The organism is Streptomyces muensis, assembly GCF_021474425.1.
Classification (GTDB): domain Bacteria; phylum Actinomycetota; class Actinomycetes; order Streptomycetales; family Streptomycetaceae; genus Streptomyces; species Streptomyces muensis.
Map to the genome: position 1 here is coordinate 1 of NZ_JAKEIP010000027.1, position 57,315 is coordinate 57,315.

The window sequence follows — 57,315 nt, forward strand, 5'->3', positions numbered from 1 at the left end:
GGGTCTGGGTGATGTGGGGCGGGTCCATGGGCGATGCGTCCATGGATGGCCGGGAGTTCATGGAGGTCGCGTCTGTGTGGAGGGAATCCAGGGATGTCGGACGCAGACGTGCGGACGGTGTGGGCTGCACCCGCCCGGCGTCGAGGCTCGTCGACTCCAGATGGAACGACGCCGGGCGCATGAACTCCAGGCGTGTCGGGTCCTCCGGGTCGGTCGACGTCCGGTCGGCGGGCTGGTGCGGCGAGGGGGTGTAGGCGGACGTGGTGCCTTGGGTGCTGGTGGTGTGCGTCGAGTCCATGTGGGCCGCGTCCACGTGGGCTGCGTCCATGTGGCTCGCGCTCATGTGGTCGGGCCCTGTGTGGTCGAACGCTGTGTGTCCCGAGCCCATGTGGCCTGGCACTGTGTGCGAGGTGCCCATGTGGCTGACGCCCAGGTGCCCCGCATCCATGTGCCCGTCGCCCATGTGCCCGTCGCCCATGTGCTCGGCACCCGTATGTCCGGCGTCCATACGTCCGGTCTCGACATGCCCGACCTCCACATGCCCGGCATCCATATGTGCCGACCCCATGTGCGCCGACTCCATGTGCGTCGACTCCATGTGGGCGGCCTCCCCATGTGCCGACTCCATGTGCTGCTGCGTCTCGGCGAGCCCGATCCCCCGCTGGAAGGCGGCCATCAGCCCCGGGTCGTGCCCGGCCAACTCGTCGGTCTCCTGGCGGGGCACGGGCGCGCTCCGCAGCTGGGGCACGATGTGTTCCTGGGCCCGGCGTCGGGGCAGTTGGGGCTTGCCCATGGTGCCGCGGACGGTTCCGGTGCGCGGGGTCGGCGGCGTGGCGGTGTTCTCCGCGACGACCCGACGTTCGTCGGGCCTGATGCCGGGCACGGCCTCCGCCGGATTCGCCCGCTCCTCGCGAGCGCCGCGCACGGGCAACGGCGCCGGGCCGGTGCCACGCCCCCCGGAGGCCGCGCTCCAGCCACCGGACTGCGGCTGAGACTGAGGCTGGGCCTGCGGCTGCTGGCGACGCTGGACGCCCGCGGAGACCTCGGCCGCACCTCGCTGCCCGCCCTCCGACGCCGCCGACGCGGGCGATGCAGCCGATGCGGCCGACGTGGACTGCCGATGCTGCTGCGGCGGCACCGGCACCTGCTGTGCACGTGCCTGCGGCGTGGAGCGCGACGGCACGCCCGCGCCAGCACCTCCAGCTCCAGCTCCAGCTCCAGCAGCGGCGCTTGCCGCACCATGCGCATCCTGCACCCGCGGCGCTCCGCCACGGCGGCCCTCCGGTTCCGCCCCCAACAACCCCTGCGGCACGACGAGTACGGCTTGGACACCGCCGTAGATGTTGGTCTGGAGCCGTACATGGATGCCGTGCCGCTTGGCGAGCTGGGAGACGACGAACAGTCCGATCCGTCCGTCCGCCAGCAGGCTGGCCACGTTGACCTGGTCGGGGTCGGCGAGCAGGGCGTTCATGCGGCTCTGCTCGCCGACGGGCATGCCCAGCCCGCGGTCCTCGACCTCGACGGCGAGCCCCGAGGTCACCAGGTTGGCCCGGAGCAGGACTTGGGTGTGCGGGGCGGAGAACACCGTGGCGTTCTCGACCAGTTCGGCCAGCAGGTGGATGACGTCGGCGACGGCGTGTCCGCGCAGGGTGCCGTCGATCGGCGGCACCAGCTTGACCCGCGAGTACTGCTCGACCTCCGCGATGGCCGAGCGCAGCACCTCGGTCATGGAGACCGGGTTGCTCCACTGGCGGCGGGAGACGGCGCCGCCGAGCACGGCGAGGTTCTCGGCGTGGCGGCGGATGCGGGTGGCGAGGTGGTCGACGTGGAAGAGGCCCTTGAGCAGGTCGGGGTCCTCGATCTCGTTCTCCAGCTCGTCGAGGATGGAGATCTCCCGGTGCACGAGCGACTGAAGGCGCCGGGCGAGGTTGACGAAGACCTCGAGCTTCTGTTCGCTGCCGGCCTGGCTGGAGAGCTGGGATGCCTGGACGACGGCGGTGACGGCTCCGTCATGGGCACGGGCCAGATCGGAGGCGAGCAGTTCGAAGTCGTCGGCGCCCTCGGGCGGACCGCTGCGCGGCTTGCGCTTGGGCGGACCGTCACCGCGGCGCAGGGCCTCGACGAGCGTGCGCAGATCGGCTTCACCGCGCGCGCTGTTGCGGCGCAGTGCGCCGATGCGGTCGCTCACGGATCTGGCGGTGCGGTTGGCGGCCACCGCCGCGATCAGGATGCCCGCCACGGTCACCGAGACCGCGCCGGCCAGCACGCCCCACAGGGTGAGGCTCGGCCGTGCGCCGGTGGAGCGCATGACGAAGAGCACGGCCGCGCAGGCGCTGAGGGTCACCGCGACGGGTGGCAGCACTGCCAGGCGCAGCAACTGGGGCCGTATGTGGGTCTCGGGCAGCGCGGTTGCGGTGCGTGCGGCCGGGCGCCCGTGCCGCCCGCCCTCACGGCGGTCTGCGCGTGCGGCCGGGGCGCGGAGTTGAGACATCAGGGTCCTCGTACTGGTCCGTCGGTCGGGGCCTTGGGGTGCGCGCGGTCTGCGCGGCCCGGGGCATGCGCCATCGCGATGTCGGTCGACGGAGCCGACGAATTCGGCTCCGTGTCGCCCAACGGACACTGACAGTAGTCGCCTCCGCATCAAGTGCGGTGGGCAGTTGACAAAGTCCCGCAGGCAGCGTCCCGCTCTGGTATGAGGTCTCGTACGACAGACCGATAACCAGCTCCACCGTTCGCCCACAAGGAGCATTCGAACGATCGGACCTGGTCAGAAGTGGTCACGAAGAAAAGTCGAGCGGCGGGGGGCTTCAGCCGCCGCACGCCTCGCGGCCCCCACTACTCTCGCCCTCGGCCGCCGCAGCCGCCCCCGGCCGGGACGATTCAGCGCTGCAGGCGCCTTGATCACCGACCCCGGCCATGTCACGGGCCGTATCCGCGCGCGCTGCTCCGCGAGCGCCCAGCAGTGCCCCCACGCGCCCCGCGCGAACCGTTCCAAAAGGGCGCACGAACAACAGCGGGCGCCCGAATGGGCGCCCGGAAGACAGTGAGCCCCGTCCCACAACCGACGGGGCCCACCAAGGTCGCGGTCGCGCTAGCCGACCGCCACGCTGCCAGGCCTGTCCGGCCGGTCCTGCGTGTCCTGCGTGTCCAATGCGTCTGGTGCGGCCTGTGCGTCCTGTGCATCCGCTCCGTCCGGCCCCGCCACGACCGGCGGCCAGGTCGGCCACCCCTCGGCAGGCTCCTCGGCCGCCGCGCGCCACCACGGCGTCACGGGCGGCACCGAGGCCGGCTCGAAAGGCTCGCCGCAGACGGGCGCCGCCATGGTGACCCCGGCCTTGTGCGTGGCCCGCGTGGTCCGTTCCGCCGGCTCGGCCCACGGATGCGTCGCCAGGTTGAAGGTGCCCCAGTGGATGGGCAGCATGACGCCAGCGGCCGGGTCGCCGCCCTGAAGGTCGAGGTGGGCGCGGACGGCCTCGTCCGGCGTCATGTGGATGTCGGGCCAGAAGTCCGAGTAGGCGCCGAGCTGGATCATCGTGGCGTCGAACGGGCCGTGTTCGGCGCCGATGTCCTTGAAGCCCTCGAAGTAGCCGGTGTCGCCGCTGTGGTAGATCCGGTGCTCGTCCGAGGCGACCACCCAGGACGCCCAGAGGGTGTGCTGGGTGTTGCGCAGGCCGCGGCCGCAGAAGTGGCGGGCCGGGGTGGCCGTCAGGGTGAGGCCGCCGATCTTCGTCGTCTCGTGCCAGTCCAGCTCGCGCAGCCGGTCGGCGGGCACGCCCCAGTGTTCGAGGTGGGCGCCGACGCCGAGCGGTACGGCGAACAGGGTGTCCGTGCCGACCAGGGCCTTGATCGTGGGCAGGTCGAGATGGTCGTAGTGGTCGTGCGAGATGACGACGACGTCGACCGGCCCGAGCGCGGCGAGGGGCAGTGGCACGGGATGCAGCCGCTTCGGCCCCGCGAAGGGGAACGGCGAGCAGCGCTCGCCCCACACGGGGTCGAAGAGAACCCGGCGCCCGTCGATCTCGGCGAGGACGCTCGAATGTCCCATCCAGGTCAGGCGCAGTCCGTCGACGGGCGGTTTCGCCAGGTCGGCGTAGGTGGTGGGGTGGATCGGCACGGGAGACTTCGGAGCGCGGCGGGGCCGGGTGTCCCGGTCGAAGAAGACCTTGGCGAACTCCAGCATCGATCCGGACGGTCTGGTGCGGGCGGCGCCCCCGGGGTTCTGGAAGACCCCGTCCCGGAAGTGCGGCGATCTGCGGATGCGCGCCATGCGCTCACCGCTCGGGTCCACGCCGAAGGCCTCGGGCCGCAGGGCACGCAGCCCGGAGCTCGGGAAACGGAAACCGGCCACGGTACCTCCAGGTGGAGTCGGTGAGAAATCCATTATGGTCGGCCCCTCCGACAACCCCGTACCCCCCTGATCCATTCCGCTGTACTCCCTGATCCATTCCGCTGCGGTCGGCTCCACTTCGCACGTTGACATGTCCTCATCCGCCTCCGATACTGACCCATCGTTCAGTAAGAGCGCGGCCCACAGCCCTCGCCCCTCCCCGGAGACCCCATGACCACCCCCCTGCTGTCGCTCACCTGGACCGACGAGGTCACCGGCCGCCAGGGCTTCCTGGTCATCGACCGCCTGGTGCGCGGCGTGTCCAGCGGCGGGTTGCGCATGCGGCCGGGATGCACGTCGGAGGAGGTCGCCGGGCTCGCCCGCGGCATGAGCCTGAAGGAAGCCCTGCACTACGACCCCGAGGCCCGGTACGTCCCGCTGGGCGGCGCCAAGGGCGGCATCGACTGTGATCCCCGGGATCCGGAGGCGTACGGGCTCCTGGTGCGCTACCTGCGGACCATGCGGCCGTACATCGAGAGCTTCTGGACCACGGGCGAGGACCTCGGACTCACCCAGGAAGTGGTCGACCGGGCGGCCGCCGAGGCGGGGCTCGTCTCGTCCGTGCAGGCCGTGTATCCGCTGCTCGACGACGAGGCCGGCGCGCGTCGGCGGCTCGCGGACGCGTTCGCGGTCGAGGTGGACGGCATCGGGCTGGACGAGCTGGTCGGCGGCTGCGGGGTCGCCGAGTCGGTGCTCACGGCGCTGGACCGGGCCGGTGTGCCGCGCTGGCGTACGCGTGTCGCCGTACAGGGCCTCGGGACGATGGGCGGGGCCACGGCACGCTTCCTCACGCGCGCGGGGCTCACGGTCGTGGCCGTCGCCGACATCAAGGGCACGATCGCCAACCCGGCGGGCCTCGACGTCGAGAGCCTGCTGGCGGCGCGGGACGCGTACGGCACGATCGATCGCGCGGCGCTGCGCCGGGGCGACCGTGAACTGCCGGGCGAGGCCTGGCTGTCGGTCGAGGCCGAGGTGCTGGTGCCGGCGGCCGTCTCTTACGTGATCGACGCCTCGAACCAGGGGCGCGTCACCGCCCGCTGGATCGCCGAGGCGGCCAACATGCCCGTACGGCCGGACGCGGAGGAGGCGCTGGCCGCGCGGGGCGTGACCGTGCTGCCGGACGTCGTGGTCAACTCGGCCACGAACGCCTGGTGGTGGTGGACGCTGTTCGGCGACATCGGAGCGTCGGCGGACGAGGCGTTCGCCCACACGCGGCGCTCGATGCGCGCTTTGACCGACCTCACGCTGGCCCGGGCGGAGGCCGACGGGACGACGCCCCGGGCCGCCGCGCACGCCATCGCTGAGGACCGGCTGCCGGTGATCGCCGAACGGTTCGGCCGGCACCGGTAACGCCGGACGAGGGGCTCGTGACCTGGCCTCGGCCCGGGAACAGTCCATGACGAGGCTTTAGGGTGACCGGGTGGCAAGAGTGCGGTTGAGCGTGGCGGAGCGGCGCGAGGAGTTGCTGCGGGCCGCCGTCGAGCAGATAGAGGCGCGGGGCGTGGCGGCGGTCAGGATCGCCGACGTGGCCTCGGCGCTCGACGTGAGCAACGCGCTGGTGCTCTACCACTTCGCCACGAAGGAGAAGCTGGTCGCCGCCGCGTTCGCCCACGCGGCCGAGGGCGATCTGGCCCGTCTGCGCAGGATCCTCGGCCGCCGTACGACGGCGCTGCGCCGGCTGCGGACGGCCGTGCGCTGGTACGCGCCGACCGGTCAGGCCAAGGGCTGGCGGCTGTGGATCGAGGGCTGGGCGGGGGCGCTGCGCGAGCCCGCGCTGCAGGAGGTCACGCGGGACCTCGACCGGCAGTGGAAGGGCGCCATCGCCGAGGTCATCACCCAGGGCGTGGCCGCGGGCGAGTTCGTCTGCGCCGACCCCAGCGGCACGGCGCTGCGGCTCACGGCCCTCCTCGACGGGCTCGCCGTACAGCTGACGTCGTACCGCGGCGCGGTGTCACGCGCGCGTGCCCAGGAGTGGGTGGACGAGGCGCTGGCCCGGGAACTGGGCCTTGAGCGGGAGGCGTTGACGGCGTCGGCACGGTGAGGTCGTCGATCGCCGGGCGGTTCCGCCTCACAGCGTCCACGACAGCCGTGTGGGCCGCGCCCCGGCCAGGACGCGGCCCACATCGACACGAAGCGGCGCTTCAGGCCACCGATTCGATCCGCATCTTGATGTCGTCCGGGGACAGGGCACCCTTGGCCGTCACATGGTCCCCCGACGACTCGCCGCGCAGGCGGCGTCCGATCCACGGCACCAGGTACTCACGCGCCCAGTGGACGTCGTCCCGGCGGATCTCCAGGGTGCCGCGGGGCGGGAGCGCCGGCCAGGGCTGGTCGGGGTCGGCCGGGACCTCCAGGCCGAGGACCTGGCCCGCGCGGAGCGCCACGCGTGTGTGCCCCTCGGGAGACAGGTGGAGCCGGTCGTCGTCCCAGGCCCGGCGGTCCTGAACGGTCTTCAGGGACCACAGGTCGAGCACCGGGCAGCCGTACCGGTCGGCGACGGCCCGCACATGCCCGTTGTAGGTGGCGATCTTGCCGCGCAGATGCTTCAGCACGGGCACGCCACGGGTGTCGAAGCCGGTCGTCACCATGACGGTGCCGGCCACGGCGGTGAGCCGGGCGATGGCCCGCTCGAAGCGCTCGGCGACCTCGTCGGGGTCGGTTCCGGGTCGGATGATGTCGTTGCCGCCCGCACAGAACGAGACCAGGTCCGGGGCCAGTTCGACGGCCTTCGGGAGCTGGTCCTCGATGATCTGGTCGAGCAGTTTGCCGCGCACGGCGAGGTTCGTGTAGTTGAAGTCGCCCTCGGGGCGCCGGTCCGCGAGCAGAACCGCGAACCGGTCGGCCCAACCGACGAACGCCCCGTCGGGGCCGGGGTCGCCGACGCCCTCGGTGAAGCTGTCCCCCACCGCGACGTACGACCCGATCACTGATCTGCTGTCACTCTTCGAATCGTCTGCCACATCGGCACATGATTCACCTTCGAATGTGACCTACGCGACCGTAGGCAAGGGTTGACGAGCGGTGAGATAAGCCACTTCCAAAGGATTCGCCAAACCTGGAATATCCCTCTGATCAGGGGTGTTGTGGGCGCAGCCGCCATACGCGGAAGTCGCTGACCCGGAAGTGGCTCCATACGGTCCGGAAGGCGAAGTGCCCACCGGTGTACGGCTCCTGGTCGATGTGGTCGAAGACGAGCCGGCCGTTGTTCCACCACTGGACGGTCGAGCCGTCGGAGACGATACGGACCCGGTTCGGCTGATTGGCCACCAGCAGCGGCTCCGTGTAGTCGAAGACCAGCGGACGGACCCCGGCCTGGCCGACGTACCGGCGCAGTCGTGTCGTGGTGTTGTAGTTGGCGCCGTATCCGGCGTAGTACGTCTTGAGGTGGTCGTACTCCTCCAGCGCGCCGCCCCGCCGCGTGGCGAAGAGGTCGTCCGGGGAGCGGACGTCGAGGGCGTTCCAGAAGTTGTTGAGGTCGGAGACCCGGTCGTTGGGTCCGCCGGCCGAGACGGCGGTGGCCGTGTATTGGAGGACGTACGGTCCTTCGAGCCGCTTCTTGAACCAGACCGTCGCCCCGCCCGGTACGTCGATCTCCAGCACACCGTGGGCGGCGGTGACGGTGCCGCCGTCCTGCAACTCGGTGACCCATTGGTCCAGGCCGTGGCGGAAGTCGTCGCGGGCGATCAGCCGGCGGCCGGGAGAGGCACTCGCCGCGGCGGCGGGGGCCAGCGCTCCGAGGGCGGCACCTGCGGCCAGGACTCCGAATGCTCTGCGCGTGGTTGTCACGGAATGGGCTCCTTCGCTGGGGCGACGACACATGACACAGAAAGCGCTTGCTCCAACCGGTCGGAGATCACTCTCCCTCCATCACCCCCGCGCTGTCGACACCCCGAGCCACGCAGCCCCGCCCCGCGCACACCGAAGGCCGGACCCGGGGATCGAGGTCCGGCCTTCGGTTGCGTGTCAGGCAGGTGGTGTGTGCGCAGGGCCGCCGTCAGCCGATGGCCACGCCCTTGGAGCGGAGGTAGGCGACCGGGTCGAGGTCGGAGCCGTAGTCCGGCGTGGTGCGGATCTCGAAGTGGAGGTGCGGGCCGGTCACATTGCCGGTCGCGCCGGAGAGGCCTATCTGCTGGCCCGCGGTCACCGTCTGGCCGCTCGAGACGGACAGCGAGGACAGGTGGGCGTACTGGGCGTAGTAGCCGTCGGCGAGCCGGATGACGACCTGGTTGCCGTACGCGCCGCCCCAGCCGGCCGAGACGACGGTGCCCGCGCCGACCGCCTTCAGCGGGGTGCCGGTGGCGGCGGAGAAGTCGACACCGGTGTGGTAGCCGCTGGACCACATGCTGCCCGCCACCTTGTACGCGGTGCCGACGGCGGCGCCGTCGAGGGGGGCGGAGAAGCCGCTGGAGGTGCCCGCGTTCTCGGCGCTCTGGTCGGTCGTGGCCGCCTTCGCGGCGGAGGGCTTCGAGGCGGTCGAGCCGGAGGACGACTTGGAAGGCGCTGAGGAGGAAGACGAGGGAGCAGGCGACGACTTGGGGGCGCTCGTCGTCGCCTTCTTGCCGCCGAGGGAGAGCTTCAGGCCGGGGTGGATCAGCGACGGGTCGTCGCCGACGGCTTCGCGGTTGTCGGCGTAGAGCTTCTTCCAGCCACCGCTGACGTTCTGCTCGTCGGCGATCTTCGAGAGGTAGTCGCCGACCTTCACCGAATAGGTCCGCGGGCCCGCGTTCTTGTCGGAGGCCTTCTTCTCGACGGCCTTCTTCTCAGCGACCGGAAGGGACTGAACGGCCTTTTCCGAAACGGACTGCGAGGGTGCGGCGTGGGCACCGGTGGCACCGATGAGCGGGAGAGCGAGAGCGGCGCCACCGGTTCCGGCGACGGCGATGGAGCGGGTGAAGCGCAGGGACTTCGGACGGCGGTGCTTACCCTTCGCGGGCATGGCGAATTCCTCTCCGGCGCCTGCGAGGTGAGCTGTCGGGTGCGGGCTGGAGATGCCCGGTCGCGTGGGGACGCGACTTGACCCCAAGCCTGTTCCGGAGACCGGAACAGGCGGTTGTACCTGTGGGTCCCCCGCTCCTGCCGTTCACGGGTGAGTTTGCGCGGGATCCGGTCGGCGGCAGGATTCGGCGTCCGTCCGGATTGGTGGCGAACGTAAGCGAGGAAGACGCAAGGGAACAAGTGAGAGGTTCCGTCCGAATGCGTTCCTGTTGATCCCTTGTGGGAATTACCCGTCACCCTGCGTGAATTATCGAGGCACTGCCGGACTCAAAACCCCATGAAAAGCAGGTGAATTACATGAACATGACGGGCGACTCACGGTCACGAATATGACGCTCCTCACGTGACATTGCTCCACCTTCCTTTACTGCAGAGCGAGTTGGAATGAAGGCGCCAATTCGGACAGAAACCCTAGATGCGGCGCAGCCGGATAACCGTCGCATCAAGGTCGCCGCGGAGGCCGACGCGAAGTCCGTGATGTGCCAGTACGGCACCTCGGTGAACTTCGCCCGTTTCAAGGCATTCATACGACGCTGTCGGGTCGAGGGCGCGCAAGCGCAGCGCCGGGACGGGCTCGCCGAAGCTCTGCGCCTGGAGCCAGGCGAAAACGACCGTTTCGTCCCCGAGTGTGTACTGCACCGCGCTCAGCCCGCCCCGCGGAGCCCGCAGCCGGTACAGGTCGCCGCGCTGCACCACGGGCCGGATCTCCTTGTAGCGGGTCACCCATTCCCGGGCCTCGGCGAGCTCCTCCTCGGTCCACCGGGTGAGGTCGCCGCCGACGCCGAGCACCCCGGCCATGGCGCTCACGAACCGGAAGCGCAGGGAGCTGGCGCGATGGTTGAGCATGGCGTTCGGGCTGTCGGTGACCCAGGCGGCCATGGCCCGGGCGGGGTGGAGCTGACTGAAGCCGTGCTGGATGGCGAGCCGGTCGAGGGGGTCGGTGTTGTCCGAGGTCCACACCTGGTCCGTGCGGCCGAGCACGCCGAGGTCGATCCGTCCGCCGCCGCCCGAGCAGGACTCGAAGGCGACTCCCGGGTGGGCCGCGCGCAGCCGGTCCAGCAGGCCGTACAGAGCGTGCACGTGGTCGACCCACAGGCGCTGCGGGTAGGGCTCGCCGGGCCAGCCTGCGTCGGTGAAGCAGCGGTTGAAGTCCCACTTCACATAGTCGATCGGGGCGCTGGAGAGAAGCTCGTCGAGCTGCTTCCAGAGGTACTCCTGGACGTCGTCGCGCGCGAGGTTGAGTACGAGCTGATTGCGGAACTCCGTCCGCTTTCGTCCCGTTTGATGCTGGACCCAGTCCGGGTGCGCGCGGTACAGCTCGCTGTCCGGGTTGACCATTTCCGGTTCGACCCAGATGCCGAACTGCATGCCGAGCGCGTGCACGTACTCGGCGAGCGGCTTGAGACCGGACGGGAAGCGGTCGGGGTTGGGCGTCCAGTCGCCGAGGCCCGCGCGGTCGCTGGTGCGCGTCCCGAACCAGCCGTCGTCGACGACGAACAGCTCGACGCCGATGGCCGCGGCCCGCCGCGCGAGCAGACTCTGCTGCTCCTCGGAGATGTCGAACTCCGTCGCCTCCCAGGAGTTGAACAGCACCGGCCGGTCCTGGTCGGCGTTCGGGATCACATACGCGCGCTGGTACGCGTGCCAGGCGCGGCTCGCCCCGCCGAAGCCGCCGTCGCTCCACAGACCGGCGAAGACCGGCGTGGTGAAGGACTCCCCCGGCGCCAGCCGCAGCAGGCCCGAGTCGTCGTACCCGGCCCCGCCGGTGATCTGCACGCGCGCGTCGGGGAGTTGCGCGACGGCGATACGCCAGGACCCGGACCAGCCCAGCGCGCAGCCGTAGACCTCCCCGCGCTCCTCGGTGGCGTCCGTGTCGAGCGCGACCCACGGCAGGTGCTGGTGCCCGGTGTGGCCGCGGCGGCTGCCGATGACCTTCTCACCGTAGGTGAGGGGAGCCCGCGCCAGCCGGGACTCGGCGCCCCAGCGGCCGTGCAGCTGCGACAGCCGCCAGTCCTCGCGGTCGGGCAGCGTCCAGGTCGCCGAGTCGGCGCGCAGCAGCTCCAGGGCGGGCCCCTGGTTGTCCAGGGTCACCCAGCGCTCCACGACGTCCCCGCGCATCCGGTAGTGCAGGGTGACGGTCAGCCCGTCGTCGCGGAACCGCAACCGCAGCTCGTCCCCGTCGGACTCGTACCGCTCGAAGCCCCACTCGGTGCCGCGCCGCTCCTCGGTGCGCACGGACAGGGCGGGCCGTACGAAGCGGGGGCCGCCCTCGACCGGGTACTCCTCGCGCCCGTCGAGCGGGGACTCGAAGGGCCAGTACTCCGGCAGCGGGCGTACGGCGAGGGCCTCGGCGTCGGCGAGCGCGATCCGCGGCCCCCAGTGGAGGTGCAGAAGCTCGTCGGCGTCGGTCAGATGGACGGCGTAACTGCTGGTCGGCCCGGTCAGGAGCCACGTACGGCCGTTGTCGGAGATCTCCAGCATCAAGCCCTCACAGAGACGAACAGGTGCGATCAAGTACCAACATCATCAAGGTCCGCCTGCCCCTGAGGCAACGCCTGTGGACAACTCATTGCCCCAGGAAGCCATGTCGTATGGTCGAGAGCGCACCCCGTCGGCCGCATCGCCGAGCCGCGCCGCCGGGGCCGACTGGGAGGAGCCCCCGTGACGCAGCAGATCCCGTCGACCGAGCCCGAACTGGCCGGAGTTCGCAACTTCCGCGACGTGGGCGGACTGCCGACCGTGGACGGACGGCGGGTGCGGCACGGGGTCCTGTTCCGCAGCGGCCACCTCGCGCACGCGACCGACGACGACGCCACGTTCCTCGGCTCCCTCGGGCTGCACACGATCTTCGACTTCCGCAACGCGGCCGACCAGAAGCTCGAAGGGGCCGATGTGGAGCTGCCGGGGGTGCGCAATGTGAACCTGCCGCTGTCCGACCCCGCGGACGGCGCGGAGTTCTGGAAGATGGTCCGCGACGGCGACATCGACCAGCTGCGGGAGATACTGGCGGACGGCAAGGGCGCGGGCCGGATGATCGCCTCCTACCGGACGATCATCAAGGAGCGCACCGCCGAGCACTCCCAGGTGCTGCACTCCCTCGCGGAGGACAGCGTCCCCGCCCTGATGCACTGCGCGGCCGGCAAGGACCGCGCGGGCCTGTCGATCGCGGTGACGCTGCTGGCCCTCGGCGTCGAGCGCGAGGCGATCATCGCCGACTACCTGGAGTCCAACGCCAAGCACCGCCGCTACAAGGTGCGCCGCAGCGGCAGCGACGCCTCCGCCTACTCGCCCGAGATCATGGAGCTGCTCAGCCCGCTGTTCGACGCGCGGGCCGAGTATCTGGCGGCGGCCTTCGAGACGATCGACGAGACCTGGGGCGGCGTCGACGCCTACCTGGAGCAGGGCCTCGGGCTCACCCCTGAACTCCGGGAGCGGCTGCGGGAGCGCCTGCTCGACTGACCTCGGCCGCCGCCACGCACCCGTGCCCGGGCCACGCGCCCGTGCCTACTTCGCGCCCACCTCGAACAGCAGGTAGATGAAGGCCGCGAAGACGTGCCCCACCGCGATGTAGATGATGAGCCGCACCCACAGGGCGCGCGGGAACTTCTCCTCCAGGTTGCTCATGGCATCTCTCCAGGGGTGGGACCCAGGCACAGCGTGGCCGTGGGGCTCTGCAGCAGGGTGTGGACGAACAGGAGCTCGACCCCGCCCGGGTCCTGGGCGGCGATGCGGTGCGGGGTGAGCGAGTCGAAGTGCGCGCTGTCGCCGGGCGCGAGCCGGTGCGTGGTGTCCCCGAGACGCAGCCGCAGTCTGCCTTCGAGGACGTAGAGCCACTCCTCGCCGGGGTGCACGCGCACGATGTCGCCCTGCGAGCCGTACGGCACACGGACCCGCAGGGCCTGCATCCCGCGCCCGGAGGCGCCGGCCTGCCAGTACGTCCACCCGCCGGCCGCGGTCGGCTCCATGTCGGCCGAGCGCACCACGGCGTCCCGGTCGGCGACCGTCTCGCCGAGCAGCTCGGAGACAGTCGTACCGTAGATACGCGCGAGTGCGAGCAGCATGGGCAGCGAGGGCTGGCGCTGCCCGGTCTCCAGCCGGGACAGATGCGCGGGCGAGAGCCCGGCGGAACGGGCGGCGGCCTCCAGGGTGAGGGAGGCGCGCCGGCGCAGCGCGCGGAGCTGGGGCGCGACGACGGGCAGGGCATCGACCGGCCCCGTCGTATCGGCCTCCGACTCGCTCTTGGGAGGCCCGCTTTCGGGAGAGCTCATGCTCTCCATTCAGCCCGAGCTTTGCCTCTCCGGCAAATTTCTTGCCTTTGAGGCAAAAGCCCAGCCCCCGCCGACCTGGACCGCCCTCCCTGAACCGCATCTATCGGACCCGCATCTATCGGTTGGCGACCGCCTGCTTGATCAGCGTCTTGCCGAAGTCCCACACCAGTCCGCCGCCACTGTGCGCGTCGTCCATCACATCGGTGAAGGCGTCGACGAACCGGTCCACTTCCCGCTCGCCGATGATGAGCGGCGGGATCAGCTTGATCACCTCCAGGTGGTCGCCGGAGACCTGGGTGAGGATCCGGTGCCGCCGCAGCAGCGGGACCACGACCATCTGGGCGAACAGGCCCTTGCGTGCGGCCTGGAGCATGGTCCAGCGGCTGCGCAGCTTCAGCGAGTCGGGCCGGCCGAACTCGATGCCGACCATGAGGCCCCGCCCGCGCACGTCGGCGAGCAGCTCGTACTTGTCGGTCAGTGCCGCGAGCCGGGACTTCAGCAGTTCCCCCGTCGCCCGCGCGTTCGCGACGATCTGCTCGTTCTCCATGACGGACAGCACGGCGAGCCCGGCCGCCATGGCCTGCGCGTTGGACCCGAAGCTCGCCGAGTGGACCAGCACGCGGTCCATGGACGAGTAGACCTTCTTGAAGATCCAGTCCTTGCCGAGCGTGGCACCCACCGGGACATAGCCGCCGGAGAGCGCCTTGGCCACACACACGAGGTCCGGCTCGACACCGTCCTCGTGCTGATAGGCGTAGAAGTCGCCGGTACGGCCCAGTCCCGTCTGCACCTCGTCGGCGATCAGCAGCGCCTTGTGCCTGCGCAGCAGTTCCTGGGCGGCCCGCAGATGGCCGGGCGGGGGCTCGTGCACGCCCTTGCCCTGGATCGGCTCGACGATCAGGGCTGCCACGTCGCCCTTCTTCAACTCCCGTGCCAGGGCGTCGAGATCGCCGAGCGGTACGGCCGTGTCAGGCAGCAGCGGGGCGAAGCCGTCGCGGAAACCGGACTCGCCGTTGACGGACAGGGAACCGGTGGTCAGCCCGTGGAAGGCGTGGTCGCAGTACAGCACCCGCGGCTTGCCGGTGACGAACCGGGCGAACTTCAGCGCGGTCTCCACCGCCTCCGTGCCGCTGTTGCCGAAGAACACCCGGTCCAGGTGCGGGCTGTGCGCGAGGAGCTTCTCCGCCAGCAGCCCGGGCAGCGGCTGGCAGTCGAAGCGGGTGAGGTCGGCGAGCTCGGCGTCGAGGACGTCGTGCAGCGCCTTGCGGACCACGGGGTGGTGGCGCCCCAGGCCCATCACCCCGAACCCGGCGAGCATGTCCAGGTAGTCGTCGCCGTCCGCGTCCCAGAAATAGGCGCCCTCGGCACGCTCGTAGACCTTGTCGAAGCCGATGGTGTGCAGCATGCGCGGGAGCTGGTGGTTCAGATACCTGCCGTGCAGCTCGTAGCGCTCGGCCCCGCGCTCGGCAAGGAGGTGGCCGAGGTCGAACTCCGTGGTCATTCGGCTTTCTCCTTGACTGGCACGACGCTATGGCCGCCCCGGCCGGCGCCGGCCTGTTCGGTGCCGGGCGGGCTGTCCTCGGCGTCCTTGAGGGCGAGGCTCGCGCTGATCCGTCCGGCGACCTCGACGGGCGTGAGCCCGATGTCGGCGAGCACCTCGCCGCGCTTGGCGTGTGCGAGGAACTGCTCCGGGATGCCGAACCGCCGTACGGGCACGTCGACATCGGCGTCGCCCAGCGCCAGCGCCACGGCGGCGCCCACGCCCGACGAGCGGCTGTTGTCCTCGACGACGGCCACCAGCCGGTGCTGTGCGGCCAGCGGCGCGAGAGCGGGGTCGACGGGTTTCACCCAGCGCGGGTCGACGACGGTGCAGTTGATGCCGCGCGCCTGGAGCAGTTCAGCGGCCTGGAGGCACACCGGCGCCATCACGCCGACGGCGACCAGCAACACCTCCGGCTCGCCCGCGTCCCGGCGCAGCACGTCCACTCCGCCCACCCGGTCGACGGCCGGGACCGACGGGCCGACGGACTCCTTCGGGAACCGTACGAGTGTCGGCGCGTCGTCCACCGCCACGGCCTCCCGCAGCTGCGCCCGCAGCTGGTCGGCGTCGCGCGGCGCGGCGATCCTGAGGCCGGGCACGACCTGGAGGATCGACATGTCCCACATGCCGTTGTGGGAGGCTCCGTCGGCGCCCGTGACGCCGGCCCGGTCCAGCACGAACGTCACCCCGCACCGGTGCAGCGCGACGTCCATCAGCAGCTGGTCGAAGGCTCGGTTGAGGAAGGTGGCGTAGACGGCGACGACCGGGTGCAGTCCGCCCGTCGCGAGCCCGGCCGCCGACACCGCCGCGTGCTGCTCGGCGATCCCGACGTCCCACACCCGGTCCGGGAACCGCTCCGCGAACTTGCCGAGCCCGACCGGGTGCAGCATGGCCGCCGTGATCGCCACGACGTCCTCCCGCTCCTGACCGATCCGCACGATCTCCTCGCCGAACACCGAGGTCCAGGACGGCCCGCCCGACGGCGCGAGCGGCTCACAGGTCAGCGGGTCCATCACGCCGACGGTGTGGAAGTGGTCCTCCTCGTGGGCGAGGGCGGGTTCGTAGCCGCGCCCCTTCTCCGTGAGGCAGTGGATCAGCACGGGCCCGTGGAAGCGCTTGGCCCGCCTGAGCGCCGACTCGACGGCCCCGATGTCGTGCCCGTCGATGGGACCGACGTACTTCAGGCCCAGGTCCTCGAACATGCCCTGCGGCGCGAAGGCGTCCTTGAAGCCCTTCTTCGCGCCGTGCAGCGACTCGTAGATCGTGTTGCCGACCAGCGGGGTCCGCAGCAGTACGTCCTTGCCCCAGGCCAGGACCTTCTCGTAGCTGTCGGTCGTGCGCAGGGTCGCGAGGTGGTTGGCGAGCCCGCCGATGGTCGGGGCGTAGGAGCGTTCGTTGTCGTTGACGACGATGATCAGCGGCCGGTCCTTGGCGGCCGCGATGTTGTTCAGCGCCTCCCAGGCCATGCCGCCGGTCAGCGCCCCGTCGCCGATCACCGCGACGACGTGGCCCTTCTCCCCCTGCACCTCGCGGGCCTTGGCGAGTCCGTCGGCCCAGCCGAGCGCCGTGGAGGCGTGGCTGTTCTCGACGATGTCGTGCTCGGACTCCTCGCGCGAGGGGTAGCCGGACAGACCGCCCTTGCCGCGCAGCTTGGAGAAGTCCTGACGTCCCGTCAGCAGCTTGTGCACGTAGCTCTGGTGACCGGTGTCCCAGACGATGCGGTCGACCGGCGACTCGAAGACCCGGTGGAGCGCGATGGAGAGTTCCACCACCCCCAGATTGGGCCCGAGATGTCCGCCGGTCCTGGCGACCGCGTGCACCAGGAACTCCCTGATCTCATGGGACAGATCACCGAGTTCCGTCTCGGACAGCGCCTTCAGGTCACGTGGTCCCCGGATGCTCTCCAGAATCGTCACGCTCGGGCCCCCTCTCGGTCCGTACTTTGGTTCAACTCACCGTCACTGCCGGTTTCCCCGTGACGGCGGGGGCGCCCGATGCGGCCCCGTCCTGCTCCATCTGCTCGGCGATCTTCATCGCCTCCTCGATCAGGGTCTCGACGATCTTCGACTCGGGGACGGTCTTGATGACCTCGCCCTTGACGAAGATCTGACCCTTGCCGTTGCCGGAGGCCACCCCCAGGTCCGCTTCCCGCGCCTCGCCGGGGCCGTTGACCACACAGCCCATGACGGCTACCCGCAACGGCACTTCCATGCCTTCCAGGCCGGCCGTGACCTCGTCGGCCAGCTTGTACACGTCGACCTGTGCACGTCCGCACGACGGACAGGAGACGATCTCCAGCCGCCGCTGCCTCAGCCCCAGCGACTCCAGGATCTGGATGCCGACCTTGACCTCCTCGGCGGGCGGGGCGGACAGGGACACCCGGATGGTGTCGCCGATCCCCCGCGACAGCAGTGCGCCGAAGGCGACGGCCGACTTGATCGTGCCCTGGAAGGCAGGGCCGGCCTCGGTCACGCCGAGGTGGAGCGGGTAGTCACACTGGGCGGCCAGCTGCTTGTACGCCTCGATCATGATCACCGGGTCGTTGTGCTTCACCGAGATCTTGATGTCCCGGAAGTCGTGCTCCTCGAAGAGCGACGCCTCCCAGAGAGCCGACTCGACCAGGGCCTCGGGCGTCGCCTTGCCGTACTTCTGCAGCAGCCGCAGGTCGAGGGAGCCGGCGTTGACGCCGATGCGGATCGGGGTGCCGTGGTCCTTCGCGGCCCGCGCGATCTCCTTGACCTTGTCGTCGAACTGCTTGATGTTGCCGGGGTTCACACGGACCGCGGCGCAGCCGGCCTCGATGGCCGCGAAGACGTACTTGGGCTGGAAGTGGATGTCCGCGATCACCGGGATCTGCGACTTCCGGGCGATGGTCGCGAGCGCGTCCGCGTCGTCCTGCGTCGGACAGGCCACACGCACGATCTGGCAGCCGGACGCGGTGAGCTCGGCGATCTGCTGCAGGGTGGCGCCAATGTCGGACGTACGGGTCGTCGTCATGGACTGCACCGAGACAGGGGCGTCGCCGCCCACCGCCACCGGCCCGACCTGGATCTGCCGCGACACCCGCCGCTCGGCGATCGGACGGGCCGGCACCTCGGGGACGCCCAAGGAGATGGCGGTCATGGCGTCACTCCCGGTTTCCGGAGACCGTCTCGCGCATCGCGCGCAGGGACTCCTTCAGCGACCCCATGGTGGCGAGGACGGCGGTCGGCTCGTAGCCGCAGTGCGCCATGCAGTTGGCGCAGCGCGGGTCCTTGCCGCGGCCGTACTTGTCCCAGTCGGTCTCCTCGATGAGTTCGCGGTACGTCGGGACGTAGCCGTCGCTCATCAGGTAGCAGGGGCGCTGCCAGCCGAAGAGGGAGTAGTTGGGGATCGCCCAGGCGGTGCACGGGAAGTCGACCTTGCCCTCGAGGAAGTCGAGGAACAGCGGCGAGTGGTTGAGCCGCCACTTGCCGCGGTTGCCGCCCGCGAAGGCCTTCTTGAACAGCTCCCGAGTCTGCTCGACGCCGAGGAAGTGCTCCTGGTCGGGGGCCTTCTCGTAGGCGTAGGCGGGCGAGATCATCATCTCGTCGACCTTGAGGTCGTCGTTGAGGAAGTTGAGCACCTCGACGATGGTCTGCGGGGTGTCGGTGTTGAAGAAGGTCGAGTTGGTGGTGACCCGGAAGCCGCGCCGCTTGGCCTCCTTGATGGCCTCCACGGCCTCGTCGAACACGCCCTCCTTGGCCACGGACTCGTCGTGGCGTTCGCGCAGGCCGTCGATGTGCACGGCGAAGGCGAAGTACGGCGAGGGCTTGAACTTGTCGATCTTCTTGCGCAGCAGCATGGCGTTGGTGCAGAGGAAGACGTACTTCCGCTTGGCCACCAACTGTCGCACGATCTCATCGATCTGCGGGTGCATCAGGGGTTCGCCGCCGGCGATGGACACCATGGGCGCACCGGATTCGAGCACCGCCCCCACGGCCTGGGCCACCGGCATGCGCTGCTTCAGGACTCCGGCCGGGTGCTGGATCTTGCCGCAGCCCTCGCACTTGAGGTTGCAGGCGAAGAGCGGTTCCAGCTCGACGATCAGCGGGAACTTGTCACGCCTGCGAAGCTTCTGTTCGGCCAAGTAAGTAGCGACCTTGATGGACTGACGCAGCGGCATGGCCATCTGGCTCACCTCCTGGGGAGCAGCAAAGAACGGTGCCATTCGTAGAATGCGGGTAGAACGGCACGAAGGACGCGGAAAGCCGATATTCCACCGCGCAACGTGCCGATCCGTACGAGTTCATGTTCTGGAGCGTCCACGACCACCCGGACGGCCGCAACCGGGCGCTCGCCCGTGCGTACGGCGCTCAGGAGCGTGGCAGCCGACTCCATGTCGACCGCGATTGCGCCAGTCGTGAGCAGGTCGGACCGTTCCTGACCTCGGATGATGTGATCCGAGCCGGTGAGCGGTCCGGTGTGGACGGTGCGGCCGGGGACGGCGCGCATGAGTTCTTTGACGAGTAGGTCGGTTCCCACGCACGGAACGGTTCCCGCCGGATCCCGGGCCTCCTCGGCGACCACCAGGTCACCGGGGTGCATCCCGGGGGCGAGCCCCGCGCAGAAGCCGGTGGCGAGCACGGCGGCCGCACTGAGGGCCGGGTCGGCCAGCATCCGGGTGACGGAGCGTTCCGCCGCCCGGGGTCCCATGCCGGTCCGCAGGACGGTGACCGGCCCGTCGGCTCCGCCGCGGTCCCCGGCGCGCAGGGCGAGCTGCTCGATGCCGAGCGCGCAGGCGATCAGCAGCGGGGCCGGGGCGGGCTGTGGGCTCATCAGCTCCCCTTGGCCTCGGCGAGAGCCGCCCCGGCCTTGTCGGCGAAGGGCTCTCCGTGGACGTACCGGCCGAGTGCCGTGAGCGGGAAGACCTGACGGTAGAGGTGGTAGTTGATGGAGAAGTCCCAGGGGAACCCGGTGCCGGTGAAGTACGGCTCGTCCCAGGAGCCGTCCTCCCGCTGGGTGGCCGCCAGCCACTCGACGCCGCGCTCGACGGCCTTGGAGTCCTGCTCCCCCGCGGCCAGCAGCGCCATCAGCGCCCACGCGGTCTGCGAGGCGGTCGAGGCGCCCTTGCCGCTCCACTCCTTGACGTACTTGTAGGAGCGCAGGTCCTCGCCCCAGCCGCCGTCGTCGTTCTGGACGGACTCCAGCCAGGTGACGGCGCGGCGGATCGCCGGGTGCGAGCCCGGGATGCCGGCGGCCACCAGGGCGGGTACGACGGATCCGGTGCCGTAGACGTAGTTGACGCCCCAGCGCCCGAACCACGAGCCGTCCGGCTCCTGCTCGGCGAGCAGCCACTGGATGCCGCGCCGGGTGCGCGGGTCGTGGGCGAGGCCCTCGACCGCGAGCATCTCTACGACGTGTGCGGTGACGTCCGCCGACGGCGGGTCGATGACCTCGCCGAAGTCGCAGAACGGCAGCCGGTTGGGGAACGGGCTGGTGTTGTCGACGTCGAAGGCGCCCCAGGCTCCGTTCCTCGACTGCATCCCGAGGTTCCAGCGGACCCCCCGCCCGATGGCCTTCTCGACGCGCTCCGGGTCGTGGTGCTTGACGCGGCGCAGTGCCAGGACGACCTCGGCGGTGTCGTCGATGTCGGGGTAGTTGTCGTTGTGGAACTCGAACGCCCAGCCACCGGGCGGCAGTTGGGGCCGCTTGACCGCCCAGTCGCCGGGCCGGACGATCTCCTCGCCCAGCATCCAGTCGGCCGCCTTGACGAGCTGCGGATGGTCGGCCGGTACTCCGGCGTCCACGAGCGCGATGGTCGCGAGGCAGGTGTCCCAGACCGGCGACTGACAGGCCTCGATCATCCTGGCCCCGTCCTCCCGCCACACCGCGAAGCGGTCCAGGGATGCCAACCCCTCACGCATGACGGGGTGTTCGAGGTCGTAGCCCAGCAGATGCAGCGCGATGATCGAGTACACGGCCGGAGGCTGGATGCCGCCCCAGCAGCCGTCGTTCTCCTGCCGCTCGATGATCCAGCGGGCGGCGCTGTTCATGGCGGCTCTGCGCAGTCTGCGCGGAGCGACCTTGCGCAGCTGGTGGAGCGCCTTGTCGAGCCGCTGGAAGGCGCCGTCCCAAGTGGCCGCCGGGGCGAGGGGCCTCGGCGGGTTGGGGTCGGCCGGGTCGGTGTGCAGTTCGTCGAGCGGGAACGGCGCGGGCCGTACCGGGCGCTTCGCGGAGACGATCGTCAGCGGGACGATGGTCTGCCGGGCCCAGCAGCCGAAGTCGTAGATGTTGAGCGGCACCCACTTGGGGAAGTAGATGAGCTCCGGCGGGAGTTCGGGCAGGTCCTCCCACTTCCACCAGCCGAACAGGGCCAGCCAGATCCGGGTGAAGACCCGGGAGGCGGCGATGCCGCCGCGCTCACGGATCCAGGCCGACGCCCGCGCCATGTGCGGTGCGTCCGGCGCGTCGCCGGCCAGCCGGAGGGCGACGTACGCCTCGATGGTGGCGGAGAGCTCGCCCGGCCCGCCGTAGAAGGTGGCCCACGAGCCGTCCTGGCGCTGCTCGCCGCGGATGAAGAGCGCGGCGGCCCGGGTGGTCTTCTCGTCGCGGATGCCCAGGAACTGACGGAGCAGCAGGTCCTCGGCGTCCATGGTGACGTTGGTCTCGAGGTCGCCCTTCCACCAGCCCTGGGCGTCCTGCCTGCTCAGCAGGAAGTCGGTGGCGCGCCGGACCGCGCGCTGGGCGGCCTCGTGCACCCCGGCCGCCACGGGGGTCTCGCTGTCGGTGTCGCTGGCCGCGGCTGCCCGGGGCGGGAGAGCCCCGGTGCTTCCGTCGGTCGTCGCTGTCATGGCTTCCCCTTCGTGCAGTGCTACAGGTGTTGCGTCTGCTGTGGGTCCGCCGTCGGCCGGTGCGCTGGTGCTCGCCGCACCGGCCGGCGACTACGCGAGGGCTATTCGACCGATACTGATCATCTCTTTTCGCCCGTTGGTGCTCATCTCTTCCGTACGACGACGAAGTCGGCCAGCGCCGTGAACCGCGCCCGCACCCGGTCGGGCATATCTACGGCGTCCAGCGCCTCCACGGCGACGGCGTGCTGACGGCGTGCCTCGTCGGCGGTCCACTCACGGCCGCCCGCCTCCTCGATGAGGGCGGCGCGGGCCGCGAACTCCTCCTCGGAGAAGTTCTCGAAGTCGCTGCTCTTGGCGTCGGCGGCGAGCATCTCGCCGAGCCGCTCGGAGGCGGAGCCGCCCGCCGCGAGCGCGGCCACGACCGGCAGGGACTTCTTGCGCTGGCGCAGGTCGCTCCAGGTCTGCTTGCCGGTGGCGACCGGGTCGCCCCAGATGCCGAGCAGGTCGTCGACGGCCTGGAAGGCGAGGCCCAGGTGGTAGCCGTACTTCTCCAGGGTGTCGGCGGTGCGGTCGTCGGCGCCGCCGAGCACCGCACCGATGGAGGAGGCGCAGGCGAGCAGCGCGCCGGTCTTGTTGCCCTCCATCTCCAGGCACTCCTCGACGCTGACGCGGTCGCGGTGCTCGTAGGAGATGTCCTGCGCCTGACCGTCGATCAGGGCGCGGGTGGCGGTGGTCAGCCGGCGGGTGGCACGGCCGGCCTCGACGGTGCCGAGCTCCAGCAGCACCTCGTTGGCGAGGGCGAACAGGGCGTCGCCGACCAGGATGGCCTGGGCGGGGCCGTGCACCTTCCACACCGTGTCGCGGTGGCGGCGCTGTTCGTCGCCGTCCATCAGGTCGTCGTGCAGCAGGGAGAAGTTGTGGACCAGTTCGACGGCGACGGCGCCGGGGATGCCGACCTCGGGCGCGGCGCCGGTGACCTCGGCGGAGAGGATCGCGAGGGCGGGGCGGACGGCCTTGCCGCCGTCGCCGGCCGTGGGCTTGCCGTCGGCGTCGATCCAGCCGAAGTGGTAGGCGGAAACGGTGTCCATGGGAGGGGCCAGGCGATCGATCGCGGCCCGCAGTACCGGGGTGGCCAGGGTCCTACCGCGCTCCAGGAGCGCGGCCACGTCCACCGCGGTCTCTCGAGCGGCCTTCTCGGCCGGGGGCACAGTGGGCACAGTCTCTCCTCTTGTTGCGGTACCGGGGGTGCGGGGGCCTGCCGCCGGGCGCTGGTTCAGCATCACGCCGCCTCCTCGACATCGAAGAGGTGACGGGGGCGGGGCCGGCCCAGGGCGCTCAGCGCGGCTTCGGCCGCACTCACACCACTGCGGACCGCACTCTCCATGGTCGCGGGCCACCCAGTGGCGGTCCACGCTCCGGCCAGACAGAGGCCGGGTGCCTTGGTACGGGCGCCGGGCCGCAGCCGCCCGACGCCGGGGGTGGGAGCGAACGTCGCCGTGCGCTCCCGGGTCACGAAGAAGTCCTTCACCCGAGCACCGCGCGCCCCGGGCAACAGCCGCTCCAGCTCCGGCAGATACCGTTCGCGCAGTGCGGCGACCGGCTCGTCGATCTCGTCCTGCGCGGCCGACTGGGACAGCGCGAGGTACTGCCCTTCCCTGAGCCCGGAGGCGTCGGTCCGGTCGAACACCCACTGCACCGGAGTGCCGAGCGCCGCGAAGAACGGGCTGGCGAGCACCTTGCGGTCGTAGACGACATGGACGTTGAGGATCGGCGCGGTGCCGATCTCCAGCAGCCGTTCGGGGGCGTCGAGGGCGCCCTCGGGCAGCAGGTCGTGGGCCTCGCGCTGGGCGACGGCGAGCACGACCGCGTCCGCCCGCAGCGTCTCGCCGGGAACCTGGACGCTCCAACGTCCGTTCTCGTCAGGGGAGATGGAGGTGACGCGTGCACGGACCTCGGTACGCACGCCCGCGGAGTCGAGCGCCTTGCGGGCCAGCCGGTCGTGCAGTTCGCCCAGCGGGACATGCGCCCAGCCGATGTCGGCCGCGCCCGGGTCGGACAGCAGACCGGTCTTGAACACCATCGCGGCGAGCCCCAGCGAGGCGTCACCCGCGACCGCGTTGAGAGTGGCGACCCCGACCAGGTCCCACAGGGCCTCGACGGCACGCGCCGACTGACCGTGCGCGGCCAGCCAGCTGCCGAAGTCCTGGGTGTCCAGGGCCGGATCGGCGAGGTCGAGCCCCTTGAGCGCGAGCGCGGCACGCCCGACCTTGGCGCGATCGGCGAGCGACAGATGCGGATACGTCGCCAGGCTCCGGCCCAGGTGCAGGGGTACGGGCAGCGCGTCGCGCCGCAGCCTGCCGAGCCGACGGCCCTCGGGCCGCGCCAGGTCGACCACGGGTACGTCGAGGCGGTCCTGAAGCGGCGCCAGCGCCGTTCCGTCGATGCGGTCGAGGAACCAGCGGTAGGCGGTGCAGCAGCGCAGATAGACGTGCTGTCCGTTGTCGACGGTCAGGTCGCCGCGCTGGAAGGAGAAGGCCAGGCCGCCCAGTCTCGGCCGGCCCTCGACCAGGGTGACGCGCACTCCGGCGTCGGCGAGCGCGAGCGCGGCGGTGATGCCGGCGAGCCCGCCGCCGACCACGACGGCGTCCTTCCCGGATCCGTCTCCCGGGATGTCCGCGAGCGACCCTGCCGGCCGCGTGCCGTCGGTCATCGTGCACCCTCCCCTGCGCGACCGCCGTGCCGGTCGTTGAACGGTGCACGGCCGATCGTCTCAGTCAGGGACGCGACCCGGCGGCGGAGGGTTGCCCGCCGCTTTTCGCCGATGGCATCACCTTGGGCCGGAATGTCCATCAGGCGCGCCTCCTGACGGTACGACTGACGGTCCGCCGGGTCACATGGCGGGCGTCCAGACCGGACAGGCCGCGCACGGCGACGTACGCCTTCTCCCGCCCGGGCAGCGAGACCCGGCCGCGCAGCACGGCCTGAGGGTCGCGCTCGATACGGTCGAGGAGGCGGAGATAGATACCGGCCATGGCGGCGACACAGGCGCCGCTGCGCCGGTCCAGCATGGGGAGCAGCCGGTAGCCCTCGGCGAAAAGGGCGCGGGCCCGACGCACTTCGAAGTGCACGAGGCCCGCGAAGTCGGAGCCCTCCGGTGGGGTCGGCCCGCTGAAGCCGGTCGAGCAGCCGAACTTGGCGAGGTCGTCGGAGGGCAGATAGGTGCGCCCGCCCTCGGCGTCCTCACGGACGTCCCGCAGGATGTTGGTGAGCTGGAGGGCCAGCCCGAGCGTGTCGGCGTACTCGGATGCGCGCTCGGCCCCGCGCGCGCCGGGTTCGGTGCCGAACACGCCGAGCGAGAGCCGCCCGATGGCACCCGCCACACAGCGGCAGTAGACCTTCAGGTCGTCCCAGGTCTCGTAGGTCTCGCCGCGTACGTCCATCAGGACGCCGTCGATGAGCTCGTCGAGGCCGCCGAGCGGGATCGGGAAGGTGTCGGCGGCGTGGGTGAGGGCGACGGCCACGGGGTCGATGTCGTCCTCGTCGACCTTGCCGTCGCGGATCCGGGTCAGCAGCTCCCGGGTGTCCTCGAGTCTGGCGATCTTGACGTCGTCGGTCAGGGCGCCGTCGCCGATGTCGTCGACGCGGCGCGAGAACGCGTACAGCGCCGACATCGCGCGGCGCTTGGGCGTGGGCAGCAGCCTGATGCCGTAGGCGAAGTTACGGGCCTGCTGCCCTGTGACGGCCTCGCAGTAGCTGTAGGCGGCGAGTACCGGTGCGGACGCGTGTGGTGCAGACTCCACGGTCCGGATCACCCCTCTCCTCGCAGAGTCACGCCCACCTCGCGCAGCAGCTTCAGCCTGCTGGCCTTGGGCGGGCCGGGAAGTACGTCGTATTCGGCGGCGGAGATCGCACGGATCGCCGCCCTTCCCCCCGCCACGAATCCCGCGAGCAGCAGCTTCAGCCTGCCGTGGACGCTACCCACCAGGGGGGTGCCTTCATTCAGGAGGGTTTGAGCGCGTTCGGCTTCATATGCAACCAGTGCGCGCACCGATGCGCCTGCTGTTTTTACCGCGAGGTCGGTTTCCTGCACGTGGAAACGCTTCATGTCCGCCGCGGGCAGATAGATCCGGTCACGCCCGAGGTCCTCGGCGACGTCCTGGAGGTGCTCGACGATCTGGAGCGCCGTGCAGACCGCGTCGGAGCGACGGATCCGCTCGGGCGTCGCGGTGCCGGTGACGGCGAGGACGAGACGGCCGACGGGGTTGGCGGACAGTTCGCAGTAGGCAAGGAGATCGTCGTAGGTCTCGTAGCGTGCGACGAGCTGGTCCTGGCGGTTGGCGGCGATCAGGCCGAGGAAGGGCTCGGGGGTCAGCGAGCGGCGGCGCGCGGTCGGCTGGAGGCGGCGCAGCAGCGGGTGGCGCGGGGTGCCGTCGAAGACACGGCGCAGATCGGCCTCGAAGGCGTCGAGAAGGACGAGGCGGTCGTCGGCCTCCGCGGGCGACACGCCGAGCAGCCGGGCGTCGGCGCCGCCGGGGGCGAGATCGCCGTCACCGATGTCGTCGACGAGGCGGGCGAAGCCGTATACGGCCATGAGGTCGGCGCGCCAGGCCCTGGGCAGGAAGAAAGGCGCCACGGGGAAGTTCTCCGCGGCGGCCTTGTCGAGCGTGCCACGCTCCGGATCAGCTGTGCGCGCGCCGGTTCCCGTCACCGGGGACTGCCCGGCGCGGGGACGGCACATGCTGCGTGGAGCTGGGGAGTTTCCGTAGCCATTGCCGTCACATCTCCCGTTCTACACCGCAGACCCAATGCACACTATTTCGGACACGCCGCCCGGCCGTCCGCGCCGCGGCCCTGCGTGGGGGTGTCGTTCGTTATCGCCCCACTTGCCGCGTTTCGGTACCGGTACAGCTTACGTTGTACAACGGGGGCGGGCCCGTGGGGGTGTCCTGCACATCACAACAACACACCGATTGGCGTCAAGCTTCCCGAAGCCAGCCGGAGTTGACGTTTCCTTTGCAGACGCGGGGCCCCGCCGGAGCAGTTCCGGCAGGGCCCTGCGAAGCGTCCTGGGCCGCACGGCCCACAACCGGGTGGACTACTTGCCCGTGAACTTCTCGTACTCCTTGAGGACCTCGTCCGTCGGGCCGTCCATGCGCAGCTCGCCGCGTTCCAGCCACAGGACGCGGTTGCAGGTGTCGCGGATCGACTTGTTGTTGTGGCTGACGAGGAACACCGTGCCGGCTTCCTTGCGCAGCTCACGGATGCGGTCCTCGGAGCGCTTCTGGAACTTGCGGTCGCCGGTGGCCAGCGCCTCGTCGATCATGAGGACGTCGTGGTCCTTGGCCGCGGCGATGGAGAAGCGCAGCCGGGCCGCCATGCCGGACGAGTACGTACGCATGGGGAGCGTGATGAAGTCGCCCTTCTCGTTGATGCCGGAGAAGTCGACGATCTCCTGGTAGCGCTCCTTGATCTGCTCACGGGACATCCCCATGGCGAGGCCGCCCAATATGACGTTGCGCTCTCCCGTGAGGTCGTTCATCAGCGCCGCGTTCACACCGAGCAGGGAGGGCTGGCCGTCGGTGTAGACCTTGCCCTTCTCGGCCGGGAGCAGGCCGGCGATGGCGCGCAGCAGGGTGGACTTGCCGGAGCCGTTGGAGCCGATCAGGCCGATGGCCTCGCCCCGGTAGGCGACGAAGGAGACGCCCCGCACGGCGTGCACCTTGCGCACGCCCCGCTCCTCGCCGCGCTTGAGGATGCGGCTCAGGGCCGCGGTGGCGCTGCCCTTTCCGCTCTTGGCGCCGTTGACGCGGTAGACGATGTGCAGGTCGTCCGCGATGACGGTGGGGATGCGCTCCGCGTCCTTCCCGGGCTCAGCCACGGCCGTACCTCTCTTCCGCCTTCCAGAAGTAGACGAAGCCGACTCCGCCCGCCAGCACCGCCCAGCCCAGCGCGAAGGCCCACACATGCGCGGGCAGGAACGAGGAGTCGTACCCGTCGATCATCGCGAAACGGACCAGGTCCATGTAGATCGCGGCCGGGTTCCACTGCAGGACGTCGGTGATCCAGCCCGGCCAGTTCTTGTCCGCGAGCATCGCCGGGATGCTGAACATCACGCCGGAGGCGTACATCCAGGTACGCAGGAGGAACGGCATCAGCTGGGCCAGGTCGGGCGTCTTGCTGCCCATGCGGGCGAAGATCAGCGCGAGGCCCGAGTTGAAGACGAACTGCAGCGTCAGCGCGGGCAGGACCAGCAGCCAGGACAGGGCGGGGAAGCTGCCGAAGGCCATCATGATCACGACGAGCACGATCATGGAGTAGAGCAGCTGCTGGAGCTGCTGGAGCGCGAACGACAGCGGCAGCGAGGCCCGCGGGAAGTGCAGCGCGCGCACCAGACCGAGGTTGCCGGAGATGGCGCGCACGCCCGCGAGCACCGAGCTCTGGGTGAAGGTGAAGACGAACACGCCGGTCACCAGGAACGGCACGTAGATGTCGGTGGGGATGCCCTCCCGGGCGCCCAGCAGCATGCCGAAGATGAAGAAGTACACGGCCGCGTTCAGCAGCGGGGTGGCCACCTGCCAGAGCTGGCCGAGCTTCGCCTGGCTGTACTGGGCGGTCAGCTTCGCCCGCGAGAACGCGAGGATGAAGTGCCGCCGGTCCCAGAGCTGGCGGACGTACTCCGGCAGCGAGGGGCGGGCGCCGCTCACGGTCAGCCCGTGCTTGGCGGCCAGCTGGGCCGCCGTGAGTCCCTCGTCGGGCGACGGAGGCGCGCTCACCGCGACTCCGCCGTCGTGCGTTGTCTCACTCACCAGTGGAAACTTTCGTCTTCGAGATGCACAGCCTGTGCGGGCCTGGCATGAACCTGGGGCCGGGGTACGGCCCGGGGGCTCTCAGGGCCGAGCTTGTCAGATGACGGGAGGTCGGCCCAGTCGAGTCAGCCGCCACACCGTACGCCACTTCATGGGCCGGCGGGGACCGCACGAGGTGGTCCACCCTTCCCGGAATCCGCCGAACCATGCCTTGAGGGCGGGGCGGGACGGGCGGCGGACGAGGGTGAGCAGCATCCACACGCCCAGATAGACCGGGACGAGGAGGGCCGGAAGGTTTCGGCGGGCCAGCCAGACCCGGTTGCGGGCGACCATACGGTGGTAGACCGCGTGCCGTGAGGGCGCGGTCGTCGGGTGGTACAGCACCATGTCGGACCGGTAGTCGATCATCCAGCCCGCGTCGAGGGCCCGCCATGCCAGGTCGGTTTCCTCGTGGGCGTAGAAGAATTCGTCCGGGAGCCCGCCGACTTCGGCGAAGACCTGGGTACGGACGGCGTTGGCGCCGCCCAGGAACGTGGTGACCCGCGAGGAGCGCATCGGGTCGGAGGCGCGCAGCCGGGGGACGTGGCGCCTTTGGGTGACTCCGGTGTCCGGGTCGGCGATGCGGAAGCTGACGATGCCGAGCTTCGGGTCGGCCTCGAAGGCGGTGCGGCACAGCTCGGCGGTGTCGTGGTGGGCGAGGAGACCGTCGTCGTCGAGGAAGAGCAGGATGTCGACGTCGCGACCGCTGGGACCGAAGGCCTCGATGCCGACGTTGCGGCCGCCGGGGATGCCCAGGTTCTCGGGCAGCTCGATCGTGCGGACGCCTTCGGGGACGTCCGGGACGGGCGAGCCGTTGCCGACGACGACCACCTCGACCCTGTCGCCGTCCTGCTTGGCGACCGAGTCGAGCAGGGCGCGTAGCTCGTCGGGGCGGTTGCCCATGGTGATGATCACCGCGCCGACCTTCATGCCGTTCACTTCAGCCTGCTGGAGGCGAGGATGGACACGAGGTGCAGCAGGGTCTGGAGCAGCGCGATGCCGGCGAGCACGGCGACGCCGAGCCGGGTGAAGAACAGGTCGCCGCGGACCTGGTCGGCGATGGCCAGGACCAGGATCAGCAGGGACGCCTCGATGCCGAGGATGAGGCGGTGGAACTTGAGCAGGGCGGCGGCCCGGCGGGCCATGGCCATGCCGGAGGAGCGCATCTCGGACGCGGACTCCTGCACCGGCGGCTTGCCGGCCTGGTGGCGGGCGACGCCGACGAGGTCGGTCTCGGCCTTGATCAGGATGGCGCCGAGCGCGGCCAGCGTGCCGAGGAAGGCCCACAGCCAGTCGATACGGCCGCTGCCCCACAGGTCGGCGGCGCGCAGCCCGAAGCCGACGAGCACGGCGGCGTCGGTGAGGTAGGCGCCGACGCGGTCGAGGTAGACGCCGTTGAGGGAGTACTGCTTCTTCCAGCGCGCGATCTCGCCGTCGACGCAGTCGAGGAGCAGATACATCTGGACGCACACCACGCCCAGGACGGCGCCCGGGATCCCCGGCACCAGAAGTGCCGGGGCCGCGAGCACACCGAATACGGTCATCAGGTACGTGAGCTGGTTGGGCGTGACCCTGGTGTTCACCAGGTAGCGGTCGACCCGCAGGGACACCTCACGCATGTAGAGGCGTCCCATCCAGTGCTCACCGCTGCGCCGGTCCTTCACCCCCGCGGGGTGAACGACGGGGCGGAGTTCAGCTACCGATGGCCTTGACATAGTCGGCGTAGATGTCCTTGATCTGGTCGGTTGTCAGGTCGAGGTGTTCGAGGATCGTGTAGCGGCCGGGCCGGGTCTGCGGCGCGAACTCCACCGCGCGGACGAACTCGTCGTCCGTGAAGCCGATCTCCCGCGGCAGTACCGGCAGCCCGTGCCGACGCAGCACCTCGGCCATGTAGGCCGACTCCTCGTGGGCTCCGCGCAGGTACATCGCGAAGGCCGCGCCCAGTCCGCACTGCTCGCCGTGGGCGGCGGCGCGCTTGGGGAACAGCAGGTCGAAGGCGTGGTTGATCTCGTGGCACGCGCCGGAGGACGGGCGGGAGTCACCCGACACCGACATGGCGATACCGCTGAGCACCAGCGCCTCGGCGAGTACCTGGAGGAACTCGGTGTCCCCTATGCCGCCGGGGTGCCGCAGCACCGCCTCGCCGGCCTGGCGGGCGATGGCGGCGGCGAGGCCGTCGATCTTCTCGCCCTTGACGCGGTGGGCGAGCTCCCAGTCGGCGATGGCGGAGATGTTGGAGATCGCGTCGCCGATGCCGGCGCGTACGAAGCGGGCCGGGGCCTCGTGGATCACGTCGAGGTCGATGACGACGGCGATCGGGTTCGGCACACCGTAGGAGCCGCGGCCGGCGTCGTTGTCGAGGGTGGCGACCGGCGAGCACAGGCCGTCGTGCGCGAGGTTCGTCGGTACGGCGACCAGGGGCAGGCCGACGCGGGCCGCGGCGAACTTGGCGCAGTCGATGATCTTGCCGCCGCCGAGCCCGACGACCGCGTCGTAGTGGCCGGCCTTTATGTCACTGGCCAGCCGCACCGCGTCGTCGAGGGTGCCGCCGCCGACCTCGTACCAGCTGGCGCCGGGTAGCGCGGGAGCGAGCCGCTCCTTGAGCCGGGCACCGGATCCGTTGCTGACCGCGACGGCCAGCTTGCCGGAGTGCGAGATGCGCTCGTCGGCGAGCACACCGCCCAGGTCGTCGAGGGCACCCGGGCGGATGTCGACGACGACGGGCGAGGGGATCAGCCGGGTCAGTACTGGCACGCGATCTCCCGTCCGCGGGCGAGATCGTCGTGGTTGTCGATCTCCACCCACTTGACGTCGCCGATCGGCGCCACGTCGATGCGGAAGCCGCGGTTCACGAGCTCCTGGTAGCCGTGCTCGTAGAACTGCTGCGGGTCGGTCTCCCACACGGCCTTGAGGGCGTCGGCCAGCTCGGGGGCGGCGTCGCCCTCGATGAGGGTGACGCCGATGTACTCGCCGGTGGCCTCGGCGGGGTCCATCAGCTTGGTGATCTTCGTCATGCCCTTCTCGGCGTCGACGACGACCTTCATCTCCTCGTCGGCCAGGCTCTTGACCGTGTCCAGGGCGAGGATGATCTTCTTGCCGTCGCCGCGGGCGGCGAGCAGCGTCTTCTCGACGGAGACCGGGTGGACGGTATCGCCGTTGGCGAGGATCACGCCGTCCTTGAGGGCGTCACGGCCGCACCACAGGGAGTAGGCGTTGTTCCACTCCTCGGCCTTGTCGTTGTCGATGAGGGTGAGCTTGAGGCCGTACTTCGCCTCCAGCGCCTCCTTGCGCGCGTACACGGCCTCCTTGCGGTAGCCGACGATGATCGCGACCTCGGTCAGACCGATCTCGGCGAAGTTGCCGAGGGTCAGATCGAGAACCGTGGGTTCGCCCTCTATGCCCGCGGGCCCCACCGGCACCAGAGCCTTGGGAAGGCTGTCGGTGTAGGGGCGCAGACGCCGTCCGGCGCCGGCCGCCAGCACGAGGCCGATCATGCGGGTTCTCCTTCATCGTGTACGGCGGGCGCCCCGGAGGACACCCAGAAGCGGATGCTCTCGACGAGCACCACCAGGGCCACGGCCACGGCGATCACCGTGAGCGCGACCGTGAACTGCGAGGCGGAGAGCACCGCGGCGAGGACGGTGACGAGCAGCGTCCGTCCTTCGTGCCCCCCGATGGCGCGCACCAGCCAGGCCGGAGGCGCTCCGGCGTTGCCGCGGATGCGGTACACCGTGTCGTAGTGATGGTAGGCGACGGCCGCCACCAGCCCGAAAGCCGCAGGAAGGGCTCCGTTCACCTCGGATTTGGCGGCGAGGATCAGGACGGTGCCGTACTCGGCGGCGCGGAAGACCGGGGGGACCAGCCAGTCGAGGGCGCCCTTGAGGGGCAGGGCGACGGCGGCGGCCGAGGTGAGCGCGTACAGGACGGCTGCCGCGACCGGCAGCGCGCTGCCGTACGGCTCCAGCGCCGCCGCGAGGACCAGCAGGGCCGCGCCGGGCAGGGCGACGAGGACGCGGGCGCCGAACGGCAGCTTGGCGGGCAGCTTGCGCAGCGCTCGCGCCAGCGCCTCGGCGACCGGTCCGCTGTCGGCCAGGTCGGCCAGTGCCTTCGCCGCCCGGTCGGTCCGGCTGGCCTTGCGGGTCAGCGAGCGCAGTACGCGGCCCGCCGTGGTGTACGTGGCGGCGAAGGCGCAGCCGATGAGCAGCGCGTAGAAGGTGATCCGAGGAGTGGCGACCGCCGTGAGCACCGCGATCATCGCCCAGCGTTCGCCGATCGGCAGGACGATCATCCGGCGCACCCACACCGTCCAGCCGACGCTGTCGAGCTTGTCGGAGAGGGCGGCGGTGGGGCTGGTGTTGGCGGTGGCGTCGTGGTTGGCCTCGTTGAAGGAGAAGTCCACGACATGACGGCAGGTCTGCAGGACCATGGCGCCCAGGGCCAGCGCCCATACGTCGTCGCCGCCACGGGCCGCTCCCAGCGCGAGGCCGGCGTAGTAGGCGTACTCCTTGGCCCGGTCGAAGGTGGCGTCGAGCCAGGCGCCGAGCGTGGAGTACTGCAGCGAGTAGCGGGCGAGCTGGCCGTCGGTGCAGTCCAGGACGAACGAGAAGATCAGCAGCAGGCCGGCCGCGACGAAGCCGCCCCGGGTGCCGGTGGCCGCGCAGCCCGCCGCGATGAGCGCGGTGATCAGGGAGGCGGTGGTGACCTGGTTGGGGGTCAGGCCCCGGCGGGCGCACCAGCGGGCGATGTAGCGGGAGTACGGGCTGACGCAGTAGGTCGTGAAGAAGCCGTCGCGGGACTTCACGGCCGACTTCAGGCGTACGGCCTCGTCGTCGACGGCCGAGACGGCCTGCCGTGCCTCGTTGCGGGCCTGCGGGTCGGCCGGTACGGCGGCGACCAGGCTGCCGAGCTCGGGGCGGTGGACGTCGGTGCCCTCGTCGTCGAGGGCGGTGACGATGCGGTCGGCGAGGCTGTCGACGGCGACGGCCGTGCCGCCGCCCGCTGAGTTCTCGCGGGCCATCGCACGGGTCAGGGCCTGGCGTCCGGCCGGCTGGGCCGTCACGGCGCCGGGGATCGCGGCGAGCGGGAAGCGGGGATCGGTCAGGCCGAGGCGCAGCGCGTGGGTGTGGCCGACGAAGCGGGCGTCGACGACGGCGACCCGCTGGTCGCCGGGTACCTGGGCGAGGAGGGTCTCGGCGTCGGCGGCGTCGGAGGCGACCCGCACGTCGTAGCCGAGGGACCGCAGATCGCCCTCGATCCCCGATCCGGGGACCGGCTGACCGGTGAGGATGGCGGTCGACAACCGAACTCACTCCCTGGGTGCCGGCGTGTCCGCGCCGGTCATGTTCATGGTGGCGGCGCCCCTTGCCATGGCGTCCGGGCGGCGTGTCGGCAGAGGCTATCGGATGACGGGAAGCCGACGTTCACCGGCCGTTCGGCGGAACGATCAACGTGGTTTGCCCAGAGCTTTGCCGCGATCATCATCAGGGATCGCGGGGCCCGCCCACAAACTCGCGCTTCCAGACCGGGGCATCGAGGACATTGCGAGCCGCACCGCGGCCCCGGCATAGGGTGGGCGACCATGACATGGCTGATCACAGGCGGAGCCGGCTACATCGGAGCACATGTGGCGCGGGCCATGACCGACGCCGGGGAGCGGGTCCTCGTCCTGGACGACCTCTCGGCCGGGCGCCCCGCGCGGCTCCCGGCCCACGTCGCTCTCGTCGAGGGCTCGTCGCTCGACGGTGGGCTGCTGAAGCGGGTGTTCGCCGAGCACGCGGTGACGGGTGTGGTGCATCTCGCGGCGCGCAAGCAGGTCGGTGAGTCCGTGGCGGAGCCGACGCGCTACTACCGGGAGAACGTGGGCGGTCTGGCCACGCTCCTGGAGGCGGTCGCCGAGGCGGGGATCAGGCGGTTCCTATTCTCGTCGTCCGCCGCCGTCTACGGCAACCCGGATGTGGATCTCATCACGGAGGACACCGCGTGCGCGCCGGTGAACCCGTACGGCGAGACCAAGCTGACCGGTGAATGGCTGGTGCGGGCGGCGGGCCACGCGCACGGGATCTCCACCGTGTGTCTGCGCTACTTCAACGTCGCGGGCGCCGTCTCGCCCGAGCTGGCCGACACCGGTGTCTTCAACATCGTCCCCATGGTCTTCGACCGGCTCACCCGCGACGAGGCCCCGCGGATCTTCGGCGACGACTATCCGACGCCGGACGGCACCTGTATCCGTGACTACATCCATGTCGCCGACCTCGCGGAGGCGCACCTGGCGGCGGCCCGGCGGCTCGCCGAAGCGGACGCGGGCGGCGACCTGACCGTCAACATCGGCCGTGGCGAGGGCGTCTCCGTCCGCGAGCTGATCACGGTCATCGGCGAGGTCACCGGCGACGCGCGACCCGCCGTCGTCGAGGACCGGCGCCCCGGCGACGCGCCGCGCGCGGTCGCCTCGGCCGCGCTGGCCGCCGAGGAACTCGGCTGGACGGCCCGGCGCGGGGTACACGAGATGGTCGAGTCGGCATGGCAGGGGTGGCTGCTGCACCACGGCGGCCGGTCGGGCAACTGATCATGCGAGGCCCTGACCTGCGGATCGTTTCCGCAGGTCAGGGCACATGACAACGGTGTTCAGTGCCGCGTTGCCCGATACCCCCTACCCGTAGTTCACTGTGATCCCGGACGGACATTCCGATCGTCTTACGGACCGCGGAAGGGACGGCTTTCCCATGGGGGCTGGGCACGATCACGGGCACGGGCACTCGCATGTGCCGACCAGCGGTACGGCGGCTGCCGCGTACCGCGGGAGACTGCGGGTGGCGCTGGCGATCACGCTCGGCGTCATGGTGGTCCAGATCGTCGGCGGTATCGCCGCCGACTCGCTCGCCCTGGTCGCGGACGCGGCGCACATGGCGACGGACGCGGTCGGCCTGGGCATGGCCCTGCTCGCCATCCACTTCGCGAACCTCCCGCCGAGCACGACCCGCACCTTCGGCTACGCCCGCGCGGAGATCCTCGCCGCCCTGGCCAACTGCCTGCTGCTGCTCGGCGTCGGCGGCTACGTCCTGTACGAGGCGGTCCAGCGGTTCTTCACGCCTGCGGACACCGAGGGCGGCCTGATGATCGTGTTCGGTGCGATCGGCCTGGTCGCGAACATGATCTCGCTGACGCTGCTGATGCGCGGCCAGAAGGAGAGCCTGAACGTGCGCGGCGCCTTTCTGGAGGTGGCCGCGGACACGCTGGGCTCGCTCACGGTGCTGATCTCGGCGGCGGTGATCCTGGCCACCGGCTGGCAGGCCGCCGACCCGATCGCCTCGCTGGTGATCGGCGTGATGATCGTGCCGCGCACGCTGAAGCTGCTGCGCGAGACCCTCGACGTACTGCTGGAGTCGGCGCCCAAGGACGTCGACATGAACCAGGTGCGGGCCCACATACTCGCCCTGGACGGCGTCGAGGACGTCCACGACCTGCACGCCTGGACGATCACCTCCGGCATGCCGGTGCTGTCCGCCCATGTGGTGGTGCGCTCCGACGTCCTGAACGCGATCGGCCACGAGAAGATGCTGCACGAGCTCCAGGGCTGCCTCGGCGACCACTTCGACGTGGAGCACTGCACCTTCCAGCTGGAGCCGGTCGGACACGCGGAGCACGAGGCCCGGCTCTGTCACTGAAACAACCGTACGGTCCGACAAGACGTCAGTACGGACGGAATGCAGCGATCCGGTGGTCGGTCGCGTCCTCATGCCCACAGCGTCCCTTCGAGCGGTTCCGCACCCGCCGCGCCGGGCACGATCAACTGCCGGGAGTGTCGGATTCGTACGGCACACTTGGGGCGCAAGACCGAGGCGAAGGATGGGTATGCCGATCACACCTGCCACCGCGACGCACCGTGCGTCGAACGGCACCGCGGACGCGATTTTGCTGGAACTGGTCGACGAGAACGGTGTGACGATCGGCACCGCGGAGAAGCTCGCCGCCCATCAGCCTCCCGGTCAGCTGCACCGCGCCTTCTCCGTGTTCCTCTTCGACGAGCAGGGCCGGCTGCTGCTCCAGCAGCGCGCGCTCGGCAAGTACCACTCCCCCGGCGTCTGGTCCAACACCTGCTGCGGCCACCCCTACCCCGGCGAGGCGCCCTTCGCGGCCGCGGCCCGCCGGACGTACGAGGAGCTCGGCGTCTCCCCGTCCCTGCTCGCCGAGGCGGGCACGGTCCGCTACAACCACCCGGACCCGGACTCGGGCCTGGTGGAGCAGGAGTACAACCACCTCTTCGTCGGCCTGGTGCAGTCCGCGCTGCGGCCGGACCCGGAGGAGGTCGGCGACACGGCCTTCGTGACCCCCGCCGAGCTGGCGGAGCGCCACGCGAAGGACACCTTCTCGTCCTGGTTCATGACCGTCCTCGACGCGGCCCGCCCAGCGGTCAGGGAGCTGACGGGCCCGTCGGCCGGCTGGTGAGGACGTAGTCGGGGGTCAGGGCACGCGCACGGGTTTGAGCGGGACGGCTGCCCAGATCACCTTGCCGCCGCTCGCCGTGTGCTCGACGTCGCACACACCGCCCGCCTCCCGGGTCACCTCGCGGACCAGGAGCAGCCCGCGGCCGCCGGTCTGGCCGTGGTCGGCCTCCAGGGCGGTCGGGCGGTAGGGGTGGTTGTCCTCCACCGAGACCCGCAGCCACTCGGCGCCGACGGCGACCTCCACGGCGAGCGTCGGCGACAGCAGTGCCGCGTGCCGGACGGCGTTCGTGACCAGCTCCGACACGATCAGCAGCACTCCCTGCACCAGATCGTCCGCGGCCGGTACGCCCTGGCGGTGGAGCAGGTCCCGGACGGCGTGCCGGGCCTGCGGAACCGAGGCGTCGACGGCTGGGGCGGTGAACCGCCAGACGCCCTCGTACGGCAGTGGATGCGGTGGCCGCTGGACGAGCGACTCGTCCGCGCCACCTCCTGGGCGTGGGCCGGACCCGCGCCCGTGGTTCTCCATCGTCCGGTCGCCACCCTCGCGCTCGATTGTCACCACACGTCGAGTGTTGGTAACGCGCAGGTCCAGACCGTAGAACTGAACACAAGTCAGCGGGTATCGAGCGTTTCTGACCGTTGGCGTATGACACGGTCAGTTGTGGGACCGCTCCGACGCCGCTTGTGCCGACTTCACGAACTATTCGGGTTGTACGGGTTTGACGCCGCCGCCGTCCGGCCCGCCCCGGCCGTCACTGTCGGTGACCATCTGCTCGGAGACCATGCTGACGACCCGGCGGCCGCCGTAGCCGGTCGCGATCAGGCCGAGTCCGTCGAAGAGCAGGGCGAGGGAGAACAGCGTCCCGATGACGTACCTGCTGCTGGGCCAGGCACTCAGTACCAGGATGCCGAGGAACAGGTCGAAGGCGCCTTGCAGCAGGGTCCAGCCCATCTGCGGACCGCGCACCACCAGGCTGCCGACCAGCCGGAACAGCCCGCCGGTGAGGAACAGCAGGGCGGCGAACATGGCCAGCGCCTCGGCCGCCGCCTCCGGCCTGCGGATCACCACCACGCCGGCCGCGATGTTCAGCGCCGCGACGACCACGCCCAGCCAGAAGAAGTTGCTGCCGCGGGCCTGGACCGCGTGTCCCAGGCCGACGACGCCGCCGATCAGCAGCAGCCAGCCGAACAGCAGCATCGTGGTCAGCGTGGCGAACGCCGTGTAGAGCAGCCCGACCAGTCCGCCGACGACCAGCAGCACACCGAGGGCGCCGAGCCAGCCGAAGCCGCGCTTGAGTTTCGCCGCCTCGCCCGTGGGTCTGCTGGACCTCGTCATCGCACCTCCCGGTTCGGTCTGCTCCCGTGTACCCCGTTCGGAGCGAACGGATAGCATCCGCCGCATGGAGCCCCAGCTGTTGCACAGCGTCACCGACTCGGTCGCGACCGTCGTCATCCACCATCCGGCCAAGCGCAACGCGATGACGGCCGCGATGTGGCGGGCGCTGCCGCCGCTGCTCGAAGCGCTGGCCGCCGACAGGGCCGTACGGGCGCTGGTGCTGACCGGTGAGGGCGGGACGTTCTGCGCGGGCGCCGACATCTCCACGCTGCAGGGGTCGCCCCAAGAGGCGCAAGGGTTGGCCGTGGCCGCCGAGGAGGCGCTGGCCGCCTTCCCGAAGCCGACGCTGGCCGCGATCCGGGGGCACTGTGTGGGCGGCGGGTCCCAGCTGGCGGCGGCGTGCGATCTGCGGTTCACCGAGGAGGGGGCGCTGTTCGGGGTGACACCGGCCAAGCTCGGGATCGTCTATCCGGCTTCCTCCACGCGGCGGTTGGCGTTGCTGGTGGGGCCGTCCGCCACCAAGTACCTGCTGTTTTCCGGTGAGTTGATCGACGCGGAACGAGCGCTGCGCACGGGCCTGGTGGACGAGGTGCTGCCCGACGGTGAACTCGGCAAGCGCGTAACGGAGTTCACCCGGGTCCTGGTGTCGCGTTCCCAGCTGACGCAGGCCGCTGCGAAGGAGTTCGCGGACGGGCGTACCGACCGCGACGAGCACTGGGCGGAGCAGGCACGCGGAAGCGGCGACACCGCGGAGGGCGTCGCCGCGTTCCTGGAGCGCAGGCAGCCGCGCTTCACCTGGAACGTCCCTACGCCAGGCTGAAGCGGCTGTTGGTGCGGAACTCCTCGACGAGGTGCGCGGGCGCCTTCTGCGGGGAGCCGGCGTCGTAGGGCGGCCGCGGGTCGTACTCGGTCAACAGCTGGACGGCCTGGGCGTGTTCGTCACCGGCGATCTTCCCGACCAGGGTCAGTCCCATGTCGATGCCGGAGGAGACGCCGGCCGCGGTGATGTACTTGCCGTCCGGTACGACCCTGTCGCCCGTGGGCTCGGCGCCGTACTGCGGCAGGAAGTCGAGGGTGAGCCAGTGGGAGGTGACACGACGGCCCTCCAGGAGGCCCGCGGCGGCGAGCAGCAGGGAGCCGGTGCAGACGGAGGTGGTCCAGGTGCTGGTGGCGTCGGCGGTCCTGAGCCACTCCAGCAGGACCTCGTTCTCGATCTCGGCGAAGGTCCCGGGCCCGCCCGGCACCACCACCACATCGGGGTGCGGTACGTCCGTCAGCGCCTTGTCGGCGGTGAGGGCGAGGAACCCCGTGTCGGCCCGCACAGGGCCCGCGGTCTCGGCGACGAAGTCGACCCGCGCGTCCGGGATGCGGCTCAACGCCTCGTAGGGCCCCACGATGTCGAGGGCGGTGAAACGGTCGTAGAGGACCATGGCGATCTGCATGGTGCTTCCTTTCGGCAGGTTCTGGGTGGTCTCAGTGGGCCGGTACGGGGTGGAACCGGCGGCGGTACTCGGCCGGGGCCGCCCCGAGGGTCTTGACGAAGGCGCGCCGCATGGCCTCGGGGGTGCCGTAGCCGCTGGCCCGGGAGACCTCCTCGACACCGTCGGTGGTGTCCTCCAGCAGGCGGCGGGCATGTTCGAGGCGGACCCGGTCCACGTACCGGCCCGGGGTCATCCCGGTCTCGGCCTGGAAGGCGCGGGCGAAGTGGCGTGGGGAGAGGCTGGCGCGGGTCGCCAGGGTCTCGACGCTCAGATCGGCGTCGGGGTGCTCGGTGATCCAGCGCTGGACCTCCCTGAGCGGCTCCCGCCGGGCGGTCTGCGCGGCGAGCTGGGCGCTGAACTGGGCCTGGTTTCCGGGCCGGCGCAGGAAGACCACCAGGTGGCGGGCGATGCCGAGGGCCACGTCCCGGCCCAGGTCCTCCTCGACGAGGGCGAGCGCCAGGTCGATGCCGGAGGTGACGCCGGCGGAGGTGGCCACGTGCCCGTCACGCACGAAGATGGGGTCCGGGTCCACCTGCACCTCGGGGTGGTCACGGGCGAGTTTGTCGCAGTACGCCCAGTGGGTCGTGGCACGGCGACCGTCCAGCAGGCCCGCCGACGCGAGCAGGATGGCGCCGGTGCAGACGGAGACCAGCCGCTCGGCGCAGGTGCCGTGCGCACGCAGCCAGTCGACCAGCTCGGGCTGGGGCGTGCGGGTGCCTTCGCCGCCCGGGACGAGGAGGGTGTGCGGGTCGGACACCTCGGCGAGGGAGACGTCCGGTACGACGGTCAGGCCGCTGGAGGCGCGGACGGGGCCGCCGTCCGGGGAGGCCGTGCGGATGCGGTAGGTGCCCGGCCGGTGCTTCTCGGCGCCCGCGAAGACCTCCAGCGGGCCGGTGAGATCGAGGCTCTGTACACCGTCGAAGAGAACGAAGAGAACGGTTCGCTGCGCCATGCCTTCAATTGTTCGGAGCCGGCACCATGACCACAATGACGGGCTCCCCACCTTTCCTGCCATGAGCGCGCACGAGCCCTCGGGAACGTACCAAGCGGTTGGTAACCTTCGCCCATGACTACTGCCGCCCTGGAGCCGCGTGCCGGCCGCCGCTGCCACAACATGCTCAACTCCCTGCACTCGACGTCCTACTTCGCCCCCGAGCTGGGCCAGGAGCTGGGCGCCCTCGGGATCACGCACCCCAGGGCCGTCAACTTCGCGGTGCGGGCGGCCGCGCTGGGGCCGGTCGGGGCGGGGGCGGTGACGGCGACGTTCTACAACTACAAGCACGACCTGGTGGCCCGGCACCTGCCCGCGGTGTGGACGATCGCCTCGCCCGCGGACGTCCTCACGGCACGCGCGCGTGCGGTCGACGCGACGCTGCGGCGGCTGCTGGGCGAGGCCGCCCTGACGTCCCCGGAGATGACGGAGGCCGCCGGGCTCGCCCTGCGCGCGACCGAGGCGTGCTCGCGCAGCGCCCGGCCGCTGTACTCGGCCCACGCGGACCTGGCGGTGCCCGAGGAGCCGCACCTGGCGTACTTCCACGCCACGACGCTGCTGCGGGAGCACCGGGGTGACGGGCATCTCGCCGTGCTGATGTCGGCCGGGCTCGACGGGCTGGAGGCCGTCGTCACCCACACGGCGACCGGCAGGGGGATGACGCCGAAGTGGGTGTTCACTACGCGTGGCTGGAGCCAGGAGGACTGGGACGCGGCGTCGGGACGGCTGCGTGAGCGCGGTCTCCTGGACGACGCGGGCGAGCTGACTCCGGAGGGGGTCGCGCTGCGCGAGCGGATCGAATCCGAGACGGATCGGCTCGATCGGGCGCCGTATGAGCACCTGGGGGCGGAGGGGGTCGTGCGGCTGACGGAACTCGGTGCGGGGTTCGCACGGGCGGCGGTGGCAGCGGGGGCGTTCCCCCCGGACCTCCTCGGCAAGGCCTGAAGGGGCTCCGCCCCTTCAGGCCTTGCCAGGGGGCTGCGCCCCCTGGACCCCCATCGGCCTTCGGCCTCGTCCTCAAACGCCGGACGGGCTGAGAATCCCGGGCATCGCATAGCACGCCCGAGGCGCGGTACCCGGTGCTCAACCCGAGAAAGGAGTCATCACGTGTTCCGTGCAATCGCAGACGTGCTCCGGCAGACAGGCGGTGCCGTCGCCACGGTCGTGACGTTGCCGTTCCGGGCTCTCGCCCAGCTCTTCGGAGGTGCTTCGAGCAGTACACGCAGTCGTAGGGCTTGATTCCGACCCGCCGCGACGGGCCACGTCGCCGCCCTGATCCCCGGTTGTCGGTGCCACCTGCCACAATTGCCGCGCAACCTCAGTGAGAAGGCGGGACGGGATCGTGACGACACCCCTCGTAGGGTCCATCGAAGGCAGGATCGCCGCGGAGCTCGGCGTACGGGAGCGGCAGGTGAAGGCTGCCGTGGAGCTGCTCGACGGCGGTTCGACGGTGCCTTTCATCGCCCGCTACCGCAAGGAAGCGACCGAGATGCTCGACGACGCGCAGCTGCGCACGCTCGAGGAGCGGCTGCGCTATCTGCGGGAGCTGGAGGAGCGGCGGACGGCGATCCTCGACTCGGTGCGTGAGCAGGGCAAGCTGACCGAGGAGCTGGAGGCGCAGATCCGTGGCGCCGAGACCAAGGCTCGGCTCGAGGACATCTATCTGCCGTACAAGCCGAAGCGGCGGACCAAGGCGCAGATCGCCCGCGAGGCCGGGCTCGAGCCGCTCGCCGAGGGGCTGCTCGGTGACCCGACCGTCGAGCCGCTCGCCGCTGCCGCCGCGTTCGTCGACGCCGACAAGGGTGTGGCCGATCCGCAGGCGGCCCTCGACGGCGCCCGGGCGATCCTCACCGAGCGGTTCTCGGAGGACGCCGACCTGATCGGCGAGCTGCGCGAGCGCATGTGGGGGCGCGGCCGGCTGGCCGCGAAGGTGCGGGACGGCAAGGAGGAGGCCGGCGCGAAGTTCTCCGACTACTTCGACTTCGCCGAGCCGTTCACCGAGCTGCCCTCGCACCGCATCCTGGCGATGCTGCGCGGCGAGAAGGAGGAGGTCCTCGACCTCGTCCTGGAACCCGAGGAGCCGACCGACGGCCCTTCCTCCTACGAGGGGATCGTCGCCCACAAGTTCCAGATCGCCAACCGTGGGCGTCCCGCCGACAAGTGGCTCACCGACACGGTCCGCTGGGCCTGGCGGACCCGGATCCTCGTGCACCTCGGCATCGATCTGCGGCTGCGCCTGCGCACCGCCGCCGAGGACGAGGCCGTGGGGGTCTTCGCGGCCAACCTCCGTGACCTGTTGCTCGCCGCGCCGGCCGGTACACGGGCGACGCTGGGGCTGGACCCCGGCTTCCGTACGGGCGTCAAGGTCGCCGTCGTCGACGCCACCGGCAAGGTGGTCGCCACCGACGTCATCCACCCCCACGTCCCGGCGAACAGGTGGGACGAGGCCATCGCCAAGCTGGCGCGGCTCGCGAAGGAGCACGCGGTCGAGCTCGTGGCGATCGGCAACGGCACCGCGTCCCGCGAGACCGACAAGCTCGCCGGTGAACTGATCGGCAAGCACCCGGAGTTGAAGCTCACCAAGGTGATGGTGTCCGAGGCCGGCGCCTCCGTGTACTCGGCCTCCGCGTTCGCCTCGCAGGAGCTGCCCGACATGGACGTGTCGCTGCGCGGCGCCGTGTCCATCGCGCGCCGCCTCCAGGACCCGCTGGCCGAGCTGGTGAAGATCGACCCGAAGTCGATCGGCGTCGGCCAGTACCAGCACGACCTGTCCGAGGTGAAGCTGTCGCGCTCGCTGGACGCGGTGGTCGAGGACTGTGTGAACGGCGTCGGTGTGGACGTCAACACCGCCTCCGCGCCGCTGCTCGCGCGCGTCTCCGGCATCACCTCCGGCCTCGCCGAGAACATCGTGTCCCACCGGGACGCCAACGGACCGTTCACCTCCCGCTCGCAGCTGAAGAACGTGGCGCGGCTCGGCCCGAAGGCCTACGAGCAGTGCGCGGGCTTCCTGCGGATCCGCGGCGGTGACGACCCGCTGGACGCGTCCAGCGTGCACCCCGAGGCGTACCCGGTCGTCCGGCGCATGGTGAAGACGTCCGGTCAGGAGGTGGCCGCGCTCATCGGCAACACGGGCGTGCTGCGGTCGCTGAAGGCGAACGACTTCGTGGACGAGACGTTCGGTCTGCCGACCGTGACCGACATCCTGAAGGAACTGGAGAAGCCCGGGCGCGACCCGCGTCCCGCCTTCAAGACGGCCACCTTCAAGGAGGGCGTCGAGAAGATCTCCGACCTGTCGCCCGGCATGGTCCTGGAGGGGGTCGTGACCAACGTGGCCGCCTTCGGGGCGTTCATCGACGTCGGTGTCCACCAGGACGGTCTGGCCCATGTCTCCGCACTGTCGAAGACGTTCGTCAAGGACCCGCGGGACGTGGTCAAGCCCGGTGACATCGTCAAGGTGAAGGTCCTCGACGTGGACATTCCACGCAAGCGGATCTCGCTGACGCTGCGCCTCGACGACGAGGCGGCCGCGCAGGGCCAGCAAAGCGGAGGCGGCGGCGAGCGCCGACAGCGCGGTGGACGCCCGCCGCAGCAGCGTCAGGGCCGCGGCGGTGGCGCCGGTGGCGGCTCCCGTCAGGCGCCGCCCCCGGCGAACAGCGCCATGGCCGACGCACTGCGCCGCGCGGGTCTGGTCGACCCCAAGCGCGGCAAGCGCTGAGACGACACACCGGCCCGGACTCCCCAGTACGACACGGAGGGTCCGGGCCGGTTCGCCCGTAGGGTGATGGCATGCCGACGTCGCGCGTCATCACCTGGGAAGTGTCGGAGAGCGAGGGCATCGAGACCGCCTGGATCGAGTTCGCCGACGACGTCCTGCGCGGCCGTGGCCGAGCCGTCGGCAGGGTTCCGGAGCCGTACGGGATCTCGTACGAACTGGACACGAGCGAGGCGTTCGTGACGCGTCGGCTGAAGGTCACGGTCGAGTCGACGGGCGGCGTACGCGCGCTCGACCTGCGGCATGACGGAGCGGGCCGGTGGACGGCGGACGGTGAGCACCTGCCCGATGTCGAGGGCGCCGTCGACTGCGACCTGGGGCTGTGTCCGCTCACCAACACGATGCCGGTGCTGCGGCACGGTCTCCATCTGGCGCCCGGGGAGCGGGAGTTCCTGATGGCCTGGGTGTCGGTGCCCGATCTGGCCGTCCTCCCCTCCCGGCAGACGTACACCCATCTGGGAGATCACCGCGTCCGCTTCGTCTCCGACGACTTCCGCAGCGACATCAGGTTCGACGAGGACGGCTTCGTCGTCGACTACCCGGGGCTGGCGACCCGGCTCGGCTAGGGGGTGCTGTGCGGGACTTTCACAACACCCCCTAGTCCTGAGGGCGCGGCCCGTTGAGCCGAGTGCAGTAGCACGAGCGGCCGGCCGGATGCGGGCGGGCGAAGCTGGACGCCCAGTCCGCGAGCCCCGCCGCAGCCCAGGGTCCGCGAGCCCCGCCGCCGCTCAGGGAGAACCGATGCCGACCCCCGTCCCATCCCGCCGCCGCTCCCCGCTCGGGTCCCGTCTGGGCGCGGTCTCCCTCGTCACCGTCTGCCTGACCCTGCTGTCCCCGGCCGTCCCGGCCACCGCGGGCGCCGTCACTCCGCCCGGACCGCACACCGACGCCGCGCTCCAGCGGCAGCTGGCCGACCTGGTCCGCACGCCCGGCGGCCCGCCCGGCGTCATCGCGGTACTGCGGGACGGCACCCGTACGCGGGTGGTCCGGGCCGGTGTCGCGGACCTGGCGACGGGCCGCAGACCGGGCCCTGACGACCATATGCGCATCGCCAGTACGGCCAAGGCGTTCAGCGGCGCGGTGGCGCTGTCCCTCGTCCACCGCCACCACCTGAGTCTCGACGACACCCTGCGCAAGCGGCTGCCCCGCCTGCCCAGGGCCTGGGGCGCGGTGACGCTGCGCCAGCTGCTGAACCACACCAGCGGACTGCCCGACTACTCACGGGCCCCGGCGTTCGTGAACACCGTGATGGCGAACCCCCGGCACCGCTTCGACTCCCGTCGGCTGCTGGACTACGTCGCCGGCCAGCCGCTGCGGTTCCGGCCGGGCTCCCGGTACGAGTACTCCAACTCCGACAACATCGCCGTGGCGCTGATGGCCGAGGCGGTCACCCGCGTCCCGTACGAGCGTCTGCTTCAGGAGCTCGTGTACCGCCCGCTGGGCCTGTACCGGACGAGCCTGCCGCAGGGCTACCGGATGCCGAGGCCCTATCTGCACGGCTATGACGTGAGCCCGCCCGAGCCGCCCGAGGACGTCAGCGAGGTGCTCGGCATGTCCGGTGTGTGGGCCTCGGGCGGCATCGTGTCCACGCCGGCCGACATGACGCGCTTCATCCGCGGCTACGCCGGGGGACGGCTGTACGGACCCCGCGAGGTGCGCGAGCAGCGGCGCTGGATCCCCGGGGCGGCGTCCGAGCCGGCCGGGCCGGGACGCAACGCCGCCGGGCTCGCCCTCTTCCGGTACACCACCCGGTGCGGGGTGGTGCTGGGGCACACCGGCAACACGCTCGGCTACACGCAGCTGATCGCCGCGACGCCGGACGGACGCCGGTCGCTGACCTTCTCGGCCACCACGCAGATCAACGAGGCCACGAAGCCCGATCTACTGCGGAGACTTCGGGCCGTGCAGGAGAACTTCGTGTGCGCCCTGCTGAGCCCCGGCCGGCACTGACACACCCGCCCCGACGAACCCGCCTGCGACGGCCCTAGCGTTCGGTCACCTTGCCGTCGGCGACCTCCAGACGGCGAGTGACGTGGACCGCGTCGAGCATGCGGCGGTCGTGGGTGACCAGGAGCAGGGTGCCCTCGTAGGCGTCCAGGGCCGATTCCAGCTGCTCGATGGCCGGCAGGTCGAGGTGGTTGGTGGGTTCGTCCAGGACGAGGAGGTTGACGCCCCTGCCCTGGAGGAGGGCGAGGGCGGCGCGGGTCCGTTCGCCCGGGGAGAGGGTGGCGGCCGGGCGCAGGACGTGGTCCGCCTTGAGGCCGAACTTGGCCAGGAGGGTGCGGACGTCCGCCGGTTCGGTTTCCGGGACCGCGGCGCAGAAGGCGTCCAGCAGGGACTCCTCGCCGTGGAAGAGCTTGCGGGCCTGGTCGACCTCGCCGATGAGGACACCGGAGCCGACGTGCGCCTGCCCCGCGGTCAGCGGGACGCGGCCCAGCAGGGCGGCCAACAGCGTCGACTTGCCGGCGCCGTTGGCGCCGGTGACCGCCACCCGGTCCGCCCAGTCGATCTGGAGGGAGACCGGGCCCAGGGTGAAGTCGCCGCGCCGTACCTCGGCATCCCGCAGGGTCGCGACCACCGCGCCCGAGCGGGGTGCCGAGGCGATCTCCATGCGCAGTTCCCACTCCTTGCGCGGCTCCTCGACGACCTCCAGGCGTTCGATCATGCGCTGGGTCTGGCGGGCCTTGGCGGCCTGCTTCTCGCTGGCCTCGCTGCGGAACTTGCGGCCGATCTTGTCGTTGTCGTTGTTCGCCTTGCGGCGTGCGTTCTTGACGCCCTTGTCCATCCAGGCGCGCTGCGTCTGGGCCCGGTCCTGGAGGGCGGCCTTCTTGTCGGCGTACTCCTCGTAGTCGTCGCGGGCGTGCCGGCGGGCCACCTCGCGTTCCTCCAGGTAGGCCTCGTAGCCGCCGCCGTAGAGGTTGATCTGCCGCTGGGCGAGGTCGAGTTCGAGGACCTTGGTGACGGTGCGGGTGAGGAACTCGCGGTCGTGGCTGACCACGACCGTCCCGGCGCGCAGACCGGTGACGAAGCGTTCCAGGCGCTCCAGGCCGTCGAGGTCGAGGTCGTTCGTCGGCTCGTCGAGGAGGAAGACGTCGTAGCGCGACAGCAGCAGCGAGGCCAGCCCGGCGCGGGCCGCCTGGCCGCCCGACAGGGACGTCATCGGCTGGTCCAGGTCCACCGCGAGGCCCAGCGAGTCGGCGACCTCCTCGGCCCGCTCGTCGAGGTCGGCGCCGCCCAGGTCCAGCCAGCGCTCCAGGCTCGTCGCGTACGCGTCGTCCGCGCCGGGTGCCCCGTCGACGAGGGCCTGCGTCGCCTCGTCCATCACCCGCTGGGCCTCGGCCACACCGGTACGGCGGGCCAGGAACGCCCGCACGGTCTCGCCGGGACGCCGCTCGGGCTCCTGCGGGAGGTGACCGACGGTCGCGGTCGGCGGGGACAGCCGCAGCTCGCCCTCCTCCGGCACGAGCAGCCCGGCGAGCAGCCGCAGCAGCGTGGACTTGCCCGCCCCGTTGGCCCCGACCAGCCCGATCACGTCGCCGGGCGCCACGACGAGGTCGAGCCCGCTGAACAGGGAACGGTCACCGTGTCCGGCGGCGAGATTCTTGACGACGAGGGTTGCGGTCACAGGGAGCGATCCTAGTGGGCCGTGCGCCTGAGGAGTGGGTGGGCTGGTGTCGGACGGCGGGTGCGGGGAGTGTGTGGCTGGTCGCGCCCACGCGGCGGAGCCGCACATTGGATACAGCCCCGACAAGCCCGCAGACACCAGACGACACATCTCGGCACCCCCTTGGGCCGGCTACCGAGCCATCGACTCCACCAACACACTCCCCGAAGTCCGAGCCACGACGAACGACTCCCCCTTCACCGCCTTCGCGTCCAGCGCGATCCGATGTCGCCCCGCTTCCAGGATGCCGTCGAAGACCTCGTGGGTGTGGGTGCGGTAGAGGCGGTCCAGGCGGTACGCCGTCAGCCGTACCCGGCAGGGCGAGGTCACCTCCACCCCCGCCTCACCATCCGCGGCGACCAGCCGGGTCAGTCGGCGCTGTTCCTCCGGACTGCGGTCCAGGGCGTGTTCGATCTGCGCGACCAGCAGCGGCACGATCGGCGCGAGGCCGTCCACGTACGCCACCTCCACCCCGGCGTCCGTAAAGGCGCGGCGCACGCCGGCGCGCTGCTCCGCCCCGATCCCCCGGCCGAAGGCCACGGCGCCGTAGGTGCGCAGTTCGTCGACGGCGACACCGCTCACGTCGTGGGTGATCTCGGCGCCGATGCCGATGGTGCGCAGCGCGGCGGCGAGCTTGGCCAGGACGGCGACTCGGGCGCCGATGAGGAGCACCCGGCGGCGTGGTGCCTCGGCCGCCTGGTCGAGGAGGGCGCCGAGCGCCGCGCGGTACTCGGTGGCGCGGAAGCGGAAGGGGCCGATGCCGTGGTAGCCGTTGAGCTCCAGGTCGGCGTGTTCGTCGGTCTGCCAGGCGAAGTCCCGCCAGATGTAGTCCTCGCCGTCCTTGTCGATGAGCGCGGTGACGGCGCCGCAGGCGAGGTCCTCGCAGTCGGGGCAGCCGTAGATGACGTACCGGCCGCCCGGAAGCGGCGCTTCCGCCTCCAGCAGGAGGCTGCGGACCTGGGCGGTGAAGATGGCGGGCGGGACGTCGGAGGCGAGCGGGGAGACGGCGTCGAGGTCGGAGAGCTGGAACAGCAGCGGGCGCCCGTCGACGATGAAGTCCACGAAGTCCCGGTGCACCTGGTAGTCACCGTTGGCGAGGACGCCACCGGCACGCATCGCCGGTGCCAGGCCGAAGGTCGCGTACTCGGCAGACATGCTGTGAGTATCCCCAGGACGGGACCGATATGAGCGCGGCATGACATATTCCGCTAATCACCCCGGCGCCACCTCAGCGGTTGCCGGGGGCGCGTTGATGGACCCGGGGGCGCGGGAGGCCGTCCTGCTCGCCTCCCGCGCCCCCGGTGACCGGACCCGCTCAGTCGTGGTCGTGGCCCAGCGGGTCACCCTCCGTCTCGGTGCCGGGGCCCGGGCCGACCCTGATCTCGAAGTCGCCGTCGTACCTCTTGTGGCCCTCGATCACGGCGAGTTCCACGGCCTCCGAGCCCATCGCGTTGCGCACGATGACCGGGTCCCGGCGCAGGTCGCGCATGAGGGCGACGCACATGACGATCATCACGAGGACGAACGGCGCGGCGGCCAGGATCGTGAGGTTCTGCAGGCCGGTGAGCGCGTCGCCCTGGCCGCTGCCGACGAGCAGCATGATGGCGGCGACGGCTCCGGTCACCACACCCCAGAACACGACGACGAAGCGGCCGGGTTCCAGGGCTCCCTTCTGGGAGAGCGTGCCCATCACGATGGAGGCGGCGTCGGCTCCGGAGACGAAGAAGATGCCGACGAGGATCATCACGAGCAGGCTGGTGACGGTGGCGATGGGGAACTCCTGCAGAACGCCGAAGAGTTGCCCCTCGGGGGTGTCCTCGCCGCCGAGCGCGCCGCCTTCCTTCAGCTTCATCGCCGTACCGCCGAAGATCGCGAACCAGACAAGGCTGACGGTGCTGGGCACGAGGATGACGCCGCCGACGAACTGCCGGATGGTGCGGCCCCGGCTGATCCGGGCGATGAACATGCCGACGAACGGCGTCCAGGAGATCCACCAGGCCCAGTAGAAGACCGTCCAGCTGCCGAGCCAGTCCGCGACGCCCTCGCCGCCGCTCGCCTCGGTGCGGCCGGCGAGCTGGGGCAGGTCGCCGAGGTAGGCGAAGATCGAGGTGGGCAGCAGGTCGAGCACGATGATCGTGGGGCCCGCGATGAACACGAAGACCGCGAGGATCAGGGCGAGCACCATGTTGGTGTTGGACAGCCACTGGATGCCCCGCTCGATGCCGGAGATGGCGGAGGCCACGAAGGCCAGCGTCAGCACGGCGATGATCGCGACGAGCAGCCCGGTGCTCACGTCGTCCATCCAGTCCAGCTCCTGGAATCCGGAGCCGATCTGGAGGGCGCCGAGGCCCAGGGAGGCCGCGGAGCCGAAGACGGTGGCGATGATCGCGAGAATGTCGATCACCCGGCCGCCGGCGCCGTTGGCGTGCTTCTCCCCGATCAGCGGGGTGAAGACCGCGCTTATGGTCTGGCGCCGGCGTTTGCGGAAGGTGCTGTAGGCGATGCCGAGGCCGACCACCGCGTAGATCGCCCAGGGGTGCAGCGTCCAGTGGAACAGGGTGGTGGCCATCGCCGTCTCCATGCGTTCGCCGGAGTTGGCGGGGTCCGTGCCCGGGGGCGGGGTCGTGTAGTGCGAGAGCGGCTCGCTGACGCCGTAGAACATCAGGCCGATGCCCATGCCGGCGCTGAACATCATCGCGACCCAGGACACGGTCTTGAACTCGGGTTCCTCACCCTCGGCGCCGAGGTGGATGCGGCCGTAGCGGCTGACCGCGAGCCACAGCGCGAAGACCACGAAGCACGAGGCGGCGAGCATGAACGCCCAGCCGCCGTTGTGGATCAGGCCGTTCAGCATCTTCGTGGACACGCTCTCCAGCGAGTCCGTGGCAGCCCAGCCCCAGATCACGAAGGCCACGGTGATGACGGCGGTGACGCCGAACACCACTCGGTCCGTGCTGGGGTGGCCGGAAACGTCCGACGGACCTTCCCGGCCGCCTCTCTTCTTCAGATCCTCAGTCATCTGCGGCACCTTCCCCGGTGAACGGTGGATACGCCGGTTCCACGTCGTCTCCCAGGACCTACCACAGATCCCGTCGATCTCAGCCGTTTGTGCAGTCGGTGTCGGGTTCACCAGCCGTGATGCGATACGGGGCGCGCTCGTCGAGGAGCAGCGGAACGAGGTTGCGCAGGGACTGGCGGAGCGGGACCAGGGCGCCCGCGGAGGTCACCCTGGACTTCACTCCGTGCAGCGCCAGTTCGTCCTTGACCTGCCGGTACTGCTCCGCGGTGAGCCGGTAGCCGCAGGGCGGGTCCTGGATCACCTCGCCGGGTTCGGGCCGGTCGTTGTCGGCGCCGCCGACGTGGACGGGCCCGGTGTCGGCGAAGCCCGCGAGACGGGCCGTACCGGTCGCCGCCTCGACCTGTCGGCGACGGACATCGGTGAAGTCGAACAGCCCGTCCAGCGCGGCCAGTTGGGAGGAGACCCGACGCCGGTTGTTGAGCGACTCGTCGGCCTTCTCCTCCTCGGTCAGGGGGTCGACGCGGCTCTCGATGAGCAGGCCCACCGAGTGCTTGACACCGGACATGTTCCGCAGGATGCGTTCCTGTCCGTCACCGGCGACCTGCTTGATCGGTTCGCCCGTCACGGGGTCGGTCCAGATGCCGTACGTGCCCGTCGAGTAGCCGGAGCCGGTCGCGGCGGGGCGCACATAGGCCTGGGACAGGGTCCGCGCCTCGTCGTGGACGTGGGTGTCCGTGTTGAGGTTGCGCGGCCACAGGTCGAACAGGTCCTTGTCGTAGTACCGCGGTGTGGCGCCGTACTCGTGCAGGTCGTAGATCACGTCGGGGCGTTGGTCGCGCACGACCGCGGCCATGGCGCGCCCCTCGGCGGTCTGCAGCGCGAGGTGGTCGCGGTTGATGTCCACGCCGTCGCTGTTGCCCCGGGTGTCGGCGGCCCGGCCGTCGGGGTTGGCGGTGGGCACGACGAGCAGGGTGGTGCGCTCCAGGAAGCGCCGGGTCCGGCGGTCCTCGGCATAGGCCAGATCGCGGATGGTGGACAGACAGGCCTCGCGGCCGGAGGGCTCGTCGCCGTGCTGGCTGCACACCAGCAGCACCTTGTTCGGGGTGGGGCGGGTGCCGATTCGGACCAGCTGCAGCGGACGGTCCTGTTTCGTCGTACCGATGCGGGTGACGGAGACCCGGTCGCTCGCCCTGTCGACGGCCCTGAGGAAACTCTGCTCCTCGGGCTGGCTGGTCCAGCGGGCGCCGTTCGACTGCTCGAAGCCGGTGCGCGGCGAGGAGTCGGCGGCCTGGGCGGGGACCGCCACGAGGGAGGCGGCGAGGGCTGTCGCGGCAAGGGTCAGGGTTCGGATACGGGTCACCGGCCGCCCTCCGGGACGCGGTGGACGGTGCGCGGCGGGGCCACGCCGTCGAGGGGCGCCGCCTCGGGAGCCGCGGCGACGGATCCCGCCGTGGCACGGGCGAAGGCGTGGGCGCCGCCGACCAGCGGGACGCGGGCCTTCGTACGGGAGAGGTCGACGGTGAGGGTCGGCTTGGTCGACGGCGGGTCGATCAGGTCCTTGTCGGTGCCCGCGACGATCAGGGCGAGCCGGTGGCCGGCCGGGATCACGTGGTCGGTGGCGGCCAGGTCGAGGGTGATCGTGTAGGCCTTGCCCGGGGTGAGAGGCCGGCCCTCGTGGTCCGAGGCGTGGTTGCCGAGGTCGGCCCAGCCGCGGCTGACCACCGTGTAGTCGACGTCGGCGGTCTTGGCCTTCGTCTCCTTGAAGCAGGCGCTGTCACCGGTGGTGCTCACGCCCCAGCAGGTGCGGTCGGTGAGCGTGCTGATGCCCTCGCCGCTCGCCGCGTAGTCGCGGATGGTGTCGGGGCCGAGGTCGACGAGGACGGCGGAGAGGTGGGCCGTCGAGGTGGTCGGGGTCGCGGTGACGGTGACCTCGGAGGAGCCGGACAGCCGCAGGTCGCGGGTGAGCGGCTTGGTCACGAAGCCCGCCTTGTCGGGGGTGGAGCGGTCGATGTGCGCGGCCCAGTCGGTCTCGCCGTGCTGCGGGTCGTCGGTGAAGGTCTCGGTGCCCTTGCCCTGGCGCAGGCCCAGGGTGCCGACACCGGCTTCGCTGCCCTTCGCGGGGCGCAGGGTGGTCGTGTCGGTGCCGCGCGGCGGCCACACCTGGGAGGTGACCCACTGGTCGGGGTGGCGTTCGATGTCGGCCATCGGCTCGCGGTCGATGCCGTTGTCGTAGCCGAGGAGTTCGTGGTCGAACCAGCGGTGCAGGGTCTTGACCCACTCGGCACGGCGGAAGTCGAAGGGGTCGACATGGCCGGTCTGGGAGAGCCAGATCTTGCGCTCGACGCCGTTCTTCGCGAGGGCGTCCCACCACTGGCCGACGTGCTTCATCCGCACGTTGAGGTCCTGCATGCCGTGGATCAGGAAGACGCTGGCCCGGACCTTGCGGGCGTCCTTCACGTAGTCGCGCTCGGTCCACAGGGGCGTCCAGTCGCCGGTGCGCGGGGCTCCGTCGACGAGTTTCTGCTGGACGGCGGCGCACTTGGCGCGGGCGTCGGGGCTGTCGACGTAGTCGGACAGCGCGTCGGGGCCGGAGTCGTAGAGCGGGGCGCCCTGCTGGAAGTAGTAGTCGTACCAGGAGGAGATGGCACTGATCGGGACGATGGTCTTCAGTCCCTCGACTCCGGTGGCGGCGACGCCGTTGGCGATGGTGCCGTCCCAGCTCTTGCCGATCATTCCGGTGCGGCCGTTGGTCCAGGTCGCCTTGGCCGTGGTGGTGCCGGTGCGGGTCGTGTACGCCTTGGCGCGGCCGTTCAGCCAGTCGACGACGGCCTTCGCGGAGAGGATGTCGGAGCGGCCGCCGACGTCGACGCAGCCGTCGGAGCGATTGGTGCCGGCGAGGTCGACGCCGACGAAGGCGTAGCCGCGGGGCACGAAGTAGTTGTCGTAGAACAGCGGCATCTGCACGACGTGGCCGTCGGCGTCGTACGTCTTCTTCTGGCTCTCGTTGCCGCGTCCGCAGCAGGAGTAGTAGGGGCTGGCGTCCATGACGACGGGCACCTTGCGGCCCTGCGCGGCCGTCTCGCGGGGCCGGACGACGTCGACGGCGACGCGGTCGTGCCGTCCGTCGCGGTCGAGATCGAGCCCTGTGTCCACCCATACGGCCTCGCGGATGGCGTTCTCGTACGAGTAGACGGGCTCGCTCTCCCGCGGGGCGGCGGCCTGGGCCGCGGCGGGGGCGAGGAACGTGGCCAGCAGGGCGGCTGTGGCCGCCGCCGCGAGCTGTCTGAAGATCGTGAGGCGCATGCGTTTCGGCATGCGCGGACGGTACATCGGTGAACTCCCGTGCAGAAGAGGGCGGCTGATGACCCATGAGGTCCCTGGTGGCCGATAAGCGCCCCTGGGGCGGGTCGGGCCATTGCGGCCGAATGGCGATCGTGTGACAGAGGTGGTCATGGACACATCGGAGCCACAGGTACTGAATAGGCTCCGGACAGACTTCGGGCCCCTACGACTTGGAGCTTTCGTGCACCGCAGAATCATGGCGCCGGGCGCGCTCGCAGCCGCCTCTCTGATGCTGGCGATCCCGGCGTCGGCCGCGAGCCTCTCCCCCGGTGCCCCGGGCATCGGCGACCCCTACTACCCGGCCTACGGCAACGGCGGATACGACGTCTCGCACTACGACCTCCGGCTCAAGTACCAGCCGGCCACGGACGAGTTGCAGGGGACGGCGACACTGCTGGCGCGCACCACGCAGGATCTGTCCCGGTTCAATCTGGACTTTCTGCTGGACGTCGGCGAGGTCCGGGTCAATGGCGTGAAAGCGTCGTTCGCGACGTCCGGCGAGCACGAGCTGGAGATCACCCCGGCGAAGCCGTTGGCCAAGGGCACGGCCGTCACCGTGGTCGTGCGCTACCGCGGAGTGCCGTCCTCGAAGGAGGCGTACGGGTTCAACGCCTGGCTGCGCACCGCGGACGGCGGGGTGGCCGCGGGTGAGCCCGAGGGGGCCTGGTGGTGGTTCCCGAGCAATGACCACCCGCGTGACAAGGCGACCTTCGACGTGTCGGTGCAGGTGCCGGACGGTACGCAGTTCATCTCCAACGGCACCTTGCAGTCGACGAGTTCGCGGGCCGGCTGGACCCGCTACAACTGGCGCTCCAACAAGCCGCAGGCCACCTACCTCGCCACGTTCGCGGCCGGCAGGTTCGACGTCACGACCGGGACGTCCGAGAGTGGGATTCCGGTCATCAACGCCTACAGCAAGGACCTCGGTGACACCGCGGGCGCGGCGCGGGCGAGCGTCGAGCGGACCGGGGAGGTCGCCGACTGGCTGACCGAGTACTTCGGGCCCTATCCGTACAACGCGCTCGGCGGGTACGTGCCCAACACGCCCGCCGTCGGGTACGCCCTGGAGACCCAGACCCGGCCCTTCTACAGTCCCCGCCAGTTCGCGAGCGGCTCGAACGTCTCCGTGGTCGTGCACGAGCTGGCCCACCAGTGGTACGGCGACGACGTGTCGGTCCAGGACTGGAAGGACATCTGGATCAACGAGGGCTTCGCGCGCTACGCGCAGTGGCTGTGGTCGGAGCACGAGGACGAGGGGACGGCGCAGGAGATCGCCGACTACGTGTACGCCTCGCATCCGGCCGACGACCCGTTCTGGACGGTGAAGCCCGGTGATCCCGGGCCGGAGAACCAGTTCCACCTGGCGGTCTACGACCGGGGTGCGCTGGCCCTCCAGGCGCTGCGCAACGAGATCGGCGACGACGCCTTCTTCGCCGTCCTCAAGGGCTGGCCGCAGAAGTACGCCTACGGCAACGCGTCGGTGACCGACTTCCAGCGGTACGCCGAGGAGGTGTCCGGGAAGCCGCTGGCGGCGCTCTTCGACACGTGGCTGTTCCAGCCGTCGAAGCCGGGCGCTGCCGCGGCTCGGGCGGCGTCGGTCGCGAAGGTGGCCGGGGTTCCTGTGCAGCCGAAGTCCTGGAAGAAGATCGCTGCGACCAATGACGTGCACGAGCATTGAGTGCGCCTCAGCATGTGCCACGTCGTGTCCGTGGGCGACCGCAGGTGCTTCGTGGCTTGTCGCGCCCACGCGGTGGAGCCGCAAATCGATACAGCCCCGCACCCCTCAGGGGGTTGCAGTGCGGCTGAGTAGATCGTCCCGTCCTATCGCCTCCGTCCGGGTCGACGGGACCGTGCATGCGTGGGCGCCGGCGATCGTGCCGTACAAGGCGCTGCGCCGGGGGGTCTCGCGGTTCAGCCAGGCGTAGAGGAACGCGGCGGCGAAGGCGTCGCCCGCGCCGTTGGAGTCCACCACCGGCGCGGGCGGTGTCGCGGCGGGTACGTGGGTCAGCTCGTCGTCGGCCAGGACGTACGCGCCCTTCGCGCCTGCCGTGGCCACGACCGCCTCGGCCCGGCCGCGATCGGCGATCCGGCGCATCGTCCGCTCGGGGTCGGCCAGTGCGGCGGCGGACAGGAAGACGACGTCCGCGGCGTGTGCGAACGGCTCGTGGTACGGGTTCTCGCCGTCCCAGTCGTGCAGGTCGGTGGAGAGCGTCGCGCCCGACTCGCGCAGGAGCGGCAGGGCGTGGGCGCAGGGCTGGGTGATGGTGACGTGGACGTGGCGGCTCGCCTCGGCCAGGGCGCGCACCGTGGCCTCCGGGAAGCGGTCGTCGACGTGGGCGCGGCTCGTGTCGTACAGCGACAGCCGTCGGCCGTCGGGGCCGACGAGGTTGACGGCACGCTTCGTCCCCGCGGGCTGGGGGAT

At 70.8% G+C, this 57,315-nt stretch carries 49 protein-coding genes and 1 riboswitch (1 of these 50 only partly in view); of the genes, 13 read left to right on the forward strand and 36 right to left on the reverse strand.

Annotation, left to right across the window (positions count from 1 at the left end; all coding sequences use genetic code 11):
* Together L0P92_RS10305 and L0P92_RS10310 are read right to left on the reverse strand one after the other, a co-directional pair.
* The coding region (locus tag L0P92_RS10305) for a sensor histidine kinase (RefSeq protein ID WP_234762227.1) at window positions 1-2,491 on the reverse strand (2,491 nt) is incomplete at its 3' end.
* Window positions 2,492-3,091: 600 nt separating this feature from the next.
* Window positions 3,092-4,348 (reverse strand): MBL fold metallo-hydrolase, encoded by a 1,257-nt coding sequence (locus L0P92_RS10310; RefSeq protein ID WP_234762228.1) that lies wholly within the window; start codon window positions 4,346-4,348, stop codon window positions 3,092-3,094.
* Between the two features lie 210 nt (window positions 4,349-4,558).
* On the opposite strand from L0P92_RS10310, the gene L0P92_RS10315 reads away from it, so the two are divergent.
* Both L0P92_RS10315 and L0P92_RS10320 read left to right on the forward strand, forming a co-directional pair.
* Window positions 4,559-5,737 (forward strand): Glu/Leu/Phe/Val dehydrogenase dimerization domain-containing protein, encoded by a 1,179-nt coding sequence (locus L0P92_RS10315; protein WP_234762229.1) that lies wholly within the window; start codon window positions 4,559-4,561, stop codon window positions 5,735-5,737.
* Window positions 5,738-5,807: 70 nt separating this feature from the next.
* Window positions 5,808-6,428, forward strand: a complete 621-nt coding sequence (locus tag L0P92_RS10320) for a TetR/AcrR family transcriptional regulator (RefSeq protein ID WP_234762230.1) — start codon at window positions 5,808-5,810, stop codon at window positions 6,426-6,428.
* Between the two features lie 100 nt (window positions 6,429-6,528).
* Here the strand turns inward: L0P92_RS10320 and L0P92_RS10325 are convergent, their stop codons facing one another.
* The 4 genes from L0P92_RS10325 to L0P92_RS10340 all read right to left on the reverse strand — a co-directional run bounded on the left by L0P92_RS10325 (window position 6,529) and on the right by L0P92_RS10340 (window position 11,863).
* Window positions 6,529-7,314 carry an SGNH/GDSL hydrolase family protein gene (locus tag L0P92_RS10325; RefSeq protein WP_234762274.1) on the reverse strand — a complete coding sequence of 262 codons (786 nt, stop codon included), beginning with the start codon at window positions 7,312-7,314 and terminating at the stop codon, window positions 6,529-6,531.
* 145 nt (window positions 7,315-7,459) lie between these two features.
* Window positions 7,460-8,173: a DUF6250 domain-containing protein gene (locus tag L0P92_RS10330; RefSeq protein WP_234762231.1), complete on the reverse strand. Its 714-nt coding sequence runs from the start codon at window positions 8,171-8,173 to the stop codon at window positions 7,460-7,462.
* A 208-nt stretch (window positions 8,174-8,381) separates the two neighbouring features.
* A complete protein-coding gene (locus tag L0P92_RS10335) occupies window positions 8,382-9,323 on the reverse strand; it encodes a M23 family metallopeptidase (RefSeq protein ID WP_234762232.1) in 942 nt (313 codons plus the stop codon).
* Window positions 9,324-9,327: 4 nt separating this feature from the next.
* Window positions 9,328-9,494, reverse strand: a riboswitch (cyclic di-AMP (ydaO/yuaA leader).
* Window positions 9,495-9,793: 299 nt separating this feature from the next.
* Window positions 9,794-11,863 carry an alpha-galactosidase gene (locus L0P92_RS10340; RefSeq protein ID WP_234762233.1) on the reverse strand — a complete coding sequence of 690 codons (2,070 nt, stop codon included), beginning with the start codon at window positions 11,861-11,863 and terminating at the stop codon, window positions 9,794-9,796.
* Between the two features lie 180 nt (window positions 11,864-12,043).
* Between L0P92_RS10340 and L0P92_RS10345 the strand changes: the two genes are divergently transcribed.
* Entirely contained in the window at window positions 12,044-12,841 is a 798-nt protein-coding gene (locus L0P92_RS10345) for a tyrosine-protein phosphatase (RefSeq protein WP_234762234.1), read from the forward strand.
* Between the two features lie 45 nt (window positions 12,842-12,886).
* On the opposite strand, the gene L0P92_RS10350 is transcribed toward L0P92_RS10345, so the two are convergent.
* The 20 genes from L0P92_RS10350 to L0P92_RS10445 all read right to left on the reverse strand — a co-directional run bounded on the left by L0P92_RS10350 (window position 12,887) and on the right by L0P92_RS10445 (window position 34,146).
* Complete coding sequence (locus L0P92_RS10350; protein ID WP_048579905.1) at window positions 12,887-13,006, reverse strand: DUF6126 family protein; 120 nt, start codon at window positions 13,004-13,006, stop codon at window positions 12,887-12,889.
* Window positions 13,003-13,650: a helix-turn-helix domain-containing protein gene (locus tag L0P92_RS10355; RefSeq protein ID WP_234762235.1), complete on the reverse strand. Its 648-nt coding sequence runs from the start codon at window positions 13,648-13,650 to the stop codon at window positions 13,003-13,005. The genes L0P92_RS10350 and L0P92_RS10355 overlap by 4 nt, the downstream gene beginning before the upstream one ends.
* A 115-nt stretch (window positions 13,651-13,765) precedes the next feature.
* Window positions 13,766-15,151, reverse strand: a complete 1,386-nt coding sequence (locus L0P92_RS10360; RefSeq protein WP_234762236.1) for an aspartate aminotransferase family protein — start codon at window positions 15,149-15,151, stop codon at window positions 13,766-13,768.
* A complete protein-coding gene (gene dxs / locus L0P92_RS10365) occupies window positions 15,148-17,106 on the reverse strand; it encodes a 1-deoxy-D-xylulose-5-phosphate synthase (RefSeq protein ID WP_234762237.1) in 1,959 nt (652 codons plus the stop codon). The genes L0P92_RS10360 and dxs overlap by 4 nt, the downstream gene beginning before the upstream one ends.
* 31 nt (window positions 17,107-17,137) lie before the next feature.
* Window positions 17,138-18,313: a flavodoxin-dependent (E)-4-hydroxy-3-methylbut-2-enyl-diphosphate synthase gene (gene ispG, locus L0P92_RS10370; RefSeq protein WP_234762238.1), complete on the reverse strand. Its 1,176-nt coding sequence runs from the start codon at window positions 18,311-18,313 to the stop codon at window positions 17,138-17,140.
* A gap of 4 nt (window positions 18,314-18,317) precedes the next feature.
* A complete protein-coding gene (gene hpnH / locus L0P92_RS10375) occupies window positions 18,318-19,340 on the reverse strand; it encodes an adenosyl-hopene transferase HpnH (RefSeq protein ID WP_234762239.1) in 1,023 nt (340 codons plus the stop codon).
* Between the two features lie 5 nt (window positions 19,341-19,345).
* A complete protein-coding gene (locus L0P92_RS10380) occupies window positions 19,346-19,987 on the reverse strand; it encodes a 5'-methylthioadenosine/S-adenosylhomocysteine nucleosidase family protein (RefSeq protein WP_234762240.1) in 642 nt (213 codons plus the stop codon).
* Window positions 19,987-22,002: a squalene--hopene cyclase gene (shc, locus tag L0P92_RS10385; RefSeq protein WP_234762241.1), complete on the reverse strand. Its 2,016-nt coding sequence runs from the start codon at window positions 22,000-22,002 to the stop codon at window positions 19,987-19,989. The genes L0P92_RS10380 and shc overlap by 1 nt, the downstream gene beginning before the upstream one ends.
* A gap of 143 nt (window positions 22,003-22,145) precedes the next feature.
* Entirely contained in the window at window positions 22,146-23,282 is a 1,137-nt protein-coding gene (locus L0P92_RS10390) for a polyprenyl synthetase family protein (protein WP_234762242.1), read from the reverse strand.
* Window positions 23,282-24,712: a hydroxysqualene dehydroxylase HpnE gene (gene hpnE, locus L0P92_RS10395; RefSeq protein WP_234762243.1), complete on the reverse strand. Its 1,431-nt coding sequence runs from the start codon at window positions 24,710-24,712 to the stop codon at window positions 23,282-23,284. Before hpnE ends, L0P92_RS10390 begins: the two co-directional genes overlap by 1 nt.
* Window positions 24,709-24,852, reverse strand: coding sequence for a DUF6380 family protein (locus L0P92_RS10400; RefSeq protein WP_234762244.1), 144 nt, complete (start codon window positions 24,850-24,852; stop codon window positions 24,709-24,711). Before L0P92_RS10400 ends, hpnE begins: the two co-directional genes overlap by 4 nt.
* Entirely contained in the window at window positions 24,852-25,814 is a 963-nt protein-coding gene (gene hpnD, locus L0P92_RS10405; protein ID WP_234762245.1) for a presqualene diphosphate synthase HpnD, read from the reverse strand. The genes L0P92_RS10400 and hpnD overlap by 1 nt, the downstream gene beginning before the upstream one ends.
* Window positions 25,811-26,710, reverse strand: coding sequence for a squalene synthase HpnC (gene hpnC, locus L0P92_RS10410; protein ID WP_234762246.1), 900 nt, complete (start codon window positions 26,708-26,710; stop codon window positions 25,811-25,813). The genes hpnD and hpnC overlap by 4 nt, the downstream gene beginning before the upstream one ends.
* Window positions 26,711-27,097: 387 nt before the next feature.
* Window positions 27,098-27,880 carry an ABC transporter ATP-binding protein gene (locus tag L0P92_RS10415; RefSeq protein ID WP_234762247.1) on the reverse strand — a complete coding sequence of 261 codons (783 nt, stop codon included), beginning with the start codon at window positions 27,878-27,880 and terminating at the stop codon, window positions 27,098-27,100.
* Window positions 27,873-28,808: an ABC transporter permease gene (locus tag L0P92_RS10420; RefSeq protein ID WP_234762248.1), complete on the reverse strand. Its 936-nt coding sequence runs from the start codon at window positions 28,806-28,808 to the stop codon at window positions 27,873-27,875. Before L0P92_RS10420 ends, L0P92_RS10415 begins: the two co-directional genes overlap by 8 nt.
* A gap of 96 nt (window positions 28,809-28,904) precedes the next feature.
* Window positions 28,905-29,777 carry a glycosyltransferase family 2 protein gene (locus L0P92_RS10425; protein WP_234762275.1) on the reverse strand — a complete coding sequence of 291 codons (873 nt, stop codon included), beginning with the start codon at window positions 29,775-29,777 and terminating at the stop codon, window positions 28,905-28,907.
* Between the two features lie 5 nt (window positions 29,778-29,782).
* Window positions 29,783-30,562, reverse strand: coding sequence for a CDP-alcohol phosphatidyltransferase family protein (locus L0P92_RS10430; protein WP_234762249.1), 780 nt, complete (start codon window positions 30,560-30,562; stop codon window positions 29,783-29,785).
* On the reverse strand, window positions 30,540-31,601 hold the full coding sequence (locus tag L0P92_RS10435; RefSeq protein ID WP_234762250.1) for an iron-containing alcohol dehydrogenase family protein: 1,062 nt from the start codon (window positions 31,599-31,601) through the stop codon (window positions 30,540-30,542). Before L0P92_RS10435 ends, L0P92_RS10430 begins: the two co-directional genes overlap by 23 nt.
* Window positions 31,589-32,341, reverse strand: coding sequence for a phosphocholine cytidylyltransferase family protein (locus L0P92_RS10440; protein WP_234762251.1), 753 nt, complete (start codon window positions 32,339-32,341; stop codon window positions 31,589-31,591). Before L0P92_RS10440 ends, L0P92_RS10435 begins: the two co-directional genes overlap by 13 nt.
* Window positions 32,338-34,146 (reverse strand): DUF5941 domain-containing protein, encoded by a 1,809-nt coding sequence (locus tag L0P92_RS10445; RefSeq protein WP_234762252.1) that lies wholly within the window; start codon window positions 34,144-34,146, stop codon window positions 32,338-32,340. The genes L0P92_RS10440 and L0P92_RS10445 overlap by 4 nt, the downstream gene beginning before the upstream one ends.
* 279 nt (window positions 34,147-34,425) lie before the next feature.
* On the opposite strand from L0P92_RS10445, the gene galE reads away from it, so the two are divergent.
* The 3 genes from galE to idi all read left to right on the forward strand — a co-directional run bounded on the left by galE (window position 34,426) and on the right by idi (window position 37,289).
* A complete protein-coding gene (gene galE / locus L0P92_RS10450; protein WP_234762253.1) occupies window positions 34,426-35,409 on the forward strand; it encodes a UDP-glucose 4-epimerase GalE in 984 nt (327 codons plus the stop codon).
* 157 nt (window positions 35,410-35,566) lie between these two features.
* The gene (locus L0P92_RS10455; protein ID WP_234762254.1) at window positions 35,567-36,508 is read left to right on the forward strand and encodes a cation diffusion facilitator family transporter; all 942 of its coding nucleotides are present in this window, start codon (window positions 35,567-35,569) and stop codon (window positions 36,506-36,508) included.
* A 187-nt stretch (window positions 36,509-36,695) separates the two neighbouring features.
* On the forward strand, window positions 36,696-37,289 hold the full coding sequence (gene idi, locus L0P92_RS10460; protein WP_234762255.1) for an isopentenyl-diphosphate Delta-isomerase: 594 nt from the start codon (window positions 36,696-36,698) through the stop codon (window positions 37,287-37,289).
* A 15-nt stretch (window positions 37,290-37,304) separates the two neighbouring features.
* Here the strand turns inward: idi and L0P92_RS10465 are convergent, their stop codons facing one another.
* Together L0P92_RS10465 and L0P92_RS10470 are read right to left on the reverse strand one after the other, a co-directional pair.
* Window positions 37,305-37,814, reverse strand: coding sequence for an ATP-binding protein (locus L0P92_RS10465; protein ID WP_234762276.1), 510 nt, complete (start codon window positions 37,812-37,814; stop codon window positions 37,305-37,307).
* Window positions 37,815-37,988: 174 nt separating this feature from the next.
* On the reverse strand, window positions 37,989-38,624 hold the full coding sequence (locus tag L0P92_RS10470; protein WP_234762256.1) for an HdeD family acid-resistance protein: 636 nt from the start codon (window positions 38,622-38,624) through the stop codon (window positions 37,989-37,991).
* 64 nt (window positions 38,625-38,688) lie between these two features.
* On the opposite strand from L0P92_RS10470, the gene L0P92_RS10475 reads away from it, so the two are divergent.
* Window positions 38,689-39,444: an enoyl-CoA hydratase/isomerase family protein gene (locus L0P92_RS10475; protein WP_234762257.1), complete on the forward strand. Its 756-nt coding sequence runs from the start codon at window positions 38,689-38,691 to the stop codon at window positions 39,442-39,444.
* Here L0P92_RS10475 and L0P92_RS10480 read toward each other — a convergent pair.
* A complete protein-coding gene (locus L0P92_RS10480; protein WP_234762258.1) occupies window positions 39,431-40,066 on the reverse strand; it encodes a DJ-1/PfpI family protein in 636 nt (211 codons plus the stop codon). The genes L0P92_RS10475 and L0P92_RS10480 overlap by 14 nt on opposite strands.
* 31 nt (window positions 40,067-40,097) lie before the next feature.
* Entirely contained in the window at window positions 40,098-41,057 is a 960-nt protein-coding gene (locus L0P92_RS10485; protein ID WP_234762259.1) for a GlxA family transcriptional regulator, read from the reverse strand.
* A gap of 114 nt (window positions 41,058-41,171) precedes the next feature.
* Between L0P92_RS10485 and L0P92_RS10490 the strand changes: the two genes are divergently transcribed.
* The 5 genes from L0P92_RS10490 (at window position 41,172) to L0P92_RS10505 (ending at window position 46,818) form a co-directional block, all read left to right on the forward strand.
* Window positions 41,172-42,041, forward strand: coding sequence for an SCO6745 family protein (locus L0P92_RS10490; RefSeq protein WP_234762260.1), 870 nt, complete (start codon window positions 41,172-41,174; stop codon window positions 42,039-42,041).
* A gap of 162 nt (window positions 42,042-42,203) precedes the next feature.
* Window positions 42,204-42,335 (forward strand): LPFR motif small protein, encoded by a 132-nt coding sequence (locus L0P92_RS45200; RefSeq protein WP_308289684.1) that lies wholly within the window; start codon window positions 42,204-42,206, stop codon window positions 42,333-42,335.
* A 103-nt stretch (window positions 42,336-42,438) separates the two neighbouring features.
* Window positions 42,439-44,811, forward strand: a complete 2,373-nt coding sequence (locus L0P92_RS10495; RefSeq protein ID WP_234762261.1) for a Tex family protein — start codon at window positions 42,439-42,441, stop codon at window positions 44,809-44,811.
* A gap of 71 nt (window positions 44,812-44,882) precedes the next feature.
* A complete protein-coding gene (locus L0P92_RS10500; RefSeq protein WP_234762262.1) occupies window positions 44,883-45,434 on the forward strand; it encodes a putative glycolipid-binding domain-containing protein in 552 nt (183 codons plus the stop codon).
* A 175-nt stretch (window positions 45,435-45,609) separates the two neighbouring features.
* Window positions 45,610-46,818 (forward strand): serine hydrolase domain-containing protein, encoded by a 1,209-nt coding sequence (locus L0P92_RS10505; RefSeq protein WP_234762263.1) that lies wholly within the window; start codon window positions 45,610-45,612, stop codon window positions 46,816-46,818.
* Window positions 46,819-46,852: 34 nt separating this feature from the next.
* On the opposite strand, the gene abc-f is transcribed toward L0P92_RS10505, so the two are convergent.
* The 5 genes from abc-f to L0P92_RS10530 form a co-directional block, all read right to left on the reverse strand.
* The gene (gene abc-f, locus L0P92_RS10510; RefSeq protein ID WP_234762264.1) at window positions 46,853-48,493 is read right to left on the reverse strand and encodes a ribosomal protection-like ABC-F family protein; all 1,641 of its coding nucleotides are present in this window, start codon (window positions 48,491-48,493) and stop codon (window positions 46,853-46,855) included.
* A gap of 171 nt (window positions 48,494-48,664) precedes the next feature.
* Entirely contained in the window at window positions 48,665-49,687 is a 1,023-nt protein-coding gene (locus L0P92_RS10515; RefSeq protein WP_234762265.1) for an oxidoreductase, read from the reverse strand.
* A 160-nt stretch (window positions 49,688-49,847) separates the two neighbouring features.
* Window positions 49,848-51,551: a BCCT family transporter gene (locus L0P92_RS10520; protein WP_234762266.1), complete on the reverse strand. Its 1,704-nt coding sequence runs from the start codon at window positions 51,549-51,551 to the stop codon at window positions 49,848-49,850.
* A gap of 79 nt (window positions 51,552-51,630) precedes the next feature.
* Entirely contained in the window at window positions 51,631-52,911 is a 1,281-nt protein-coding gene (locus L0P92_RS10525) for a M14 family metallopeptidase (protein ID WP_234762267.1), read from the reverse strand.
* The gene (locus tag L0P92_RS10530; RefSeq protein WP_234762268.1) at window positions 52,908-54,866 is read right to left on the reverse strand and encodes a Xaa-Pro dipeptidyl-peptidase; all 1,959 of its coding nucleotides are present in this window, start codon (window positions 54,864-54,866) and stop codon (window positions 52,908-52,910) included. The genes L0P92_RS10525 and L0P92_RS10530 overlap by 4 nt, the downstream gene beginning before the upstream one ends.
* A gap of 208 nt (window positions 54,867-55,074) precedes the next feature.
* Here L0P92_RS10530 and L0P92_RS10535 point away from each other — a divergent pair, with 208 nt between their 5' ends.
* On the forward strand, window positions 55,075-56,571 hold the full coding sequence (locus tag L0P92_RS10535; RefSeq protein WP_234762269.1) for a M1 family metallopeptidase: 1,497 nt from the start codon (window positions 55,075-55,077) through the stop codon (window positions 56,569-56,571).
* A 105-nt stretch (window positions 56,572-56,676) separates the two neighbouring features.
* Here L0P92_RS10535 and L0P92_RS10540 read toward each other — a convergent pair whose 3' ends face one another.
* Window positions 56,677-57,315, reverse strand: partial view of a PfkB family carbohydrate kinase gene (locus L0P92_RS10540; protein WP_234762270.1) — the 3' portion only. Its footprint extends 264 nt past the window's final position; 639 of the gene's 903 nt are visible here — the last part of the coding sequence; its start codon lies off the right edge, out of view — the gene reads right to left on this strand; its stop codon occupies window positions 56,677-56,679.

Coding starts and splice junctions, on each gene's coding strand:
- L0P92_RS10430 (WP_234762249.1), bottom strand. CDS start 30,562: ATGTCAAGGCCATCGGTAGCTGAACTCCGCCCCGTCGTTCACCCCGCG.
- L0P92_RS10530 (WP_234762268.1), bottom strand. CDS start 54,866: ATGCCGAAACGCATGCGCCTCACGATCTTCAGACAGCTCGCGGCGGCG.
- L0P92_RS10485 (WP_234762259.1), bottom strand. CDS start 41,057: ATGGCGCAGCGAACCGTTCTCTTCGTTCTCTTCGACGGTGTACAGAGC.
- L0P92_RS10335 (WP_234762232.1), bottom strand. CDS start 9,323: ATGCCCGCGAAGGGTAAGCACCGCCGTCCGAAGTCCCTGCGCTTCACC.
- L0P92_RS10425 (WP_234762275.1), bottom strand. CDS start 29,777: ATGAAGGTCGGCGCGGTGATCATCACCATGGGCAACCGCCCCGACGAG.
- hpnE (WP_234762243.1), bottom strand. CDS start 24,712: ATGACCGACGGCACGCGGCCGGCAGGGTCGCTCGCGGACATCCCGGGA.
- idi (WP_234762255.1), top strand. CDS start 36,696: ATGCCGATCACACCTGCCACCGCGACGCACCGTGCGTCGAACGGCACC.
- L0P92_RS10350 (WP_048579905.1), bottom strand. CDS start 13,006: ATGAGCAACCTGGAGGAGAAGTTCCCGCGCGCCCTGTGGGTGCGGCTC.
- L0P92_RS10400 (WP_234762244.1), bottom strand. CDS start 24,852: ATGGACATTCCGGCCCAAGGTGATGCCATCGGCGAAAAGCGGCGGGCA.
- L0P92_RS10500 (WP_234762262.1), top strand. CDS start 44,883: ATGCCGACGTCGCGCGTCATCACCTGGGAAGTGTCGGAGAGCGAGGGC.
- L0P92_RS10455 (WP_234762254.1), top strand. CDS start 35,567: ATGGGGGCTGGGCACGATCACGGGCACGGGCACTCGCATGTGCCGACC.
- L0P92_RS10355 (WP_234762235.1), bottom strand. CDS start 13,650: ATGAGCTCTCCCGAAAGCGGGCCTCCCAAGAGCGAGTCGGAGGCCGAT.
- L0P92_RS10440 (WP_234762251.1), bottom strand. CDS start 32,341: ATGATCGGCCTCGTGCTGGCGGCCGGCGCCGGACGGCGTCTGCGCCCC.
- galE (WP_234762253.1), top strand. CDS start 34,426: ATGACATGGCTGATCACAGGCGGAGCCGGCTACATCGGAGCACATGTG.
- L0P92_RS10465 (WP_234762276.1), bottom strand. CDS start 37,814: ATGGAGAACCACGGGCGCGGGTCCGGCCCACGCCCAGGAGGTGGCGCG.
- L0P92_RS10470 (WP_234762256.1), bottom strand. CDS start 38,624: ATGACGAGGTCCAGCAGACCCACGGGCGAGGCGGCGAAACTCAAGCGC.
- L0P92_RS10340 (WP_234762233.1), bottom strand. CDS start 11,863: ATGCTGGAGATCTCCGACAACGGCCGTACGTGGCTCCTGACCGGGCCG.
- L0P92_RS10380 (WP_234762240.1), bottom strand. CDS start 19,987: ATGAGCCCACAGCCCGCCCCGGCCCCGCTGCTGATCGCCTGCGCGCTC.
- L0P92_RS10315 (WP_234762229.1), top strand. CDS start 4,559: ATGACCACCCCCCTGCTGTCGCTCACCTGGACCGACGAGGTCACCGGC.
- L0P92_RS10515 (WP_234762265.1), bottom strand. CDS start 49,687: ATGTCTGCCGAGTACGCGACCTTCGGCCTGGCACCGGCGATGCGTGCC.
- ispG (WP_234762238.1), bottom strand. CDS start 18,313: ATGACCGCCATCTCCTTGGGCGTCCCCGAGGTGCCGGCCCGTCCGATC.
- L0P92_RS10390 (WP_234762242.1), bottom strand. CDS start 23,282: ATGCTGAACCAGCGCCCGGCGGCAGGCCCCCGCACCCCCGGTACCGCA.
- L0P92_RS10520 (WP_234762266.1), bottom strand. CDS start 51,551: ATGACTGAGGATCTGAAGAAGAGAGGCGGCCGGGAAGGTCCGTCGGAC.
- L0P92_RS10480 (WP_234762258.1), bottom strand. CDS start 40,066: ATGCAGATCGCCATGGTCCTCTACGACCGTTTCACCGCCCTCGACATC.
- L0P92_RS10505 (WP_234762263.1), top strand. CDS start 45,610: ATGCCGACCCCCGTCCCATCCCGCCGCCGCTCCCCGCTCGGGTCCCGT.
- L0P92_RS10360 (WP_234762236.1), bottom strand. CDS start 15,151: ATGACCACGGAGTTCGACCTCGGCCACCTCCTTGCCGAGCGCGGGGCC.
- L0P92_RS10490 (WP_234762260.1), top strand. CDS start 41,172: ATGACTACTGCCGCCCTGGAGCCGCGTGCCGGCCGCCGCTGCCACAAC.
- L0P92_RS10475 (WP_234762257.1), top strand. CDS start 38,689: ATGGAGCCCCAGCTGTTGCACAGCGTCACCGACTCGGTCGCGACCGTC.
- shc (WP_234762241.1), bottom strand. CDS start 22,002: ATGACAGCGACGACCGACGGAAGCACCGGGGCTCTCCCGCCCCGGGCA.
- hpnH (WP_234762239.1), bottom strand. CDS start 19,340: ATGGCCATGCCGCTGCGTCAGTCCATCAAGGTCGCTACTTACTTGGCC.